Origin of the sequence: Neorhizobium sp. DAR64860/K0K1 (genome assembly GCF_050500205.1) — a bacterium.
Lineage (GTDB): Bacteria > Pseudomonadota > Alphaproteobacteria > Rhizobiales > Rhizobiaceae > Neorhizobium > Neorhizobium soli.
Genome location: NZ_CP191459.1, coordinates 2,088,805 through 2,144,527 on the forward strand (window position 1 = coordinate 2,088,805; position 55,723 = coordinate 2,144,527).

Here is a 55,723-nt window from a genome sequence, read left to right on the forward strand (position 1 = left end):
GCGACGCTGACGACAACGCGGGAAACACCGGCTGCCACGAGCGCATTGGCGCAGGGCGGGGTCTTGCCGTGATGGGCGCAAGGTTCCAGCGTCACATAGGCGGTCGCCCCCCTCGCCTTCTCGCCGGCAACGGCGAGCGCGCGGGCTTCCGCATGTGGTCGGCCGTCGCGGGCCGTGACCGCTGCACCAACAATGGCACCATCCCTGACGAGCACGCAGCCGACCGATGGATTGGTCATGGTCTGGCCTTCATGCCAGCGCGACAGCCTCAGCGCTGCGGCCATGAACCGCTGGTCGTCGGCCTCCGACATGGCGTCAGGACTCCAGCCCGGGATCGCGGGCAATCTTGGCGTTGATCTCGGAAATCACTTTCTCGAAGTCCTCCGCATGGGAGAAGTCGCGATAAACGGATGCGTAGCGCACGAAGGCGACGTCATCGAGGCTTTTCAGCGATTCGAGCACCTGCAGGCCGATCTCTTCGGAGGAGATTTCGCTCTCGCCCGAGCTTTCGAGGCGCCGGACGATGCCGGAGACGGCGCGCTCGATGCGGTCGGGATCGACGGGCCGCTTGCGCAGCGCGATCTGGAACGACCGCACCAGCTTGTTGCGGTCGAAAGGTACCTTGCGGCCGGTCTTCTTCGACACCAGCAGCTCGCGCAACTGCACGCGCTCGAATGTCGTGAAGCGACCGCCGCAGTCAGGGCAAATGCGCCGCCGCCTTATGGAGGTGAAATCCTCGGCCGGACGCGAGTCCTTGACCTGGGTATCTTCCGAACCGCAATAGGGGCAGCGCATCGTGTTTCCTTAGAGGTACGGGTACATCGGGAAGCGATTGGTGAGCGTCATCACCTTTTCGCGGACACCCGCTTCCACCACCGCATTGCCCTCGTCCGAATTGGCCGTCTTCAGGCCGTCAAGCAGTTCGACGATCAGATTACCGATTTCGGTGAACTCGGCTTCCTTGAAGCCGCGCGTCGTGCCAGCCGGCGTGCCGAGGCGGATACCGGACGTGACGAATGGCTTTTCAGGATCGAACGGAATGCCGTTCTTGTTGCAGGTGATATAGCCGCGGCCAAGCGCTGCTTCGGCCCGCTTTCCGGTCGCGTTCTTCTTGCGCAGATCGACCAGCATCAGGTGGTTGTCGGTACCGCCGGAGACGATGTCGAGACCGCCTGCCACCAGCGTTTCCGACAGCGCCTTGGCGTTCTTGACGATCTGAGCCGCGTAATCCTGGAATTCAGGCTGCAGCGCTTCGCCGAAGGCCACCGCCTTTGCGGCAATGACATGCATCAGCGGGCCGCCCTGCAGGCCGGGGAAGACAGCCGAGTTGAATTTCTTCGCCAGATCCTCGTCATTGGTGAGGATCATGCCGCCGCGCGGTCCGCGGAGCGACTTGTGGGTCGTGGTCGTCGCGACATGGCAGTGCGGGAACGGCGACGGATGCTGGTTGCCGGCAACGAGACCGGCGATATGCGCCATGTCGACCATGAGATAGGCGCCGACTTCGTCGGCGATCTCGCGGAAACGCTTCCAGTCCCAGGTGCGGGAATAGGCCGTGCCGCCGGCGATGATCAGCTTCGGCTTGGTCGCGCGGGCCTTCTCGGCCACAGCATCCATATCGAGAAGGTTGTCGCCTTCACGGACGCCGTAGGACACGACGTTGAACCACTTGCCGGACATGTTGACCGGCGAACCGTGGGTCAGGTGACCGCCCGAGTTGAGATCGAGGCCCATGAACGTGTCGCCCGGCTGCAGCAGCGCCAGGAACACGGCCTGGTTCATCTGCGAACCGGAATTGGGCTGGACGTTGGCGAAGTTGACGCCGAACAGCTTCTTGGCGCGTTCGATGGCAAGCTCTTCGGCGATGTCGACGAACTGGCAGCCGCCGTAGTAGCGCTTGCCCGGATAGCCCTCGGCATACTTGTTGGTCATGATCGAGCCCTGGGCTTCGAGCACGGCACGCGACACGATGTTTTCCGAGGCGATCAGTTCGATCTCATGGCGCTGACGGCCAAGTTCCTTCTCGATCGCGCCGAAAATATCCGGATCGGATTCGGCCAGCGGGCGGGAGAAGAATGCTTCGGTATTGGACATGTGCGAGGCTCCTCGAAGGGTGGCAGGCGATGTGACGCGTCTTAGCCTTCCCTTCCGATCAGGGCAATACACGGAGCGACATTTGCGCGTCCAACTCCGTTTCGAGACAACGGCAAAAGGCCGCACCACCCTTTTGGGCGATGCGGCCTTTCAATCGAATTGGTCGTTCGTCAGCGACGTCCTGCTTATTGCGGCAGGAGATCCTGTTCGGTGATCGCACCGGAGGCACGCTCCACGCCGGTCGTGGTCTGCAGAGCCAGTTCCTGGTTGCCGTCGCGCTGGTAGATGTCGTCGCGGAACTGGACGACCTGGTCCTTTGCCGACCATGCCGTGACATAGACGATATAGACCGGAACTTCCTGGCTGAGCTTGATCGGGTTGTTCTGGCGAGCAGCGATAACCCGTTCGATTTCCTGACGCGACCAGCCGGGCGTGTCACGCAGCAGCCAGGTCACGAGATCGCGCACGTTCTGGATACGCATGCAGCCCGAGGACTCAAAGCGCATCAACTTGTTGAACAGGCCCTGCTGGGGCGTGTCGTGCATGTATTCGTTGTTCGGGTTGTGGAAGTTGATCTTCGTCGAGGACATCGCGTTGATCTTGCCCGGATCCTGGCGGAACATGAAGTTCGGCGCCTTGGGGGCATTCCAATCCACGGTTTCTGGCGACACTTCCTGGCCACGACCGTCGATCAGACGGATGTTGTTGCGCGTCAGGTAGGTCGGGTCCTTGCGCATCAACGGCACGATGTCTTTTTCGACGATCGAGCGCGGTGCGGTCCAGTAAGGATTGAGGATGACTTCGTAGATCTTCGAATTGATCGCATGGGTCGGGCGGTCGATACGGCCGACGACCGCATTGGTGCGCAGCGCCACGCGATCGTTCTCGACCGCTTCAACATAGGCCGCCGGGATGTTGACCATGACGTAACGCGAACCGAGATCACCCGACATCGACTGCAGGCGAACCCGGTTGGTTTCGAGCTGCATCAGACGTGTCTGGGCCGGAACGTTCATCGCCTTGACGCTGAATTCGCCAAGCACGCCATCTGCCGGCAGGCCGTGACGGGCCTGGAAGCGCTTGACCGCACCGTCGACATTGCTGTCGAACGAGCTGGACATGCCTGCGGACTGATCGAGATCGCCGGCGATCATCAGGCGACGGCGCAGGTTCTGCACCGACGGATCAACGACGCCGAGCTGCAGGCGCACGGACGAATTGACATCGGGCCAGCCACCTGCAGAAACGATCTGCTGATAGAAGGCAATTGCCTGCTGAATGTTTGCCGGGCCTTCGGAACCAAGGATCGGATTGTTGGAGACGACACCGACGGCCGAGCGCGAACCACGCGCATCGAACTGGTCATCCCAGTTGCCACGACGAGGCGCGGTCATGATGCCATCGAGCGTCGACTGCGCCAAAGCCGGCGCGGCCAGAACGGCGGCACCCACGGAGACGGCCGAACGCAACATGGCGCGGCGGGAAAGCAATTCCGATCCGATCTTTTTCGACATCATCCTGTCCATCTGGTCCCAGAGGCTTCAAAACAAAAGCGCTACAGGGATATGGTTAATAAACGCGCAAAATTCCGCGGCTGGGCTGCTGGAAATGCTCGGGGGGCCATCTGGAGTAGCACGAGTTTCCCGAACCTGTTCAAGCATGGCGGTCCCATAGCAATATGGCCAATTCGTGTCAGTTGCTGCAGCGTCACAAAGCCGTGTGAAAGCGTGACTTTTCGGCCTCCTTCGAGATACTCAACGGGAAATGTGGCAGGCGCGAACTCGAAGCCATTTCGGGAGGTTGGGAGTGCGCTGTGGAGCGAGAGAACGCTGCGTTCCGGTGTTCTGAAAGAGCCTGCATCAGGCGACCATGATAGAGGACATCTGGAGCTCTGAAACGGGATCGGCGGAGCGTATTGCTACGCTCCGCCCGATATGTGTGTCGTGCCACTGCATGACTGGAGGAAATGCAGGCGCCGACAGTTGTCTTTGCCGTGCCGCCGTCGCGCCTCCGGTGGTTCAGGAGCGCGGCGCGGCGATGGCAGATATTACATGCGGTAAGCGATGCTGTCGTTCCAGAAACGGTCGAGGCGCTGCAGCAGCTTGTTCATCTGCGAGAACTCGCCCTCGCCGATGCCGCCGACCTTTTCGATCGAGCCGACGTGGCGATCATAGAGCTTGGCGACGGTTTCTGCGACTTCCTGGCCTTCCTTGGTCAGGCTGATGCGGACCGAGCGGCGGTCGATGCGCGAACGCTGGTGGTTGATGAAACCGAGGTCGACCAGCTTCTTGACGTTGTAGGAAACGTTGGAGCCGAGATAGTAACCGCGCGAGCGCAGTTCACCGGCAGTGAGTTCCGAGTTGCCGATGTTGAAGAGGAGAAGTGCCTGGATGGCGTTGACGTCGTCGCGACCCTGGCGGTCGAACTCGTCCTTGATGACGTCGAGCAGGCGGCGGTGAAGACGCTCGACCAGGTGGAGCGATTCCATGTAAAGCGAACGGATCGGGTCTTCGTTGATGTCTGCTGCGACCGGTGCCTGCGGCTTCATTTTCGTGTTCATCATGACTGCCTCACTGTTTTGCTTGGCGGTGTGTTTGTTTATTCCCGCCTTGAGACAGACACTAACGAAAGCGCATAAAATTCGACTTAAAACAAAGGGTTAACAAATCCTTGCAGAAGTTTTTCCAATCGTCGGCAGTCTAGCTGCCTCCCCCTCACCCTTATTTCCGCCCTATTGAAATCAATGGGTTAGGTCGAAATTTCAGGCCAAATAAAGGCGCCAAAGCTTTAGGGTCAAGGTGAATCAATCCTTACCCGCTCCGCCTTGCGCCGCTCTTCCAGCCATAAAGAGAGCCGAAACACGCCGTAAATGGCGGCCACGAGGCCGTGCAGGATGGGCACAAGAGTGTTCCGTCCGAAGATTTCTGGCCAGACGAGATACATCAGCACCTGCGAGAACGCTGCGATAGTCCAGAGCACCGCGCCCCAGGACACGGTGAGCCACAAACCGAGCGAGGCAACCGGAAACAGAACGGCAAGCGAGGCCGCCGCCACTTTCCATGGCGGCGCCAGAAGATCGAAGCGCGCCATGCCGTGCAGCGAATAGCCGACCAGCATCGCCCAGTACTGGATGCCGAACCATAGGCAGGCAACCGCGATAATCCTGAGGAAGACGACGAACAGGATTTCCGTCAGCGTGCGCTTGGGTACCGTGGGTGAATCAGATTCCATGCCGGCGATCATATCGGGAGACGTCGCGAGCCGCCAGCATGCCGCATGGCAGCAATGCGCAGTAAGCCCCATTCATAAACAGTTTCTCGCGTGTTAGAGCGTTTGACCTGACACAAGCCTGCTCCGGCAGAACCTTTCAATCCAGCCAGGAAACGCTCTCGTCAGCAGCGAGCAATAAGAACGGAGTATCCGTCATGGACAAGACCCACCTCGTCGACCACGTCACCGGTCATCGCCGCATGCGGCGCAACCGCAAGGCAGACTGGACGCGACGCATGGTGCAGGAAAACCGGCTAACCGTGGACGACCTGATCTGGCCGATCTTCATCGTGCCCGGCACCGGCATCGTCGATCCGATCAAGTCGATGCCCGGGGTCAACCGGATGAGCGTCGACAAGGCGGTGGAAGCCATACGGGAAGCGGCAGATCTCGGCATTCCCGCTGTTGCGCCCTTCCCCGACATCGAGATGAACCTGCGCGATGAGACGGGATCAGCGATCCTCGATCCGAACAACCTCATCAACCAGTTCACCATCGCGGCCAAGAAAGCGGTGCCCAATATCGGCGTCATCACCGACGTGGCGCTCGATCCATTCACCAGCCATGGCCATGACGGCATCCTGCGTGAGGGCATGATCGTCAACGACGAGACGGTTGATCAGGTGATCAAGGCGGCGGTCCTGCAGGCGGATGCCGGGGCCGACATCATCGCGCCGTCCGAGATGATGGACGGTCGCATCGGCGCCATCCGCCGCGGGCTCGACGCTGCCGGTCACCAGGATGTCGGCATCATGTCCTATGCGACAAAGTTCTCCTCGGGATTTTACGGTCCGTACCGTGAGGCGATCAATACGAGCGGACTCCTGAAGGGCGACAAGAACGCCTATTACATCTCGCCCGCCAACGGCACCGAAGCGATGCGCGACGCGGCACTCGACGTGGAAGAAGGCGCCGACATGCTGATGGTCAAGCCGGGCATCGCCTATCTCGACATCTGTTGGCGCGTGAAGGAAGCCTTCGGCCTGCCGACCTACGCCTATCAGGTCTCCGGCGAATATTCTCAGATCAAGGCGGCGGCGATGAACGGCTGGATCGACGGCGACCGGATCATGATGGAGACGCTGCTCTGCTTCAAGCGCGCCGGCTGCGACGGCATCCTGACCTACTTTGCGATCGAGGCCGCGAAGAAACTCGGCCGGGTTTAAAGCCTATGGTGGCAAACCTTGCTGTTGGGCTTGCCACCTCTTATATCGGGTTTGGTACAACTGGAGAACCACGCGAATGAGCTTCGAACCGAACCCGACCTATGCCGCACCGGACAATTGGCGCGCCTATAGCGGCGTTCTGTCACGCCGGATCTTCGCCTTTGTCATCGATTACCTGTTCGTTCTTCTGCTGTGCATCCCTGCAGCGGTGATCGTGTTCTTCTTGGGAATTCTGACGCTCGGGCTTGGCTTCATGCTCTATCCCGCGTTGTTCTTCATCGTCGCCCTCCTCTATTTCGGCCTGACGCTCGGTGGCGCCAGCCAGGGATCTCCGGGCATGCGCGCCATGGGGCTTGCCATGACACGGGTCGACGGGCGCCGGATGGATTTCCTGACTGCCATGGTTCACACGGTACTGTTCTGGGTGATCAATTCGGTACTGACGCCGCTGGTGCTCCTGGCCGGCCTGTTTATCGAGCGCTCGCGGCTGGTTCACGATCTCCTCCTCGGCACCGTCGTCGTCCGCAGGTCCTAAGACCGCAACAGTGATCCAGGGATGCGTCAACCGGCAAATGCGCCAGTTGACGTTTCCGCGTTATGCGCCATGCTAGGATCAGTAGCGCCACGAGCAAGACGACGGACCGGGCTGCACCTCCATGAACACACAGACAACGCCATCACCTCAGTTCTACCTGACGGCACCGGCGATTTGTCCGTATCTATCGGGTGAAATGGAACGCAAGGTGTTCACGCATCTCGTCGGTCCTCGCGCGGCGGAGATGAACGACCTATTGACCCAAGGCGGGTTTCGACGGTCCCAGAACATCGCCTACCGGCCAGCCTGCGAAGCGTGCCGTGCCTGCGTTTCCGTGCGAATCCTTGCAGGCGACTTCCAGCCGGCGAAATCCATGAGGCGCGTTCTTGCGACCAACAGCGACATCATTGCGACCCTTGGTCCAGCGCAGCCGTCGACCGAACAGTTCTCCCTGTTCCGACGGTATCTCGACAGCCGTCACCAGCGCGGCGGGATGTCGGACATGTCCGCCCTCGACTACGCGATCATGGTCGAGGATTCGCACGTCAACACCCGCGTCATCGAATACCGCCGCCGCGAGCCGGGAGACGGTATCGCTGGCACGCCGAGGGGCGAATTGCTCGCCGTGGCGCTGACCGACATGATGAGCGACGGGCTGTCGATGGTCTATTCCTTCTTCAACCCCGATCTCGAAAAGCGCTCTCTCGGCACTTTCATGATCCTCGACCATATCAACCGCACGAAGACGCTCGGCCTGCCGCATGTCTATCTCGGCTACTGGGTGAAGGGCTCGCCCAAGATGGGCTACAAGACCCGCTACCAGCCTCAGGAACACCTGACGGCCCGCGGATGGGAACTCGCGGATCCCACGCGAGACGTGTGACGGCCCCCTCTCCTGACGGGATTGCAAATCGGCCATCCTCATGTTATAACTTACGTTGCAACATGAGGATACGCGCATGAACACTACCATCCGCAAGATCGGCAATTCCGAAGGCATCATCATCCCGAAGGAAATTTTGGAGCGGATGGGCTTGCGCGCGGGGGATTCGCTCGAGGTTCGGGAAGAGAATGGCGCTATCGCTCTCGTCCCGGTACAGGCCGATCTTGCCGAACAGCTCAAGGCCGCCCGCCTCGGGATGGAGAAGTACAAGGTCGCCTTGAGAGAACTGGCGAAATGACCGCCATCAGATGGCTGTCACGGCCTGCGATCGAGATCATTCACGGAGAACAGGTGGCCAAGCACGGCGGCTTGCCCGGTCTTAAAGATGAGAACGCCCTGGAGTCGGCTCTCGCTCGACCGTTGAACAAGCATGCCGACGGGGAGGATGACATCTTCGCGCTGGCTGCTGCCCATCTTTACGGGCTGGCAAAAAACCACCCGTTTTCGGATGGCAACAAGCGGATCGCATACCTCGCCGCTTTCACGTTTCTCCTGATCAACGGCTATCTGATCGAGGCAAGCCAGGCGGACGTCATCGAATTCGTCCTCTCCGTCGCAGCCGGCGAGATCGACGAGGACGGAGCGGCGCGGTTCCTTCGCGATCACACGGTCCCCTACCCCTGACAACAGGTTCGCCCCTCAAGGCGAACCGTCTCAATCCGAAACCTGATCAGCCGGCGAATTTGCCGCTGCGCGGAAAGCCCTTCGGAACGGTGCGGCCGGCGGAGGCGCGGTCACCCATCCATTCGAGAAGCTCATCCTTGCTGCGGTTGAAGGCGCGTCCGGCGCTATCTTCCCAGGCAAGCCCGGCATCGATTGCGAAACACTTGATGTCGGAGATGCCGCCGTCCTTGTAGCGCTGCAGGCGCACGCCCTTGCCGCGTGTCATTTCCGGCAACTGGTCGAGCGGAAAGACCAGCATCTTGCGGTTCTCGCCGACAATCGCGACGTGATCACCCTTGACCTGAACGACCAGCTTTGCCTCGTCCGGCATCGAGACGTTCATGACTTGCTTGCCCTTGCGGGTATTGGCCACCATCTCGCTTTCGGCAATGACAAAGCCATAGCCGGCGGTCGAGGCGATCACCATCTTGCGGCTGGCGTCGTGGACGAAGGCGGTCAGGATGTCCTGGTCGTTCTCCATGTCGACGATGATGCGGATCGGCTCGCCATGGCCGCGGCCGCCCGGCAGCTTGTCGGCGCCGAGCGTGTAGGCCTTGCCGCCTGTTGTCACCAGCAGCAGCTTGTCGGTCGTCTGCGCCGTGAACGCGATCTTCGGACCGTCTCCTTCCTTGAAGACGAGGCCCGACGTATCGGTCACGTGCCCCTTCAAGGCGCGGATCCAGCCCTTCTGCGAAATCACGACGGTGATCGGTTCCTTTTCGATCATCGCCTGTTGGATTGCTTCCAGATTGGCTTCCGGCGCATTGGCAAACTGGGTGCGGCGGCGGCCGAGCTCGGTCGCCTTGGCATACTGTTTCTTGACCTCCTGGATCTCCCAGGCGACGGTCTTCCACTGCTGTTCGTCGGAGGCGAGAAGCGCTTCGATCTCGCCCTTTTCCTTGGTCAGATTATCGTGCTCGGTGCGGATCTCGAACTCTTCGAGCTTGCGCAAATTGCGCAGCCGCATGTTGAGGATCGATTCCACCTGCAGGTCGGTCAGCGACCAGCGCGCCACCATGACAGGCTTCGGCTCGTCCTCCTCGCGGATGATGCGGATCACCTCGTCGAGGTTAAGGTAGGCGATCAGAAGACCGTCGAGGATTTCGAGCCGCCGGTCGATTGCTGCCAGACGGTAGCGGGAGCGGCGGACGAGCACGTCCTTGCGATGCGCCAGCCATTCGAGCAGCACCTCGTTCAGCGCCATCACCCGCGGCACGCGCCCCATCGAGAGCAAGTTCATGTTGAGCGGAATGCGGTTTTCAAGCTCGGTCAGCTTGAACATCGATTCCATCAACAGCGTCGCATCGACCGTGCGGTTCTTCGGCACGATGATGATGCGGACGTCTTCGGCGGATTCGTCGCGGATGTCGTCGAGCAGCGGCAGCCTGCGGGCAATCAGCAGTTCGGCGATCTTTTCGATCAGCCGCGACTTCTGTACCTGGTAGGGAATTTCGGTGACGACGATCTGATAGCCGCCGCGGCCGAGATCCTCGATCTCCCACTTGGCGCGGACGCGGAAGCCGCCGCGACCTGTCTTGTAGCTCTCGAGGATCGATTCGCGGTTATCGATGATGATGCCGCCGGTCGGAAGATCCGGACCCGGCATGAACTCGAGCAGCTTTTCGACGCTGGCATCCGGATGGGCGATGAGATGCAGCGCCGCGTCGCAGACTTCATGGGCATTGTGCGACGGGATCGACGTCGCCATGCCGACCGCGATCCCGGAGGCGCCGTTGGCCAGCAGGTTCGGGAAGGCACCGGGCAGAACCGTCGGTTCGGAGTTGCTCTCGTCATAGGTATCGCGAAAGTCGACCGCATCCTCGCCGATTCCCTGCAGCAGCAGTTCGGCAACGGCAGTCATCTTCGATTCGGTGTAACGCATCGCGGCGGGGCTATCGCCGTCGATATTGCCGAAATTGCCCTGGCCGTTGACCAGCGGATAGCGCTGCGAGAAATCCTGCGCGAGACGGGCAAGCGCATCGTAGATCGATTGGTCGCCGTGCGGATGGTAATTACCCATCACTTCACCGACGATCTTCGCGCATTTGCGGAAGGCCGAGTTGGGACGAAGGCCCATCTCGTTCATCGCGTAGACGATACGGCGATGGACGGGTTTCAGACCGTCGCGCACATCAGGCAGAGCACGGTGCATGATCGTGGAAAGAGCGTAGGCAAGATAGCGCTCTTCGAGCGCTGCCTTCAGGTCAACCGCCTGAATGTGGTCGCCGCCGCCGTCTCCCGAGCCGTCGCCAGGTGGAGTTACAATTTTTCCCATGGCACTTGACTATAGAAATCCCTGATTCCCGGCAAGAAACCTATCCAAACGCCCTGTGGATGATCGGGCCGATGACACAAGTTTTCACTGTTTGGCGACAAACATTTACGCTGCCGCAATTATGCCGAAGCGAATGGACACTACGGCATGGACGTTTTGCACCGTCCGCCTTAACTCTTGCCTCAGCCAGACTGTAATTGATCCCGGGCCGTGCCGCCCGCCAGGAGGACCTATGACCCACTTTTCCACCACGGCGCGCCTGCTTGCCGCCGCCACAGCGCTGTCGGTGTTTGCCGGGCCGGCCTTGGCTCTCGATGGCAACGATCTTCTGAAGAAGATCAACGCCGCGCTCGTCATCCAGGGCGGCGCGCTCGAAGCCCAGTCGGTTGCCGTCGACGGGTCGAAGGTGACGCTGACAGGCGCAACCTACAATCCCTCAGGGGCTCCGCAGAAGATGCCGATCGGCACTGTGACGATGGATGGCGTCGAAGAAGCCGAGGGTGGCTACACGATCGACAAGGTGACCTTCCCTAACATCAACGTTTCGCATGAAGCCACCACGATCAGCGCGTCCGACATCACGATGAGCGGCGTCACGGTACCGGCGGACGCCACGAAAAACACAATCGAGTCGCTCCTGCTCTACGAGGAAGCCAAGACCGGCGCCACGACCGTCGCAGTCGGCGGCAAGACCGTTCTCACAGTCGGCCCGAGCAGCGTCACGACGGAGGTTGCCGACGACAATTCCGGTATCGACTTCGATATGGCGCTGAACGAAATCAAGGCGGATCTCAGCATCATCGACGATCCGCAGTCGCGCGAGGCAATCCAGGCGCTTGGCGTCAACACTCTGGATGGCAGCATCAACCTCAACGGCACATGGACGCAGAACGACGGTACTGTCGCCGTCGAGGAATATGCGATCGACTTCGACAAGGTTGGCCGCCTCGACCTGTCCTTCAGCTTTTCCGGCTATACGATCGACTTCCTGAAGTCCGCGCAGGAAACCGCAAAGGCGCTGGAAGCCAACCCGAACAAGCAGGAAGCGCAGCAGGCGGCAAACCTTGCCATGCTCGGCCTGATGCAGCGGCTCACGTTCAACGCCGCCCAGATCCGCTTCGAGGATGACGGCGTGACGGCGAAGGCGCTGGATTATGCCGGCAAGAAGCAGGGTTCGAACGGCCCGCAGATGGCACAGATGATCAAGGCGATGACGCCGATCGTGCTTTCGCAGTACAACATTCCGGAACTGCAGAACATGCTGAGCCAGGCCGTCAACACCTATCTCGACAAGCCCGAGAACCTGACGATCACAGCAGAGCCGGCAAACCCTGTTCCGTTCCCGATGATCATGGGCGCGGCAATGGGCGCACCGAACACGCTGCCGAACGTGCTGGGCGTCAAGGTCTCCGCGAACGACTGATCGCTTCCCTCTAGGGGATGAATGAAAAAGCCCCGGCAAGCGATTGCCGGGGCTTTGTTTTGTTCAGTATAGGTGCGCCGCTTCAGTGTCCGGGGGTTGCCGAAAGGGCTGCGTGTTCCTTGTCGTGCAGCGCGAACCGGTCGATCATCGAGGCGCTTGCCTCGTTGGCACCGATCACCTCGACGGCGATGCCGCGGCTACGGAATTTCATCACTGCACGGTCGAGTGCGCCGACGGCCGAGATATCCCAGAGGTGCGCACGGCGAACGTCGATCGTGACGCGTTCCAGGCTTTCGGCGAAATCGAAGGCGTCAACGAGAGCGTCTGCCGAGGCGAAGAAGACCTGTCCTTCAACCGCATAGGTTCTTGCCTTGCCTTCTTCGGAAAGGCTGGAGGACACGCGCACCATCCTGGCCACCTTGCCCGCAAAGAACACACCCGACAGAAGCACGCCGACGATGACGCCCTTCGACAGATCGTGCGTTGCCAGAACAACCGCGACGGTCGAGAGCATGACGATAGAGGATGTACCGGGATGCCGCTTGAGATCGATGACCGACTTCCAAGAGAACGTGCCGATCGCCACCATGATCATGACGGCCACGAGTGCTGCAACCGGCACAATGCGCAGGATATCATCCAGCACCAGAAGCAGGATCAGCAGGTATATGCCGGAGGCAAAGGTCGAAAGCCGGCCTCGCCCGCCTGACGTGACGTTGATCACCGATTGGCCGATCATGGCGCAGCCGCCCATGCCGCCGAACAGGGCTGCAACGATGTTGCCGCTGCCCTGACCGAAACATTCTTTTGTCTTGCTGCTGGTCGTGTCTGTCATTTCGTCGACGATCTGTGCGGTCAGCAGCGATTCCAGAAGACCGACGGCTGCGAGTGCCAGCGAATACGGAAAGATGATCCGCAGCGTCTCGAGGGTCAGTGGCACATCGGGCAACAGGAAGTCCGGAAGCGCCGTCGGCATCGCGCCGAGATCGGCAACGGTCGGAACCTCTATGCCGAAGGAGAGCGCCAGAATGGTAACGGCAGCGATCGCCACAAGGGGTGACGGAATGGCTTTTGTTACATAGGGAAACAGATAGATGATGCCGAGCGCCAATGCGATGAGCAGGTAGGTTACTTCGGGAACGTTGATGAGCTGCGGAAGCTGAGCCAAAAAAATCAGGATCGCCAGTGAGTTGACGAAGCCGGTCATGACCGATTTCGACACGAACCGCATCAAGCGACCGAGTTTCAGCATGCCGGCGAAGATCTGCAGGATGCCCATCAGGATGGTTGCGGCAAACAGGTACTGGATGCCGTGATCGCGCACCAGGGGCCCCATCAGCACCGCAGTGGCAGCCGTGGCGGCCGAAATCATGGCCGGGCGGCCACCGGTGATCGCGGTGGTGCAGGCAATGGCGACCGAGGCGAACAGGCCGACCTTTGGATCAACGCCGGCAATGATGGAAAAACCGACAGCTTCGGGGATGAGCGCGAGCGCAACGACGATGCCGGCAAGGAGATCGCCGCGAATGTTCGAGAACCATTCGCGCCGATAGGCGGAAATTGACTGTGTCATGTATTGGAAACTTCGCAAATAAAGCGCATCCGCCGGGAGGTATCCTCCAGGGTGAGAAAGACGGCTGATGCTTTGCGTTGTCCGGCGGATCGGCGGCCGGAAGAGCCACTCGGGAGTTTCACCTGAGTCCTTGTGATGGGCGACCTATAGCGGAGAGAATTGCAGATGCCAAGCGTGGTACGGGAATATCTGCGAGACGGTGACGGTAGCGGCCCCGAAGTGATACGGACTAAAAGCTCCGACGCAAAAAGACCGGAGCTGCGGTGGCAGCCCCGGTCTCTCAAATACTAACCGAAATCAGACAGGTCCTATTCCAGGACCTGAATAACGGTGCGCGTCTGCGGGTCGACGATGACGCGGCGATCGTTCACGACGGTGTAACCGTAGGAGTCATATCCCTGCACAGGACGAACCTGGACGGCTTCCGGCAGCACGCGGCCGACCAGAACGTCGCCTTCGTACGGCACGGATTCAACCGGCTGCTCCATCACGTAGGTGCGGACTTCGCCTGGCATGACAACCGTTGCGGGTGCCATTGCTGGTTCCTGCGTGATGATCGTCGTCTGGGCGAAGGCTGCACTCGAAAGCGCCATGAATGCCGCCGAAGCGGTCAGTACGATCTTGCGCATAGTCTTACTCCATTTGTTTATTCTGCCTCTACAACTCGAAGTACGCGGCGATGGTTCCGTCCGACCAAGGTCTGATCGCTGCACTGCAACCAAGCCCTGCCCTGCTGAAACGGGAAAGCCCGGCGTCTTTCGAGCGCCGGGCTTTCCAATCTCGTCACAGAAATAGAACCGAAGATCAGTCCTTCTTGACCGGCGGAATCGGGCGGATCGCCAGTTCGCGCAGCTGCGCCGGGCTCGCTTCCGAAGGCGCTCCCATCAGGAGATCCTGGGCCTGCTGGTTCATCGGGAACAGCGTGATCTCGCGCAGGTTCTTGGCACCGGTCAGAAGCATGACGACGCGGTCGACGCCGGCTGCCATGCCGCCATGCGGCGGTGCGCCGTACTGGAATGCGCGGTAGAGGCCGCCGAAGCGATCTTCCACGTCCTGCTGCGAAAGGCCGACCATTTCGAACGCCTTGACCATGACTTCCGGCAGCTGGTTACGGATCGAGCCAGAGGCGATTTCGAAGCCGTTGCAAACCATGTCGTACTGGTAGGCCTTGATCGTCAGCGGATCCTGGTTTTCCAGCGCGTCGAGACCGCCCTGCGGCATCGAGAACGGGTTGTGGGCGAAGTCGATCTTCTTGTCTTCCTCGTTGTATTCGAAGAACGGGAAGTCGACGATCCAGCACAGGGCGAACTGGTTCTTGTCGGAAAGGTTCAGTTCGTCGGCAGCGCGGTTACGGGCTTCGCCGGCAAACTTGTAGAACTTGTCCGGATCGCCAGCGACGAAGAAGCAGGCATCGCCCGCCTCGAGGCCAAGCTGGGTGCGAACGGCTTCGGTGCGCTCCTCGCCGATGTTCTTGGCGAGCGGACCGGAGCCCGCGATCTTGCCGTCTTCTTCCTTCCAGAAGATGTAGCCGAGACCCGGCTGGCCCTGGCCCTGCGCCCAGGCGTTCATACGGTCGCAGAACGCTCTCGAACCACCAGTCTTCGCCGGGATCGCCCAGACTTCGACCTTCGGGTTCGACGCGATCATGTTTGCGAACACTTTGAAGCCGGAGCCGGCGAAATGCTCGGTGACGGCTTCCATCTCGATCGGGTTGCGCAGGTCCGGCTTGTCGGAGCCGTATTTGCGCAGCGCGACGTCGTAAGGGATCCGCGGAAACTCCTTGGTAACCGGCTTGCCTTCGGCAAACTCTTCGAAGATGCCGCGCATGACCGGCTCCATCGTCTCCCAGACTTCTTCCTGGGTAACGAAGCTCATTTCCAGGTCGAGCTGGTAGAATTCGCCTGGCAGGCGGTCGGCACGCGGGTCTTCGTCGCGGAAACACGGTGCGATCTGGAAGTAGCGGTCAAAGCCCGCCACCATCATCAGCTGCTTGTACTGCTGCGGCGCCTGCGGCAGCGCGAAGAACTTGCCGGGATGGATACGGCTTGGAACCAGGAAGTCGCGCGCGCCTTCGGGCGACGATGCGGTCAGGATCGGCGTCGAATATTCGGTAAAGCCACAGGTAGCCATTTCGCGGCGCATGGCCGCAATGATCTGCGTGCGCTTGACGATGTTCTTGTGCAGCGTTTCGCGGCGAAGATCGAGAAAGCGGTACTTGAGGCGCACGTCTTCCGGATATTCAGGCTCGCCGAACACCGGCAGCGGCAGTTCCTTGGCAGCGGAGAGAACTTCGATCTCCTGGGCGTAGAGTTCGATCTCGCCAGTCGCCATCGTCTTGTTGACGGTCTCGTCGGAACGCGCCTTGACGGTGCCGTCGATGCGGATGACCCATTCGCCACGCACGACTTCGGCCGACTTGAAGGCCGGGCTGTCCGGGTCGGCAACGACCTGGGTCATGCCATAATGGTCGCGAAGGTCGATGAACAGAACGCCGCCATGGTCACGGACGCGATGAACCCAGCCGGAGATACGGACATTGGAGCCGACGTCCGACTTGCGGAGGGCTGCACAGGTGTGGCTGCGGTAACGATGCATTGTCTTTTATCCTGGACTGATGCTGAAAGCGGCTTCATCGGCGCGCGAAGCACAGCCGTACGAACCCATGAAAATCGGCCGGAAAAGCGCATGGTGGGCCTGCTTTGTCAAGACTTGTCACAGTCTCCCGCGGCGCTCGAGCCCTTTCCCCCGCTTTTACGGCTAGAGTTGCATAGGAGGATGTCATAACCAGAATGGGTCGATACGGCCAGCGCGCTGGCTGAGTCTCTGCGCCTGCCGACCATGCCCGAAAGCATCCGATGAACCACATCCGCCCGCTGATACCGCTTCTGATCACCGCAGGGATCCTGATCGGCGGCAACGGGCTCCAGGGCACCTATATCGCGCTGCGCGGTTCGGCCGAGGGTTTTTCGCCGTCGGTCATCGGCTTGATCGGTGCCGGCTACAGTGTCGGCTTTGCGATCGGCTGCATCTATGTGGCGCGGCTGCTGCGCTCGATCGGCCATATCCGCACCTTTGCGGCCATGGCGGCGATCGCTGCGTCCGCCTCGATCGCCCTATCGATGGTCATCGATCCCGTCTTCTGGTTCGCCATGCGCTTCCTGATCGGCATCACCATCGCCAGCCTGTTTGCCACCGTCGAGAGCTGGATCAACTCGCAAGTGACCAACGAGAACCGCGCGCGGACGCTGTCGATCTACCGTTTCGTCGATCTCGGCTCGGTCACGATCGCGCAATACCTGATCCCGACCTTCGGCATCGACGGACCTGTAATCTTCAACATCATCGCCATCGCGCTCACCCTGTCGCTTGTGCCGATATCCATCGCCGACAAGTCGGGGCCGACGCCACCGGCCTCGATTTCCTTTGATCTGAGAACCGTATGGCGCATTTCGCCGCTCGCTGTGGTGGGCGTCGTGGCGGTCGGCCTGTCGATGGCGGCCTTTCGCAATATCGGGCCGATCTACGCCAAGGAGATCGGCATGAGCATCACGTCGATCGCGACCTTCATGAGTGCCGGCATCATCGGCGGCGTGGTGCTCCAATATCCGCTCGGCGTCTATTCGGACAAGCTCGACCGGCGGCGCGTCATCCTGTGGACGACGATCGGGTCCGTCATCACCGGCGCCTATCTGTCGTTCGGCGCGGGCAGCAACGAGACGGCCAATATCATCAGCGTCTTCCTGTTCGGCGCCTTTTCGATGCCGCTCTATTCGCTCTGCTCGGCGCATGGCAACGACCACGCCAAGCCCGGCGAACACGCGGTGATCGCGGCAGGCCTCCTGTTCTTCTGGTCGGTCGGCGCCACGTTCGGACCGCTGCTTGCCGCAGCCCTTCTGGAGTTTTACGGCCCGCGCGCATTCTTCCTCTACACGTCCTTCATCTTCGCCGGGTTCGCGATCTACACGCTGCGCCGGATGCAGGTGCGGGCACCGGTGCCGCCGCAGCAGCGCAACTCGCGATTTCGGTCCCTTCTGCGCACGTCCGCCTATTTCAACCGGCTTGCAGACCCTGCGGACCGGGCTAGCGACAAGGACAGGGACGCTGACGGCAACAACAGGAAATAGCCGCCCGCTGCCGGGAAAGGCTGGCCGTTTGTCTTGACATCTGCGGCGGGAAGGGAAAGGAAGGTTGACCACCTGCACGTGAATGAGACGATGATCGAAACAACAATTGCCCTTCAGGAAGCCTGCGAAAAGCTGGCTCAGTCAGACTTCATCACCATCGATACGGAGTTCTTGAGAGAGACGACCTTCTGGCCGGAACTCTGCCTGATCCAGATGGCGAGCCCGACAGTCGAAGTTCTCGTCGATCCGCTGGCAAAAGGGCTCGACCTCAAGCCCTTCTTCGAGCTGATGGCGAATACGGCGGTCACCAAGGTGTTTCATGCCGCGCGCCAGGATATCGAGATCATCCATCATCTCGGCAATCTCGTGCCGCACCCGATCTTCGATACGCAGGTCGCCGCCATGGTGTGCGGCTTCGGCGACAGCGTCTCCTACGACCAGCTGGTCAACCGCATCAAGGGCGTGCAGATCGACAAGTCGTCGCGCTTTACCGATTGGAGCCGCCGGCCGCTTTCCGAAAAGCAGCTCGACTATGCGCTGGCTGACGTCACCCATCTGCGCGACGTCTATCTGTCTCTGAAAGAACAACTGGAACGTGAAGGCCGTGCCCTCTGGCTGACGGAGGAAATGGCGGTTCTCGAGAGCGCGTCGACCTATGATCTGCATCCCGACGATGCCTGGCTTCGTCTGAAGTCGCGGCTGAGGAAGCCAAGCGAGTTGGCAATCCTGAAATTCGTCGCCGCATGGCGCGAACGCGAGGCGCGAAGCCGCAACGTGCCGCGCTCACGCGTGCTGAAGGACGACGCGATCTACGAGATCGCTCAGCAGCAGCCCAAGGATACCGAAGCGCTCGGACGTCTGCGCACCGTCCCGAAAGGCTGGGAGCGCTCGTCCTCAGGGGCCGCGATTGTCGAGGCTGTCAATACGGCGCTGGCGCTGCCGAAGACCGAGATGCCGCATGCGCCGAAGCATGTGCACCTGCCGGAAGGCACGGGCGCTGCCGTCGAACTCTTGAAGGTTCTGCTGAAGCTCATTTCCGACAAGCAGGGCGTTGCCGCCAAGGTGCTTGCCAATACCGACGATCTGGAAAAGATTGCTGCCGAAGGCGAGTTGGCCGAAGTGGCCGCCCTTTCCGGCTGGCGTCGCGAACTGTTCGGCGACACGGCGCTCAAGCTGATCCAAGGCGGCGTGGCGCTGCGCTTCGTCAACAAGAAGGTCGAGGCGGTCGAGCTGTAAGGCTCGTCCTCACCGTCTTTCATAATACAAGGGATCGGCCACCGGAGCTCCGGAGCGCGATCCCTGTTCGTTTAAATCCCAGTTATTTGCAGCGTTCCGGGCCGGCTCCGCGACGCTCGAACTACCTGCTCTGGCACCGTCAAGAAACAGACGTAAAACGTTCATCCAAGCGTCAAGCGATCATCACCTCACCGTCATGCGTGCCGCCTATCGACGTCGCGTGTTCTTCTCAATCGAACAGGTGATTTGATGACCAAGACCTTTTTAGCCTCCGTCTTCGTAAGTGCCCTCCTCGCCGGCACGGTATTGGCCGACGACCGCGAATTTCCGGCAAAGCTCGCGGGCCAGGCAATCCTGCCGGCCAATACGGTGACTGCTGCTCCAACCGATGCGCCTGAATTTCTCAAGACATCGGGCAAGTTCACCACGCCGGACCGCAAGCGCACGGAAAAGCTCGGATCGATCGACGGCAAGGACGGTGTTCGCGTCACCGACGTCAAGCTGCCGTTCAACGGTCAGCCGATCCAGGGCTTTTCCGGGATCAAGGCGATGGCTGACGGCACGTTCTGGACGCTCTCCGACAACGGTTTCGGCTCCAAGGCCAATTCCTCCGATGCGATGCTGTTCCTGCACCAGGTGAAGTTCGACTGGGCGACCAACAAGGTCGATGTCGTCAAGAACATCTTCCTGTCGGACCCGAACAAGATCGCCCCCTTCCCGATCGCCATGGAAGGCAGCGACAAGCGCTACCTGACCGGCGCCGATTTCGATATCGAATCGATCCAGCCGGTCGCGGACGGTTTCTGGCTCGGCGAGGAATTCGGGCCTTACCTCATCAAGGTCGACATGCTCGGCCAGTTGACCGACGTCGTTGCCACCACCGTCGACGGCAAGAAGGTCACCTCGCCTGACAACCCGACCCTTTCGATGCCGGCCAACCCCGCCGCCAAGATGCCTGTCTTCAACCTGAAGCGTTCGGGTGGCTATGAAGGTATGGCAATGTCGAAGGATGGGCAGAAGCTCTACGGCCTGCTGGAAGGCCCGGTCTTCCTCGACGACGGCAAGGTCGAACAGGCCGATGGCCGCACTGCGCTGCGCGTCATCGAATTCGACATCGCTTCGAAAAGCTGGACCGGCCGTTCCTGGCTCTATCCGCTTTCGGAAAAGGGTGTCGCGATCGGCGATTTCAACATGCTGGACGCAACCACCGCGCTCGTCATCGAACGCGACAACGGCGCCGGCACCAAGGACAAGGCCTGCGCCGATCCGAAGCAGCCGAAACCGGATTGCTTTGATGCGCCGGCCGAACTGAAGCGCGTCTACAAGATCGAGATGACCGACGCCAATGTCGGCGCGGCCGTCCGCAAGATCGGCTATATCGACCTTCTGAACATCAAGGACCCCGACAGCAAGAAGAAGTCTGGCTCGAAGGACGGTGTCTACGACATGCCGTTCGTGACGATCGAGAATGTCGACCAGATCGACGCGACACACCTGATCATCGGCAATGACAACAACCTGCCCTTCTCGGCCGGTCGCGCCGTCAACAAGGCTGACGACAACGAGTTCAGCCTGATCGAAGCCGCCGAGTTCCTCAACGCGAAGTAAAGCAGTGAGGTGGTGATCGGCAGGCCTCTAGAGCCCGGACATCACCACGACGAAACTGAAAAGGGTATTTGCATCGGCAGGTACCCTTTTCGCCTGCATGACACCGCGAACCTGGACGTATTAAAGCTCAGGTATCGCCAGGACTACCATTTCAGGACGTCGTTAAGCGATGATGGCGCTTTCAAGCTTCTGTTCAAATTCGTCGAAGGATCATTGAGCTGACGGACGATGTCGCTCTTTTGCGACGAGGAGAGATTGCTCCCCGACTGCCGCAGGATCAGGATCTGGTTATTGGCCACACCCTGATCTGTCGTATCCTTGGCAGCGTTTACGCTCAGCTCCACGGCCCGCGGATCCTGCAGGCGGTAAAGAAAATCGGCTGCCTGGTAGCGAATGGTCTTGTCCGGATCTGCGGCCGCCTGGATCAGCAACGGAAAATCCTCAGCGGCCAGCTTTTGCGACAGAGACGACGCCAGATTGGGGTCGGAGCGGATCATTTCTGCCAGGGCATAGACCACGCCGAGCTTGACGCGGTAATCGTCCGGCGATGCGTGCAGCGCAGACAGCATCATGGGCACTGCGACAACTCCGGCAGAGACCAGAAAGTCGCGGGAATTGCGCCTCAGGAACGTATCGTCGTTCCGCAGGCCGGCAAGCGCCTTCTGAATTTGGTCGACCGATGCTTCCGGCCGAACCGCCGCCTGAGCGAACGCGCTCAGATCCCACCATGCACCCGTCGTGCTGCCGCTAACCTCCGCTGTCGGCCCAGGTGAAAGCGTATCCAGTTCGGACAGGAGAACCAGCGAGCCGTTCTTGACCTGCCGCGCATTGTAGTCGAAGCGCCACTGGACCGGCCGGCCTTCGGCGAAAATTGCCCGGATTTTCTGGGCATCGCCGATAAGCTCGAAATACTCTTTGCCAGCTTCCTTTTCGATTGTATCGACCTGCATCCGCATCTGCGTGCTTTGCAGCGATGTACCGAGGCCAAGAAACTTGATCCGTCGGACCATGGCATCCTTGTAGATGTAGAGCGGCTCGTCATCGATTATGCGGATATCGGCGACATGCGAGAAGTCGCCGCTGATCTCGCCTTTAAACAGCGCCGGCGTGCCAGGCGGCGTAAATTGCTGGAGCATCAGAAACAGAACGACTGCCATGGCGCCGGCCCCGGTCACCGACCAGCCGGCCCAGTTCCCTGCAACCTTTGCACCGAACGCCGCAAGCACCAGCCCGAAACCGACGCAGATGGTCAGCGAGGAGGCGGTCTGGCTGCGTCCCAAGAGAAGGATCGCAGTACCCAGCAGCACGAGAAAGAGCCCGACGGCCACGCCGGCAACAAAGTATTTTTCCGGAAAATTGTTCTCGGGCGCCAGCGCGTTATTGGCCCCACCGTCCGCATGATTGTTCGCGCCTTGATCTGCCACTGCCATGTTCGAGCCCCCTCGAAGCCAACACCAACATAAGGCATGCCTGTTCAACCGAAGATAAGCCGAAGCTCGATCAGTTGCAACCGTCTAGATCTGATGCATCTGTTCTCGCAACAGCTGCTATTCGAACACGAAGGCGAGCTTCTTGCCGGTCAGCTTGGCAAGCTGCTGCAGCCGACCTTCCAGCCGCTCCCCAGCGAAGTTGCGGTAAGCGTGCGGAACGACGAATTCCATGTCGAGATCGGGCGAACTCGACTGGCGGAAAGTCAGGTTATTGACGATGCCGGGCATCGAGGCCGAGAACAGATAGACGACCCGCAAAAGCCCGCCGAGCAGTTTGGCGAGCTCAAGAAGCCGCGGTGTCGCGATCGTCGAGAGCGGACCGGTGGCACCGTCGTCGCTCAAACCCTCGAACCGGTAGTAGTTGGCGAGCGCCAGGTAGGCGCGGCCCGCATGGGTAATGCCGACGAAGGACGAGTGGGCGATGACGTTAAGTGCCTGGGCGCCGCGGTAATCGGGATGCGCACGCCAGCTGATATCGGCCAGCAGGCAGGCAGCCCTGCGATAGCGGCTTTCTTCCTCGGTCTCGGTAATGCCGAAGAACGGCACCATGCGGCCGGTCCAATCGGCAAGCTCGCGCGCATGTTCGGGCGAACGCGCGCGCAAGATGGCGAGTTGATCGGCAGCCACGACCAGCGGATCGGCCTGCTTTTCCTCATCCGGCATCAGATGATAGAGATAGCCTTCCCGCACGCCCTGCGCCGAAAAGCTGACGACCGACGGCTTCATGACGGAGAGCACTTCCTGCAGGGCCACGGCGCCGAAGGGCAGAAGCGAACGACGGCTTTTCGAGACGGCCTGCCAGGCAGGATCCTTGGAATCCTTGGCATCGATCACGTCTTCGAGAAATTTCTGGATTTCCTCGAAGGTCAGCTCGTAGCCCTGCATCATGTGCAGCGGATATTTGGTGATTTCCATGTGCAGCTTGGCGATGTTGCGCCACGTGCCGCCGACCGCATAGAAGGTGCGGCCCTCGCCCTTTTCCAGAAAGCGGGCGGTATTGACCTGCTTGCGGGCAAAAGTCCGCGCCTTGGAAATGGAACCACCTGACGATTCCGACAGCCGCAGGCCGCCGAGAGGCAGGGTGATCCCCTTGCCGAACTCGTGTCCCTTGATGTCGATCAGTTCAAGCGATCCGCCACCAAGATCACCGGCGACGCCGTCGACCTCGTGAAAGCCGCTGATGACGCCGAGCGCCGAATATTTGGCTTCTTCCTCGCCGGACAGGAGCTGGATTTCCTGGCCGAGGATTTCCTCCGCCTTGGCGATGAAATCAGGGCCGTTGGAGGCTTCGCGGGCGGCGGCTGTTGCAAGGACGTAGATTTCCGTCGCCTGCGCCTGGTCGGACAGCGCCTTGAACCGTCTGAGAGCGGCGAGCGCGCGCAACACGCCCTCGTCGTCCATCCGGCCGTTCGAGCCGAGCCCCTTGCCAAGACCGCACAGAACCTTCTCGTTGAAGAGAACGGTCGGTGCCCTGGTCAGGCCTTCGTAAATCACCACGCGAACCGAGTTCGAGCCAATGTCGATGACGGAAACAGGGGCGATGCCAGGCAGGCGCCCTTGAGCTTCAGATCGTACCATGCTGCCTATTTCTTGACTGTTCTTGCCGGCTACTTTTTGCGTCCGGACATGACGCCGGCAATCAGTTTCGGAGCGCTGGATTTCAGGGCTTCACCACGCCCCGAGAGGCTAGGATTGGTCATGAAATAATGCTGCGCGTTGAACGGTTCTTCACCCTTGCGCACTTCCATGCGCCTTGACGTACCGTCCGCCAATATCTCGTAGCTCTGTTGATTGTCAATGAGATTGCCCAGCATGATCTGTGAAAGAACCTGCTCGTGCACGGTCGGATTGAGCAGCGGCACCAGCGTTTCGACGCGGCGATCGAGGTTGCGGGGCATCATGTCGGCGGACCCGATGTAGAGCAAAGCCTTGTCCGAAGGCAGGCCGTAACCGTTGCCGAAGCAGAAGATGCGGCTGTGTTCGAGGAAGCGCCCGACGATCGATTTGACGCGGATATTGTCGGAAAGACCGGGTACCTGCGGGCGCAGGCAGCAGATGCCGCGGATGACCAGATCGATTTCGACGCCGGCGCGGCTGGCGCGATAGAGCGCGTCGATAATCTCGGGATCGACCAGTGAATTCATCTTCATCCAGATCGCAGCCGGAGCTCCCGCCTTCGCGTGCGCGATCTCTTCCTCGATGTGTTTGAGAATGCGCGGTCGCAGCGTGTAGGGCGACATGGCGATCTTGGTGCTTTCCTTCGGCTCGCCGTAACCGGTGATAAAGTTGAAGATATTCGCCATGTCGTGGGCGATCTTCGGGTTGCAGGTGAAGAAGGAAAGGTCCGTGTAGATCTTTGCGGTGATCGGATGGTAGTTGCCGGTACCAAGGTGGCAGTAGGTTCTCAGCTTGCCGTCCTCACGGCGCACGACCATCGACATCTTCGAATGTGTCTTGAGCTCGATAAAGCCGAACACGACCTGCACGCCAGCTCGCTCCAGGTCTCGCGCCCAGCGGATGTTGGCCTCTTCGTCGAAGCGTGCCTTCAACTCGACCAGCGCCGTCACCGACTTGCCGGCCTCGGCCGCATCGATCAGGGCTCGGACGATGGGGCTGTCGTTGGAGGTTCTGTAGAGGGTCTGCTTGATGGCGAGGACGTCGGGGTCACGGGCTGCCTGAAGAAGAAACTGCACCACAACGTCGAAACTCTCGTACGGGTGGTGGACCACCATGTCCTTTTCGCGGATGGCGGCGAGGCAGTCTCCGGCGTGTTCGCGGACGCGTTCGGGAAATCGGGCGTTGTAGCTTTCGAACCGCAGATCGTCGCGCGGCGCCTTGGTGATTTCCGACAGCGTGTTGAGTGCCAGAAGACCCGGCAAGACCGCGACGCGGTTGTCCGGAACGCCGAGTTCCTGCACCACAAACTGGCGCAGTTCCGCCGGCATTTCCGAATCGGTCTCGATGCGGATGACCTTGCCGCGGCGGCGGCGCTTGAGCGCAGTCTCGAAGAAGCGCACCAGATCCTCAGCTTCTTCCTCGACCTCGAGATCGCTGTCGCGGATGATGCGGAACGTACCGCCGCCCTTGACCTCGTAACCGGGGAAGAGCCGGTCGGTAAACATGGCGACCGCATCTTCGAGCGTGATGTAGCGGATCGTGTTTGCGTCGTCGGGCAGACGGATGAAGCGGTCAAGCGTCGTCGGCAGGCGCAGAAGACCCGTCATCGGCTCCTTGCCGTTCAGGCTGTGCAATTGCAGCCCCATCGAGAAGCCAAGATTGGGGATGAACGGGAACGGATGCGCCGGATCGATCGAAAGCGGTGTCAGGATCGGGAACAGTTCGTCGTCGAACGTCCCGGACAGCCAGTTACGGTCTTCGTCCGAAAGTGCTGCCGGACGGACGATCAGAATCTCTTCCTGCGCCAGATACTGCTGTAACACGGCGAGCGAGGCCTGCTGCTCCATCTGCAGATTGTCGATTTCCTGCAGGATCGCATCCAGCTGTTCTGCCGGCGTCTTGCCATCGGGGCTCTTGATGACGATCCCCTGACGGACCTGCCCCTCAAGACCGGCAACGCGCACCATGAAGAATTCGTCGAGGTTTGCAGCCGAGATCGACAGGAAGCGGATGCGTTCCAGAAGCGGATGCGACGCGTTCAGCGTTTCCTCGAGAACGCGGCGGTTGAACTGCAGCCAGGAAAACTCGCGGTTGATGAACCGCTCGGGGCTGGAAAGCAGCGCCTCGCCCACATCCGCCGCTTCGTCCCTGCTGGCTGCCTCGCCCTTTTTGGGCTGCTCAATCTCGGTCGTCATCGATTCCATCTTCATCCATCCCAGAGCCAGCCCCATAACCGGTATGCGTGGGGCCGTGCGATACGTTTGACGACGCGACCGTCATAGTCAATTGCCGGCGCAGACGTTGCTAATCATTCGGTACGGCACTGCCGAAATCCTTGAGGACTTCGGTTGCCAGAGGACGGGTGATCCGGGTCCCGCGCGCCAATGCCAACCGGTCAAGCCGGTCGACGATGGTCTGCGCAGCGCCCAGGGATCGCTCCATCCTGGTGACGATGTAACTGAGAAGTTTGTCATCAATATAAAGCTGACGGTCGGCAAACAGTTTTACCATGACCTGCGCCAGCAATTCCTCATCGGGCTCGCCGATTTCCACCACGGTCGCAGCCTTCAGCCGTGATTTGAGGTCCGGCAGCGTCACGGACCAGGACATGGGCCACAGCCGCGATGTCATCAACAAAGTGCGGCCATGCTGGCGCACGGCATTGATGACGTGGAAAAGCGTGGTCTCGTCGAAGTCGCGCCGATCGGCGTCCTCAAACAGCACCGGCCCATCCGCTGCGACAGTTGCTGCATTCGAACCCGAGATCGGATGGATCTCGGCAGCCCCTGCCCGCTCCCGCCAGATATGGGCGAGATGCGACTTGCCGGAACCGACGGGACCCGCAAGGATCACGACCGGCGATGGCCAGGCCGGCCACTCGTCGACGATAGAGACGGCGGCGGCCAGCCGTTCGGAGACCAGGAGATCATCCCGGCTCTGCGCGGAATCATGGGTGAATTGCAGCGGAAGCTGTTCGCTTCTGCGCTGGTCGCGTTCGCTCGATCCGGTCATTCGCTTTTCAGATGTCTTTCTGGTCGCTCTTGGGAGCATCGAGACGCTGCATGCCGGTATTTTCATTGACCACGGCCTGTGGCGCCCCTTCCCACGGCAGATCTACCGATCGGCCGTAATAGAGATCGCTGTCAAGATACCGTGAGATCGCGAACCGGACAAGCACGCCGACGACCGCCGCCGCCGGCACGGCCAGAAGAAGACCGACAAAGCCGAACATGGCACCGAAGGCAAACAGCGCAAACATCAGCCAGACCGGATGCAGACCAACGCTTTCGCCGACCAGCTTCGGCTGCAGGATATTGCCTTCCAGGAACTGGCCGGAAAAGAACACGGCAGCGACCGCCATGATCCACAGATAGTCCGGCCAGAACTGTACGAGCGCCACACCGATCGCCATGATCAGACCGATCATCGAGCCGATATAGGGAATAAACGAGATCATGCCGGCGACGAAGCCGATCAGCAGGCCGAAATTCAGGCCCACCAGCGACAGACCGACTGCATAGTAGATGCCGAGGATGAGGCAGAGCGATCCCTGCCCGCGAATAAAGCCGGCGACGGATCCATCCATGTCGCGGGCGATATCGCGCACCGTCTGGACCTGATCGCGCGGGATCCAGCTATCGACTTTCGACACCATCCGGTCCCAGTCGAGCAGCAGATAGAAGGCGACGACCGGGGTAACGATCAGGAGCGACACGACGTCGACGATCGCCTTGCCGGAGTTCCAGATCTGCGCAAACAGGGTACCGATGAAGCCGGCGCCCTGGCTCAGCACTTCCGAGAAATTCTGTTTGACGGTCTCGATCTGGCTGGAGACCCAGCTCGGCAGGAACGAGTTCTCCGGGTTCGAAATGATCTGCTGCAACTGGGTGATGTAACCGGGCAAAGCGGCGGCGAACTGGGTGAACTGGGTGACGATGATCGGGATGACCAGCATCAGCGACAGCGCGAACACCGTGACGAACGAGACCAGGATCAGCACGGAAGCCATCATCCGGCTCAGTCCGCGGCGCTGCAGCCAGTCTGCGACAGGATCGAGGAAATAGGCGAGCGCCATGCCTGCGACGAAGGGAAGAAGGATGGAGCTGAAAAACCACAGAAACAGCGCGAAGATGAAAAGAACGGCTGCCCAGAAGAAGACATGGCGGCGAAGGCTCGCTCCGCTGATATGATAGGGCATCTTTACGTCCTTTTTGCACTGCATTCCCGGTATCACGCATATGAGCCCGGACCGGGTAAGGTCAAGATCGGCATCGACTTCGCCGCGTCGCCGGAGGCCGGGCCTGTGAAAAGCCTTGAAAGCCCACGCTTCTGCTTGCATCCTCCGCCTTGTCATGCAATGGCGGGCCGGAGATTTTTGCGCAGCCGCACCACGCCGAAAGGTCTCGATCTTCGGTTCGCGCGGCATGTCCCAACGGAGAATTACGATGAGCGAGACGGGCAAGAACGGTCTCACCTATAGCGATGCCGGCGTCGATATCGACGCAGGCAACCTGATGGTCGAGAAGATCAAGCCGGCGGTACGCTCAACCCGCCGTCCCGGCGCAGACGGCGAAATCGGTGGCTTCGGCGGCCTGTTCGACCTGAAAGCTGCAGGCTTTACCGATCCGATCCTGGTGGCTGCCAATGACGGCGTCGGCACCAAGTTGAAAATCGCGATCGATGCCAATTTCCACGACACGGTCGGCATCGATCTCGTCGCCATGTGCGTCAACGACCTCGTCGTGCAGGGCGCAGAGCCGCTGCTGTTTCTTGACTACTTTGCCACCGGCAAGCTTGATCCGGACCAGGGCGCTGCCATCGTCAAGGGGATCGCTGCGGGCTGCGTCGATGCAGGCTGCGCGCTGATCGGCGGCGAGACGGCGGAAATGCCGGGCATGTATTCCGATGGCGATTACGATCTTGCCGGCTTTGCAGTGGGCGCTGCCGAACGTGGCCAGCTTCTACCGGTCGGCGACCTGGCCGCCGGCGACGTCATTCTCGGCCTCACCTCCTCGGGCGTGCATTCCAACGGTTTCTCGCTGGTGCGCAAGATCGTCTCGATCTCAGGCCTTGGCTGGGATGCGCCCGCGCCGTTCTTTGACGGCAAGTCGCTCGGCGAAGCGCTTTTGACGCCAACCCGCATCTATGTAAAGCCGCTGTTGAAGGCGATCCGCGAAACCGGGGCCCTGAAGGCGCTTGCCCACATTACCGGCGGCGGCTTTCCGGAAAACATTCCGCGCGTGCTGCCAAAGAACCTGGCGGCTGAAGTCGATCTCGACTCGATCCCTGTTCCGCCCGTGTTCTCGTGGCTGGCAAAGACCGGCGGCGTCGAGCCGAAGGAAATGCTGCGCACGTTCAACTGCGGCATCGGCATGATCGTCGTCGTTTCGGCTGAAAATGCGCAGACGGTGACGGATGTGCTCACCCGCGAAGGCGAAATCGTCGTCCCGCTCGGCCGCATGATCGACCGTGCAGATGGCGAAGCAGGCGTCGTCTACAAGGGCACGCTCGGTCTATGAGCGAAGCACTCGCCAGCGTGCAGAAGAAGCGCGTCGTCGTGTTCATTTCCGGCGGCGGCTCCAACATGCTGTCGCTGGCGGACGCCTGTGAAGATCCAGGCTTCCCGGCCGAAATCGTTGCCGTCATCTCCGACAAACCGCAAGCCGGCGGGCTTGCGAAGGCTGAGGCGCGCGGCATCCAGACACTCGCCTTCGAGCGCAAGTCCTATGCCGGCAAGGCTGAGCACGAGGCGGCGATCCTGGCGGCTCTATCGGGTATTCAGCCGGATATTATCTGTCTTGCGGGTTATATGCGGCTGATTTCGGGAGAGTTCATTTCCCGCTACGAGGGCCGGATGCTCAACATCCACCCATCAATCCTGCCGTTGTTTCCGGGCTTGCACACGCATCAGCGCGCGCTCGATGCCGGGATGAGGGTCGCCGGTTGCACTGTGCATTTCGTGACCGAAGGCATGGACGAAGGCCCGATTGTCGCGCAGGACTGCGTGCCCGTTCATATCGACGACACGCCTGATACGCTCGCCGCACGGGTACTGACCGTCGAACACCGGCTTTACCCGGAAGCGCTTGCGCTTCTGGCAACGGGAGGCGTCAGCCTCAAGGCCGGCAGGGCAAAATTCGACCCAGAGGGTTAGTACACTTCCGCGCCGCACGCCGGCGATACCCATCCGGCGTGCAGCGTTCATCACTTAGCTACGCAGGAACGCCATCAGGTCGTCCGTCAGCTGCTGCTTGTTCGAGGCAAACAGCCCGTGTGGCGCGCCGTCGTATTCGATCAGCGTCGCGCCGGGGATCGCGGCAGCGGCGGCACGGCCGGACGTCTCGATCGGCACGGTCTGGTCACCTGTTCCGTGGATGATCAGCGTCGGCACCTTGAAGCTCGGCAGGTCCGGGCGGAAATCCGTCGAGGAGAAGGCCTTTGCGCAAGCAAGCGTTGGCCGCAGACCCGCCATCATCGTCTGCTGGAACGACCAGTCGAGCACGGCCTCGCTCACCGAACCGGTGAAGACGCCGACGCCGTAGAAGCTCTTCAGGAAGCCTTGGAAGAAATGCGCGCGGTCTTCCTTCATGCCGGCCGTCATCTCGTCGAACACGGATTGCGGCACACCCTTGGGGTTGTCGGCCGTCTGCAACATGTAGGGCACGACCGAGGCGATCAGTGCGGCCTTCGAGACGCCCTTGCCGCCGTGGCGCGACATGTAGCGGGCAACCTCGCCGCCGCCCATGGAAAAGCCGAACAGCGCGGCATCCTTAGCGCCGGTCGCTTCGATGACATCGGCGAGATCATCGGCCAGCGTATCGTACTCGTACCCGTCCCACGGCTGCTCTGAGCGGCCGAACCCGCGTCGGTCATAGGAAATGGCGCGGAAACCGGCGTCTGCTGCCACCACCGCGAAGTCGTCCCAAGTGTCCGACGTCAGCGGCCAACCGTGCATCATGATAACGGGACGGCCGGTCTTCGGACCCCAGTCCTTGACATAAAGCTGCGTTCCGTCGCGGGTGGTGATCATGGTCATCTTTGCATCCCTTCTTCTGGCAATGGAACCAGTCTAACGGGAGGTCTCTGGCAATTGTTCCCCGACATGGAAGCGATGCATCCCTCCCAACGACCAGCCATTTGACGACCGGCTTGGCGCGGACTACCTTGGATTGAACCGGAGGTGTGAGATGACGATCACGGTCAAGCTGGGTGATGCGAAAACCGAACTTTCCGAGCTCCTGCCCCTCGTCGAAGCCGGCCAGGAGGTGGTGATTGCGCGTGGCGAAACACCCGTCGCGCGGCTCAGCCCGATCGCGGCCACGCCCGGTATGAATGCTGAGTTCACCGAAGAACAACTCGCGCGGCGGCGGGCAGTGATCGAAGACATCATCGCTTTCCGCGACAGGATGCCGTCGGCAACTGCCGAGGAAATCGTTGAGTGGAAAAAGGAAGGTCGCCGATAGTGACGGCATTCGTTGCAGACGCATCCGTGGTTTGCAGCTGGATCCTTCCAGACGAACGTCATCCAATCGCAGATGCAGCCTTTGCTCGCCTGCAGACTTCCGAGGCAATCGCGCCACAACTGCTCTGGTACGAAGTGCGGAACGTGCTGATGGTCGCATACAGGCGTCAGCGCATCTCGTTCGACCTCGTCCTCGAAGGCTTGGCGAAGCTGCGCAAGCTCAACATATCGACGGTCGCTGTCGAGGATGACGGCGTTATTCTCGACCTTGCGACACGGTACCAGCTATCCGCCTACGACGCCGCCTATCTTGCGCTGTCGCTCGAGGAAAACCTCGAACTCGCAACGCTCGACAAGCAGTTGATCGCGGCAGCCCCGTCGGCCGGGTGCAGCCTCATGCGGGCCTAAAGCGCCGCCCGGTTAAGCACGGCCCACTGCAGCAGCATGATTGTCTTGGCATCGATGATCTCGCCGTCGGTGATCATCGTGACGGCCTTGTCGAGCGGAAGCTCAAGCACTTCTATATCCTCGTGCTCGTCGGCGAGCCCGCCACCCTCGTTGATCCGGTCGGAAAGATCGATCGAGGCGTGGAAGAAGTGGATGACCTCCGTCACGGAGCCCGGCGACGTCAGTGCCTTGAAGACGAAACGCACGTCGCGGATCCGGTAGCCGGTTTCCTCCATCGCCTCGCGGCGGATCGCGTCTTCGGCGTCTTCGCCATCAAGAAGGCCGGCCGGGACCTCGATCATGAAGGACGGCTCGCCGATGAGATGCGCGGGCAGCCGGAACTGTTTGACGAGGACCACGATATCGCGTTCACGGTCGTGCAGCAGGATGCAGGCGGCCGGCGTGCGATGGAAAACCTCGCGCTTGATCCGCTGCGTCTCGCCGTTGCGATCGGTATAGTCGAGTTGATAATCGGAAAGCCGCGTCCAGCCCTGCGACAGCGTCGTATCGCTGACGATCTTCACCCGGTCATTCACGTCGCTCATGCGATTTCCCTGCGTAGCCAGACCTTGTTGTCGTGCACGGCAGCACCTCCGAAAGGCGCCACCGGATCGGCGCCGGTGAGGACGTTGATCCCCTCGCCGTCGAGATGCGCGTCGTTGGGCCACAGTCCTTCGGCGATCAGCACGCCGGGTTTTGCGCCGGCCACGAGTCTCGCATGCAGACGGATCTCGCCCCGACGGTTGCCGAGCGTCACGATATCGCCGTCGACGATGCCCAGACGTGCGGCGTCGGTCGGATCGATCATCACGTCCGGCCGGCCTTCCTTCTCCACCGAGCTCTTGGTCTCGGCAAAGGACGAATTGAGGAAGCTGCGCGACGGCGAGGTCGCGAGGCGGAACGGATGCTCGGCGTCGGCCGTCTCAATCACATCGACATGATCGGGAAAACGCGGCAACCGGGCATGCGGCCCCAGCGGACCGACGCTATCGGGTGTCCGATCCGGCGATGGGCCGTTGATCCAGTCGGGGCTGAAGCGGAATTTGCCGTCCGGATAGCCGAACCCCTTGATGTAATGGGAGGTGTCGAAATCCGGTTGCGCATCGATCCACTTGTCGGCCTTCAGCGCGTCATAGGAACCCCAGCCGCTGGCAGTCAGGATACGATCGATATGCGTGCGTTCGTCCATGCCGAAGCCGGCAAACCCGTCGACGCCCAGACGCTTGGCCAGTTCCTCGATGACGAAGAGGTTGGTGCGCACGGTTGCCGGTGGTTCGACCAGTTTCGGGCCGAGCAGGATATGCTGATGCCCGCCGCCGCGATAAAGGTCGTCATGCTCGAGGAACATGGTCGCGGGCAGAACGATATCGGCAACCTTGGCCGTATCGGTCATGAACTGCTCGTGGACGGCGGTGAAAAGATCGTCGCGCAGAAAGCCGTCGCGCACGAGGCGCTGTTCCGGCGCAACGTTCATCGGGTTGGTGTTCTGGATCAGCAGCGCCGTCACCGGTCCGCGATGGCGCAGAGCTTCAGCGTCGCCGGTCAGGACGCGGCCGATCTGCGACTGGTCGAGCATGCGGATGGCCGGATCCTTGTAGGCCGTGCCCATCAGCTCGGCCTTGTTGAACCGATATATCTCGCCGTTGTTGTGGAAGGCGCCACCGCCCTCATGCTTCCAGGAGCCCAGCACGGTCGCGATCGACAGCGCCGCATGCATCGCCGCCGTACCGTTGCGCTGGCGTGAGAAGCCGTAGCCCAAACGGAAGAAACTCTTCGGCGTGGTGCCGACGAGTTTGGCGAACCCCTCGATTTCCTCGACCGTGAGGCCTGTTATCGCCGACGCCCATTCCGGCGTGCGGCTTTTCAGATGTGCTTCAAGCCCTGCCGGATCATCGGCATATTTCGCCATATAGGCACGGTCGGCATAGCCGTCACGGAAGGCGACATGCATCACGGCGCAGGCGAGTGCCGCATCGGTGCCGGGGCGCAACACCAGCTTGACGTCGGCCTGTTTCATTGTCGGATTGTCGTAGATGTCGATGACGACGATCTTGGCGCCGCGCTGTTTGCGGGCCTTGATCGCATGGGTCATCACATTGACCTGGGTGGAGACCGCATTGGTGCCCCAGATCACGACGCAATCGGATTTCGCGATCTCGCGCGGATCGGGGCCGCGCAGGGCGCCTGTGCCCATCACATAGCCGGTCCAGGCCATGTTGGTGCAGATCGTGCCCATGAAGCCGGAATATTTCTTGGCGTGGCGCAGGCGCTCGATCGAATCGCGCTGCACCTGCCCCATGGTTCCCGCATAGAAATAGGGCCAGACCGCTTCGGATCCGTGCTTCGCTTCGGCCTTGACGAAAGCGTCGGCGATCTCGTCAAGCGCCGCGTCCCAGGAGATCTCCTGCCAGAGCCCTTCTCCCTTGGCACCCATGCGGCGCTGTGGCACCATCAGGCGGCCGGGATGATAGATGCGCTCTGTATAGCGCGCGACCTTGGCGCAGATGACGCCGGCCGTGTAGCTGTTGTCGGACGAGCCGCGGACACGACCGATCCTGCCATCCGCGGTCAGATCGACATCCAGCGCGCAGGCGCTCGGACAGTCATGCGGACAGACGGTATGGCCGACGGAAGTGTGACCGACGACAGGGCTTTCGGGAATGGGGGTCGCAACGTTCATGGCTTTTCTATATGGCATGGCGACGGCTGCAAAAAGGGCCATTTGCAGCGCATCAATTTTATTCAAGCGAGACACAAGCTGAGATGAACTATCGGCACATCTACCACGCAGGCAATTTCGCCGACGTCCTCAAGCACGCCGTCCTGTCGCGGCTCGTTCTCTATGCACAGAACAAGGACAAGGCGTTCCGCTTCCTCGATACGCATGCGGGCATCGGGCTTTACGACTTATCCTCCGAAGAAGCGCAGAAGACCGGCGAATGGCTCGACGGCATCGGCAAGCTGGTCGATGCCGAGTTTTCTCCCGAAGTGGCCGAAATCCTTGCGCCCTATCTCGGTGCCGTGAAGGAACTGAACCCGAAGGGTGGCGTCAAGTTCTATCCCGGCTCGCCGAAACTCGCGCGCATGCTGTTTCGCCCGCAGGACCGTCTCTCGGCAATGGAGCTGCATCCGGAAGACTTTGCCCGCCTGTCGCGCCTGTTCGAAGGCGACTACCAGGCACGTGTGACCGAACTCGACGGCTGGCTGGCGCTCGGGGCGCATCTGCCGCCGAAGGAAAAGCGCGGCATCGTGCTGATCGATCCGCCTTTCGAGGAAGAAGGCGAATACGACCGGATGGTCAGGGGTCTTGCCAACGCCTATCGCAAGTTTTCAGGCGGCACCTATTGCCTCTGGTACCCGATGAAGAAGGGCGCGCCGATCAAGGACTTCCACGAGCAGCTGAACGCGCTGGATATCCCCAAAATGCTCTGCGTCGAGCTGACCGTGAAAAGCGACCGCGATCTTGTCGGCCTGAACGGCTCGGGCCTCGTCATCGTCAACCCGCCTTTCACGCTCAAGGATGAGCTGCATACGATCCTGCCCGCGATTAAGACGGCGCTGGCACAGGATCGTTACGCCTCGCAGCGATGCTTCTGGATAAGAGGTGAACACACCGACGCCGAGGCTTGACCCGTCGGCGCATCCCTTTCATGGTGCGGCGCGACTGGAGGCCGCCCACCATGAAACGCTTGTTCGCCGCCCTTGCAGGCCTCGTCGTCCTTCTCGCCTTCACTACTGCGTCGACGGCGCAGGAGCGGCAGCGCAACCGGGGTCAGCAAGGCTCCGAGGACCGTGCGGGCGCTTTCGATTTCTACGTCCTCTCTCTGTCCTGGTCGCCAACCTTCTGCGCATCCGATGACGGAGGCCGCAACCGGCAGCAATGCGGCACCGACAAGCGTTTCCGCTTCGTCGTACACGGGCTCTGGCCGCAATACGAAACCGGCTTCCCGGATTTCTGCCGCTCGTCGGAACCCGATCGCGTGCCGCGCCAGCTTGGTGAAAAGCTGTTCGACATCATGCCGTCGATGGGTCTGATCGGTCACCAGTGGCGCAAGCATGGAAGCTGCACCGGCCTCGACCAGCCAACCTATTTCGACACTGTCCGTAAGGCTTTTGAGCACGTCAAACTTCCGGCGGACCTTGCTGGCGGGCAAAGCCCGCTCAAGCTTTCCCCTGATGCCATCGAGCAGGCCTTCATGTCCGCCAACCCGGGTCTTTCCCGCCGCGGTATCGCTGCGAGCTGCGAAGGTGAAAAGCTCGATGAAATTCGTATCTGCCTTAGCAAGGACCTACAGTTTCGCGATTGTGCGGAGGTCGACCGCCGCGGCTGCCGGATTGGCCAGGTTACGCTTCCTCCGGCCCGCTGACATCCGCTTGCTCAAGATGACACCAGCGGCCCTCGATATCAGAACAAGGACATACCGATGAAGATCCTCCACTCCCCGGCCTCGCCCTACTCCGTCAAGGTTCGCATGGCCGCCCGCCATCTCGGTCTCGACGTGACCGAAGAAAAGACCGACACGAATGCGGCGCCTCCCGAACTCATCGACAACAATCCGCTCGGGAAGATCCCGGTTCTGATCCGCAAGAACGAGCCGCCGGTCTATGACAGCGTCGCGATCATGCACTTCCTCGATCGTCACTCCGGCGGCAAGCTTTACCCGAAGAAGGACGTGAAGCGGACCGAGGCGGAAGTGCTCGAAGCGCTCTGCGACGGCATTACCGATAGCCTTCTCGCGATCGTCTACGAGCGTCGCTCGCGCGAGGAGGAAAAGGTCCACCAGCCCTGGATCGACAAGCAGTGGGACAAGGTGGTGCGCGGGCTGGACTATCTGGAAAAGAACCTGCCGAAGACCGGCAAGAAGCTGCATGGTGGCCATTTCGCGCTTGCCGCTATGATCGGTTATCTCGACCTGCGCTTTAACGGCCAGTGGGCCGAAGGTCGTCCGGAACTCGCCTCCTGGCCTGACACGTTCTCCAAGCGCTTTCCGGCGTATATGGAAATGAAGCCCTACGCCTGAAACGAATGAGATCCGCGGCCGCCCTAGAACTCTTGGGTTGCCGCGGATCCTGGCACAACCTGCCGGTCGTTCGAGACCTTCTCCCATTTGCACAAGCAATTGAAACGCTTGCCCTCCGGTTTTCCTCCGCTACTATGACGAGAACGGCGGGAGGCCGTTTGAAGCAATTCGGAGGAATTTCATGAAGCGATCAGCGTTGACGCGGCGAACCGCCCTGCGCCTTTCCGTAGCCCTTGCAGGCTCGGCCCTGTCCCTGATGTCAATGGGACTGTCAGCCACCGGGGCTGCGGCCCAGTCGTTTCCCGACCAGACGATCACCCTCGTCGTGCCGTTCGCAGCCGGCGGATCGACGGATGTTGTCGGTCGAGTCGTTGCGCAGAAGATGGGCGATATCCTCGGCCAGCAGATCGTGGTTGAAAACGTCGCCGGTGCCGGCGGCAATCTTGGGGCCGACCGCGTCGCGCGTGCGGAGCCGGACGGTTACACGATCCTGATGGGCACGGTTGCGACCCACGCGCTCAACCCGCTGATCCTGAAGCAGAAGCCCTACGACCCCGAGAAGGATTTTGCGCCTGTCTCGCTACTGGTCATCGTGCCGAACGTTCTGGTCATCAATCCGAAACTGCCGGTCAACACGGTGGCGGAACTGGTGGAGCTCCTCAAGAAGGAGCCGGAGAAATATTCTTACGCGTCGTCTGGCAACGGCACGCCCCTGCATCTCTCGGGCGAATTGTTCAAGGCAATGACCGGCGTCAAGATGGAGCATGTTCCTTACAAGGGCGCGGGTCCTGCCCTCAACGACCTGATCGGCAACCAGATCTCGATCATGTTCGACAACCTGCCCTCCTCGTCTCCGCATATCAAGGCGGGAACTCTGAAGGCACTGGGCGTCACCACTGCCGAGCGGGCAGCTTCTTTCCCGGACGTGCCGACGATTGCCGAGACGGTACCGGGTTACGAGACCTACACCTGGAACGCCCTGTTCGCACCGGCCGGCACGCCGCCTGAAGTGGTCGCAAAACTGAACGACGCCGCCAACAAGGCGCTACAGGACCCGGCAGTTGTCGCGAGGATGAAGGATTTCAGCGCCAAGATCGTCGGGTCTACCCCGGAGGAACTCGGCAAACACGTGACAGCCGAACTCGCAAAATGGACCCCGGTCGTCAAGAACGCCAATATCCAGATGGACTGACCTTTATACCGACCGAAAACCACGCATGAAAAAAGCCCGTTGGTGACAACGGGCTTTTAGATGAGAAGCCGGGAAACGCTCCCGGCTTTTTGTTGTTCTTATTAGAACTTTACGCCGATACCGACCTTAACGCTGTGATCGTCGAAGCCCTTGGAGACGTTGCCGCTGTCGAGGCTGTAGTCCTTGGCTGCGAAGTCCGTGTAGCGATATTCGATACGGGTCGTGATGTTGCTGGTGACGAATGCTTCAGCACCGACGCCGACCGTGTAACCAACGGATGTCTTGTCGTCAGACGACGTTGCATCCTTGAGTTCGTTGTTCTGCAGCGCGACACCAGCCGTACCGTAGATCAGGAAGGGGTTGAGGTCGTAACCGACGCGGCCGCGGACCGAACCGTCCCAGCCAGCTTCGCCACGGTAACCGCCGGACGTTCTGCCGTCCTGGCCGTTGTAGCCGACGTCAGCTTCGATACCGTACACAACCTGGCCGCTCTGCCAGTTGTAACCGGTGTAAGCACCGCCGCCTGCACCCTTGGCATTGTAGTCGCCACCGCCGAAACGGCCCCAGTCGTAGGAACCGGTGGCGCCGAGGTAGAAGCCCTGCCACGTAGCGGCCGGTGCGACTTCTTCAACAGCCATAGGAGCTGCAGGGATCTGGTCGACGGCGTCAGCAGCGCTGGCCGAGGAAATTGCAATAAAGCTGGCAGCCGAGGCCATCAGAGTCGCGACGAGAATACGCATACCTTTTTCTCCGTTTGGCGCATCGGCTCAAAAACCACTTCGGGTTTCGGAAGGTCCGACACGAGTATTCCTAATTGCTACAACGTCCCTGCGCACCCTTTCGGGTATCGGCGCTGTAGGCTGCCGGGCAAGTGTCACATCAACAGAGTTGACGACAGCTTTGTTCCCTGCTGGCTGAGGACGAATTTGGGGGGCAATTGAGGAATTGAAAGAGCCGAAATGTGAATTGTTTGTGGCAGCTAGACGGCTAAATTTCGATGTTGCTTCAACGCCACAGGTATATCGTTAAGGATAATGAGACGTTAATCGCACTATAGAGCATTTTACATTTCTTGACCGTTTCTTAACATTGCGAACAAACGCTGTCAAACAGCCTCGATACATATCACGACTCCAAGAGGCGCGAGATTTAGCCTCCTTTATTCGAGTTTAACTCAAATTTAGCCGAGCAACGCGTCAACGTCATCACAGCATCCTGCAGAACTCCTACTTGCAAATCGTCATTTCCGGTCGAAACGAGGCCGAATTCCTGCCGTATTCGCTTCCAGGACCCCGCGAGCACGTCTGCTGAGAGAGAAATGCAGGCGTGGTGGCACGCTTCCAAAGCTGCCGGCAAAACACTATCTGTTGGCGAACAGCTTCAGCCCCGAGTCGCCGATTTCTTCGGGTTGGATGATCACAAAGACGAGATGAGCCCGCAGAAATAGTCGTCTGAACTGATTCTGCCGGCGGAGACATGCGATGAACGCGAAGAATGTGCCCGATGGCGGCGTTCTTTATGACGGAAACGAAGAAGACGACGACGATGCCCTGGCACCGGAAGCGGTCGCTGCGGCTATCACCACGTCCATCGACTGGAACGAGGCTGTCCGCCACGACACGGGCCTCAAGGGCGCCGACCTGATCGCCGAGTTCGTCAAGCACCTTCCGAACGCGCCGGGCGTCTACCGGATGTTCAACGAGGCCGGCGACGTGATGTATGTCGGCAAGGCGAAGAGCCTCAAGAAACGCGTCAGCAATTATGCGCAGGGCCGACTGCATTCCAACCGCCTCACCCGCATGGTGCGCGAAACCACGCATATGGAATTCGTCACGACGCGGACGGAGACCGAGGCGCTGCTGCTTGAAGCGAACCTCATCAAGCGGCTACGTCCGCGGTTCAACGTTCTGCTGCGCGACGACAAGTCGTTCCCATACATTCTCATCAGCGGCGATCACCGTGCCCCTGCCCTGATGAAACACAGAGGCGCCCGCGCCCGCAAAGGCCAGTATTTCGGACCGTTCGCATCGGCGTCTGCCGTCGGCCGCACGATCAACTCGCTACAGCGTGCGTTCCTGCTGCGCACCTGCACAGACAGCGTGTTCGAGAGCCGCACGCGTCCCTGTCTTCTTTATCAGATCAAACGCTGTTCCGGCCCCTGCACCCATGAAGTCAGCGACGAGGGCTATGCCGAGCTCGTCAAGGAAGCCTCGGACTTTCTTTCGGGCCAGAGCCAGAACGTGAAGACCGTCATCGCCAGGCAGATGTCGGAAGCCTCCGAAGACATGGATTTCGAGCGCGCCGCAATCTATCGCGATCGGCTGGCAGCGCTCAGCCACGTCCAGAGCCACCAGGGCATCAATCCGGCCGGCGTCGAGGAAGCCGATATCTTCGCCATCCAACACGAAGGCGGGCTTACCTGCATCCAGGTGTTCTTCTTCCGCACCGGCCAGAACTGGGGCAACCGCGCCTATTTCCCGAAGGCCGATCCGCAGATGGCGGGAGCGGAGGTTCTCAACGCGTTTCTCGCGCAGTTCTATGACGACAAGCCGGTTCCCAAGCAGATCCTGCTGTCGGAAACGGTCGAGGAGCAGGAACTGCTGGCGCTCGCGTTTTCCGAAAAGGCGGGACACAGGGTCTCGATCCTAGTGCCGCAGCGTGGGGAAAAGCGCGATCTCGTCGATCACGTCGCTGCCAATGCGCGCGAAGCACATGGCCGCAAGCTGGCCGAAACGTCGTCGCAGGCGCGCCTTCTCAAGGGTCTCGCCGAAACCTTCAGCCTGCCCTACCAGCCCCGGCGCATCGAGATCTACGACAACTCGCATATGATGGGGACCAATGCCGTCGGCGGCATGGTCGTCGCGGGTCCGGAAGGGTTCGTGAAGGGCCAGTACCGCAAGTTCAACATCAAATCGACCGACATCACCCCCGGCGACGACTTCGGCATGATGCGCGAGGTCATGACCCGGCGCTTCTCGCGACTGATCAAGGAAGAAGGCATTCCTGATCGCAGCATCTCGACGCCGAAACCCGTCGAGGCGACCAGCGACGACATCAACGATGCCGCGTTTCCGGCCTGGCCCGATGTCATCCTGATTGATGGCGGCCAGGGCCAGATGACGGCTGTGCGCACCATCCTCGACGAACTTGGCATCCGAGACGTGGTGACGGCGATCGGGGTGGCCAAAGGTGTCGACCGCGATGCCGGCCGCGAACGCTTCTTTGCCGATGGCCGCAGCGATTTTTCTCTGCCGCCACGCGATCCCGTCCTCTACTTCGTCCAGCGCATGCGCGACGAAGCGCACCGGTTCGCGATCGGCTCGCACCGGGCCCGGCGCAAAAAGGAAATGATCAAGAACCCGCTCGACGAAATCGCGGGCATCGGGCCGGGCCGAAAGCGCAAGCTGCTGCAGCATTTCGGCACCGCAAAGGCCGTGTCCCGCGCAGGTCTCAACGATCTGATGGCGGTCGAAGGAATCTCCGAAGCGGTGGCAAAACAGGTCTATAATCACTTCCACGAAAGCCGAAGTGGATGACGATGAACGACATGCATGGGTCATCAAAACAGCGTATGCATCTCAACCAACTGTAAAAAAGCCGCGAAAACTGTTGACGCTGGCGTCTCGAAACCTCAACTAGAGGCAACCCTCAAGCACAGGTCCATCATGGCTTCCCGCGCGTACAACATTCCCAATCTTCTGACCTATGCGCGCATCCTTGCCGTACCGGTGATCGTTCTGTGCTTCTTCATCGAAGGAAAGCTGGAAAGCTCGGATTTTGCCCGCTGGGCCGGATTCTGGATCTTCGTCGTGGCGTCGCTGACCGACTATCTGGATGGCTATCTTGCGAGGATCTGGAACCAGACGTCGAATATCGGCCGCATGCTCGATCCGATCGCCGACAAGTTGCTGGTCGCCGCCGTGCTGCTGCTGCTTGCCGCCGATCAGACGATTGCCGGCTGGTCGCTCTGGGCCGCGATCACAATTCTCTGCCGCGAAATTCTCGTCTCGGGCCTGCGTGAATATCTGGCGGCGCTCAAGGTCTCGGTGCCGGTGACCCGCATCGCCAAGTGGAAGACGACGATCCAGATGGTGTCGATCGCCTTCCTGCTGGCCGGACCTGCCGGCGACAAGTTCCTGCCGTTCACGACGCAGATCGGCATCGGCCTTCTCTGGGTCGCAGCGGCCCTCACCTTCTACAGCGGCTACGACTATTTCCGCGCCGGTCTCAAGCATCTCGTGGATGACGAGGGATGACAAAACTCGTCTATTTCGCCTGGGTGCGCGAGAGAATCGGCAAAACCGAGGAAGATCTCGACCTACCGCCTGAGGTCCTTACCGCGCGTGATCTCCTCAATCATCTGAAGACGCTCGGCGAGGAATACGAGAACGCGCTGCAATATCCCGAGGTCATTCGCGTCGCGATCGACCAAGAGCATGTGGAGCATTTTGAAAAGATCGCCGGAGCACGCGAGATCGGCATTTTCCCCCCAATGACAGGCGGGTAAACGGAAGACAATCTGATGACGATGCCCACGATCCGCGTCCAGACCGACGATTTCGATCTGCAATCGGAGATCGATCTCCTCACTGCCGGCCGCATGGATATCGGCGCGGTGGTCAGCTTTAGCGGTCTTTGCCGCGACGAGCAGGGAGCGCTCTCGGCGCTGGAGCTCGAGCATTATCCGGGCATGGCGGAAGCCGAGATGAACCGCATCGCCCTTCTTGCCATCGACCGCTTTTCGCTTCTCGGACTGACCGCCATCCATCGCTACGGCAAGATTGCCCCCGGTGCCAACATCGTCCTGGTCATTGCCGTCGCCTCGCATCGCCAGGCAGCCTTCGACGGCGCCAATTTCGTGATGGATTTTCTGAAGACATCGGCGCCGTTCTGGAAAAAGGAACACGCGGCTGACGGTTCGCCCCGGTCCTGGGTCGATGCCAAAGACGCCGACGATACCGCACGCGACCGTTGGCGCTGAGGTTTACAGGACCACCCTTTCCCGACGGCTCATGACGAGAACCGCAACCAGCACAAGGCCGATGGCGAAGTCCCGCCACAGGATCGGACCGTAACGCTCCACAGTGTTTCGGCGAAACCGACAGCGGCGGCACCGGCTGCCGACCGCAGCGGATGCGAATGGCCTCCGGCTGCAGCAATCAGGACGATCTTGATGCTGATCAGCAACCCGGCGCCGAAGTCCATCGTTCCGTAATACGAGGTCGCCAACACGCCTGCGACGGAGGCGTACAGAGATGCTGCCGCGTAGGCGAGGACGAATACCAGACGGGAACTGATGCCGCAGAGTTGGGCCACAATCTTGTCGTCGGCCACCGCCCGCCAGATGCGCCCGAGGCTTGTATGATCAATTACCAGCCAGCCGGCCGCGATCATTGCCAGCATCAGGCCGGTATTAAGCAACTGGATCAGCGTCAGGGTTATTGCGAAACTGTGACCCGCCCAGAGCGGAACGGCACGGTTCAGAAACGGCGACAGCCAGATCTCCCGGGAGCCGGAGGCAAGCCGAGCGCCCTCCATCAGCACCAGCAGCACGCCCAGCGCGGCGACGATCGGCGCGTTGCGCGCATGCCTTTCGATCAACCGCAGGGTCAGCCCGCCGACCACGATCCCGGTCGCGACGCCGCCGACGATCGCCGCGCCCGCCCCCATCGCCAGTGCCGTCGGCAGGACAAGCCAGAACTCGTCCCAGCCGAGCTGCGCGAACAACATGTAGAGATGGCCGGAAAACGCAAAGATGGCGCCATAGGCGATGTCTGCGCGCTTCGTCAGCGCAAAGCCGATCACGTAGCCGAAGGCAAGCGTTGCGTAGAGTACCGACAGCGGCACAGCATTCGCCAATTGCTGGAGCAGATAGGCCATCGGCAAACCCCAAAAGGATGACACGAATATAACTGGTAAACCGCGTTACACCAGTTATAATTCTGGGATGGATTTCACCTGGACCCCGCATCGTTTCGTCGGTGGCGCCTTGGCGCTCGATGTCGCCAACAGCGTCATCCTGCGCATCGATCCGTCACGCCGCGTTGATCGCTTCGCCTCTCCGCAGCAGATGGATGCCTTTCCCGAGGCGGCCGGAGAATTCTCGGCGGAGCGGGCGTTGTTTGGAGAAGTGACGCCAGTCGCCGCGGAAAGACGCGGCGATTTCCTCGTGCTTCGGGAGGCGATCGACCGGTATTTCCGTGCTCGAGCGGATGGCGAGGATGACCCGCACAAACTGGCGGATCTGCTTGGCGCGGCGGCTGTGGCGTTGCGCGGAATCGGCACCGGCTCGCTCGAGGCTGCCACCGCCCGCTCGGCCCTGCGGCTTCTCGGCGACGATCAGATTTCCCGCCTAAAGACCTGCCGCAATTGCGGCTGGCTGTTTATCGACCGAAGCCGCAACCGCAGCAGAAGCTGGTGCGACATGACCGCCTGCGGCAACCGCGTGAAGGCGAACCGCCACTATCGCCGCAGCCGCGATGGCGGACCTTCGGCTGGAGACCCGTCATGATGTGGAGGGCAGCGATATCAGCCGGGCTCTGCATGATGGGCCTGATTGTGACTGGCTGCCAGCGACCGTCGGAAGGCGTGTATTTCGAACTGTCCGGCCGGATTTTCGTCTTCAACTACCGGGTGGCTACCGCTAACTACCTCGTCACGCTTCGAAAGGTCGCCGCCACCCCTAAGGAAAGCCGCGCCAGAGCGGAATTCGAAGATCCGCAGGGCGGACCGGCGTTTTTCACCGAAGAGAAAGTTTTCGATGTCGACGATGTGCTCACGCTTGCCAGCCCGTTCGTCCAGTGCGTCCGGAAGGACAGGCCCTACCGCGTGGCCATCACGCTGACAGGCGCGTCCGGCGAGGTGCTGCAGGTGATCGAAACCACCGTGACGTCGGATGTCGATCAGTCTGTGATACCGGCGGCACCGCTGGTCGTCGGCCCGGCCTACACACCCAACCCCGACATGTTCAAGGCCGATGGCTCGACCGACTTCTCCGGGCGAACCGGCTGCCCGGCGACTCCATGACCTTGCCGCAGACAGCAAAAAAGGCCGGAGCGAATGCCCCGACCTTTTGTAGATCGAACCGATCCGTCAGCAATCAGCCGACGATTTCGGTTTCGGCGAACCAGTAAGCGATTTCCTGGGCAGCGGTTTCCGGAGCATCCGAACCGTGAACCGAATTTTCGCCGATCGACAGGGCGAACTGCTTGCGGATCGTGCCTTCGTCGGCATTGGCCGGGTTGGTCGCGCCCATGATTTCGCGGTTCTTCAGGATGGCGCCTTCGCCTTCGAGAACCTGAACGATGGTTGGGCCAGACGTCATGCCGTCGACGAGTTCGCCGAAGAAAGGACGTTCCTTGTGAACGGCGTAGAAGCCTTCAGCTTCGCGCTTGCTCATCCAGACGCGCTTGGATGCGATGATGCGCAGGCCGTTGTCTTCAAATACCTTGGTGATGGCGCCGGTCAGGTTGCGCTTCGTTGCGTCCGGCTTGATCATCGAAAACGTGCGTTCAATCGCCATTGGTCTCATCCTTTGTTTCCACGGAAAGTGGGCGGTGTTTAACCGCCCCTTTCGCCGGAAACAAGGGGGATGGGCCTAATTTCACGCAGCCGTCACAACGCGTCCTGCGCTGTCATGAAGGTCGAGCAGACGCTCGAACCACGAAGCCAGCAGGCCGTCCTTGCCCAGCACGTCGGCACCATCCGTCACCCGCAGCCACTGCAGCGCGCCGAACAGAATGTAGTCGGCAAACAGCGGCGCCTCGCCGCCGAGGAAAAGCTGGAATTTCAGCGTGTGCGTAACCGGCTTCAGTTTCTCGGCGAAGGTGTCGATTTCCCTCTGCCGGTCGGCGGCGACCTCTTCCAGCGACCGGCCGAATATGGCCTCGCGGCTGCTGCGGAAATAGGCCTGGTCGGCCGGCCCCAGCGTATCGTGCACGCTCTTGATTGCGATCCTTGCGATTGCGCCGTGTACCACCGTCTGCGAAAAACCCTCGACAAACCGGGAGAGCGCCTTGCCGCCTTCCCCGCCGAACAGGGTCGGACGGTCGGTATAGCGCTCGTCCAGATAGACCGCGATGTCGAAACTGTCACGGATCAGTTCGTTTCCGTCCCGCAGGATCGGCACGGTCTTGGAAAACCCGTTCTCCAGGTTGGGGATCTGCGTAAACGGTGTCGGCTGCTCCGTGTATTCGAGCCCCTTGTGCTTGAGCGCCATCACCACTTTCCACGCATGCGGCGAAAATGGCCGGTGCGCGTCAGCGCCGCAGAGGGAATAGAGAATGCGTGTCATCATGGGCTCCTGATCTGTCACTCACCGCACATGATGGGATGGGAAGCCCCACAAATCCAGTCAGGAAATTTCATGGGTGGTATCAACCCCTGCCCCTCGGGTTGGCCGACAAATCCGGTATGATTACACGTGAACAACCGGAGACGCTTTGAATGCTGCGCCATTTTCAGATGCTTGCCGCTTACAATTCCTGGGCAAATTCACAGGTCTACGATGCCTGTGCCGCGCTGACGGACGCCGAATACCGCGAAGATCGTGGCGCCTTCTTCGGATCAATCCACCGCACGCTCAACCACATTCTCGTTGCCGACCGCATCTGGATGCACCGCCTGACCGGAGACGGCACGGCGCCGACGGATCTGGGGGCCGTTCTGTTCGAGGATTTCTCTGACCTGCGCACGGCGCGTGACGCAGAAGATGTCCGTATCACGAACTATCTCGGGTCTCTGACCGATAACGCGCTCAGCACCACCGTCACCTATACGCCGGTGACCGTTCCGACGGAGGTCACCGAACCAGTGGCGCCTGTTCTCGCCCATCTCTTCAACCACCAGACCCACCACCGGGGGCAGGTGCACGCCATCCTCACCTCGCTCGGCAAGCCCTCCGTAGTGCTCGATATGATCGCCTTCCTACGGGGGCATGGAAAACAGTGGATGCAGGTTTAACGTAATACGGCTTTAGGACAAACAGGGGTTGTGAACTCAGCCTTAACCGTATTCGCAACGAGACGTCTTCAAACGCCTGACAAAAGCCAACGTTTCAGGCGTTCTTAACCCTCGATCTCGCGTAATGTCTTCCTGAAACGAGACAGTAACGAGACCCTGAGGAATAGGTGGATCATGTCGGCGGACAATGCACGGCAATCGCGTGACAGGAGCCTGGCTGTCGTGGCGCAGCAGATGGCAAAGCAGGACGTTGCCGGTCTTCCACGCAACTACACGCTGTTCCACGAAGCGCTGTCGGGGTCCGATCCGGCGCTTACCCGCGACGTCGCCACCCTTCCGACCGGCGCTACCCAGGCCCAGATCGACGAGATCGGCCTGCGCTACCAGCTTCCCGGCTTCGTCGTTCTATCGATCGCCAACCGGGACGAGGAAACGAGACGCGTTCTCGATCTCGTCGGCACGATTGCCCAGGCCACGCTGAAGAAGCAGAATTTCGTACGTGCGCTGGAGACGGCGGCCGAAAGCCTTCGGAGCGGAAGTGCCAGCGGTCTCGCCGACATCCAGGCCGAGCTCGATCATCTTCAGGCGAACCTAAGCGAAACGCTCTCCGCCGAGATCGGTCTCACCAAATCTCTGGAGCTTGCCGCCGACCGGCTGCTGATGTCGAGCAATCTGGCGGAAGCGGCCCGAACCAATTCTCTGTCCGACCGGCTGACCGGGCTTCCCAACCATGTGGCGCTGGCGGAAAAGCTGGACCTCCTCTACGCGCCTTCCGCCGAGCACCGCCCGGCCGCGCTGTTTGTCGTCCGCCTCGTCGATCTCGGCGAGATGGCGCAGACCTATGGCCAGGTGACTGCCGGCCGGATCGTCAAGCGCGCCGCCGCGATTTTCCGCAAGGCGATCAAGAAGAACGACTTTCTGGCCCGGACCGCGACCGACAGCTTTGCGTTTCTGTTCGAGGATGTCGATCGGAGCGGTGCAAAAGCGATCGCCGATCGGCTCGTGGCTTCAATCGCCGACAGCCTCGTGTTTGCAGGTTCCGGTGAAGGGCATTACCCCCACATGCGGCTGTCGATCGGCGTGGCGCTCTCGACCGAGGCATTCTCGCCGCAGCAGATCAAGCTGCATGCGGCAACGGCACTCGAAAGTCTACGTGCCCAGGGTTCAGGCGCCGGAACCGACACCGTGGCGATCTTCGGCGATCCAAGCCGTCGCGTTTCCTGAACGCATCGACCGATCCCCCATACGACAGTGACGCGGCGGCCATCCGGGCGCCGCGTCCTGCATTTCAGCAAAAAGTCGATCGCGTCGGCGTCAGGCGGGAACGAACTGGTTTTCCTGCGTGAAGCGGATTGTCTTTCTCGTCACGCCCTGCGCGAACTGGACCGGAAACGCTGCGGACGAGATGGCCGTATCGATCACCTGCCCCTCGATGAACGAGCCGGCGATGATGAAATAGCTCGGCTTCGGTGTGAACGTGTAGTCGAGGTTTGGCTCGAGCTGCACCGCGACGGCCGGTTTGCCGCCCATCGCAAGACCCACGTTCAGCGACATCCGGACACTGGCCTGCTGCAGAACCGACGGGATCAGGTTGTTCGCCCGCACGAGAAACACACCGGCCGGACCCGCTGTCGGATTTGTCGGAAACGCCGGAGCACCGTTTGGGAACGCGCCCTGGTAGGTGATCGCGACGTTGTTAAGACCCTCGAGCATGACGTCGCATTTGCTGGCGGTCGCAAAGGCCCGCGGGCTGAGCGTCGACCCGAGTTCCTGGATGTAACCGGCGCTGATCGAGTAGTCGATCGTCCAGCTGAATGTCGACATGCTCGGGTTTTCCGGGCTGCCCGAGGCCGCGTTGCCGATCATCCATGCCAGGGACAAAGGGCTCTGAGACGCGCCGACCACGTCCGGTATCGTCTGGAACAACGCATAACTCTGGAACTTCGGGTTCTCGTTCATGACCGTAAGCGTATAGGGCGTCCCCAGATCCTGTTTCTCGAAGGTCTCGATCGCTTCCCTTCCCATCATAACACGCATGCTGACCTCTCCTCTTTCACATTCTTGCCGCCGCGACATGCGGACCGGACCGAGCGGCCCGTTCGGCTACCAACGGCAACTCCTGCCGTGAGTACAACCTAGAATGATTTATCGCTGGAGAATGTCACGCATGCAACAACTTTTGATTGCATTTATTCGTATCACGGCTCAGACGGCAAGCGACACCTCAGCGTCCGAGTGGGTTTATGACATCGAACCTTATCTCCAAGATCAACAACGATATCCGACATTCCGCGTGGTTCGACGATCTCGACGACGACACGTACTCGCGTCTCGTGTCGGGGTCGGCGAGCCGGCTCTATAGGGACGGCCAGACGCTGTTTTTCAGCGGTCAGGCCTGCGACGCGCTGTCGATCATCGTCTCCGGTTGCGTGCACCTCTACTTCATCTCGGAGGATGGGCATGAGGTGATCTTCGCCGAGCTCGGAGCCGGCGACGTTCTGGGAGATGTCGAACTCACCCTCGGCTGCACCCACTTCGCGAACGCGGTCGCGGCCGGTGAGACCCGCGTGATGGTGGTCCGTCGCAGCGCATTCAGTGAGATCACCCGCATGCCCCAGATGTCGGCTTTTCTGATGAAGACATTCGCACGCAAGCTCAGAAAGACGATGGCCTTTGCCGAAGGCATGGCACTGCATACGCTGCAGACCAGGCTTGCGCGTCTTCTCGTCGATCTCGCCCGCCTGCACGGCCGCAGCACAGCGGAGGGGCTGCTGATCGACAGAGCGATATCGCAGGAAAAAATGGGGCAACTGATCAATGCCAGCCGCCCACGAGTGAACGCGCAGCTTCAGGCTTGGAAGGGCGACGGCGTGCTCGGCATGCGGCGCGGCCGCCTGATCATCCTCGACTACCGATCGCTGAAGATCATGTCGCGCGAAGGGGCTACCGACAATTGACAGGGTGGTCCAGGCCGCGACGCCGAGCGCGACGGATTTTGAGGTCCGTCGCGCAGGTCGCCTGCCCTTTTGCGATCGCTACTTGCAGCCACCCTTGACGTACTCGATCATTTCCTCGGTCTCATGCGTGAAATGCGGCCCCTTGACGTTACTAGGGCTGCCATTCGACACGACGCTGAAGATTTCGAACGCCTTATTCTCAGCCGGCAGGAACCACGCTCCGCCACTGGCACCGCCGCCGTACATCGGATGCGGCTTTGCCTCGTAAGCCGTCGCATCGCTGACGCTGATCGACGGGTCCTCCATGAACATGTACTCGCCACCATCCAGCCGTCCGGGATATCCCATCAGGGTGAGTTCGGTTTTCTCAGGCACCTTAGCGAGACGCAGCTGGAATTTTCCAGACGTCGAGGCCTTGGTACTGCGCATGACCGCGTAATCGACTGCGGCCGCAGCAAGGCCCGGGACTTGCGGTATCTTCGTCCACGCCGTCAGGACGGACGCCATTTCGATAGGATAAGCCTCGCCCGGCGCTCCGTCATAACCCGGATAGAACACCACGTTGCTGGCCTGGTCTCCATTCAGCCACATGGCGTGTGCCGCCCCGATGATGATCTTGTCGTCGGATACGAACTGGGCGCTGGCCGCTTGATCGATTCCGCCCAGGCTAAAGAACAGCTTGCCACCGAACTTGAACGGAGCCTCTTTGATCGGTGCCAGCTTGACCTCGGTCCCTTCGAGGGAATGTACGTCGCCACCTGGCATGCCGCTCTCCGGCAGTAGGCCGGGAGCGGGGATTGCATTGCGACGGCGCTCGTCCGTCCAGTAGTCTGCGGTAAAGGCCGCCTGCGCCGCGGTCGGTGCCCAGCAGGTGAACCGGTCATCGGCGAATGCGCCTGTCGGTGCAAAGGAAACCGACACCAAAAGTGTCAGGCATGACGCTTTCCAAAACTTCATCTCTCAACCCTCCTTGTTCGAACATCCGTCAGGGATGCTTCGGCCGAGTGGCCAGGGACGAACCTAGATGGGCGCGGTCTGGAGGGCTGTTCCCGGAGGAACAGGGGGAGATCCCTGAGAGATTGTCCCTTCGCAGCGCACAATGCCCGCAAATCGCGACGGCCGCCGTCTTGCCTTCACGCCCGGTTTCGGCCAAAACCGCGGCCATGATTACCATTACCGACCTTTCCGCCCGTATTGCCGGGCGCCTTCTCCTCGACCATGCCAGCGTGACGCTGCCCGCCGGCACCAAAGCCGGGCTTGTGGGCCGCAACGGTGCGGGCAAATCGACGCTGTTCAAGCTGATTACCGGCGAGCTCAGCTCGGAGACCGGCTCGGTCTCCTATCCGAAGAGCGCCAAGCTCGGACAGGTGGCTCAGGAAGCGCCCGGCACCGAGGATTCGCTGCTGGAAATCGTGCTCGCCGCCGACAAGGAACGCGCAGCGCTGATGGCCGAGTCAGAAACGGCCACCGATCCGGACAGAATTGCCGACATCCAGATGCGCCTCGTCGACATCGACGCCCATTCGGCGGAAGCGCGCGCCGCCAGCATTCTCGCGGGCCTTGGCTTTTCGCAGGAAGCTCAGCTTCGGCCTGCCTCGTCATTTTCCGGCGGCTGGCGCATGCGCGTGGCGCTTGCTTCGGTTCTGTTTGCCGAGCCGGACCTGCTCCTGCTCGACGAGCCGACCAACTATCTCGACCTTGAAGGCACGCTCTGGCTGGAAGATTACGTGCGCCGCTATCCGCACACGGTGATCGTCATCAGCCATGACCGCGACATGCTCAACAATGCGGTCACTTCGATTGTCCATCTCGACCAGAAGAAGCTTACCTTCTATCGCGGCGGCTATGACCAGTTCGAACGCCAGAAGGCGGAAAACGACGAGCTGCAGACCAAGGCCAAGGTGAAGAACGATGCAGCCCGCAAGCATTTGCAGACCTTCATCGACCGCTTCAAGGCCAAGGCCTCCAAGGCCAAGCAGGCGCAGAGCCGCGTCAAGGCGCTGGAGCGGATGGGAACGGTCGCCTCTGTTATCGAGGATCATGTCCAGCCGATCACCTTCCCCGAGCCCGAAAAGCAACCCGCCTCGCCGATCATCTCGGTGCAGAACGGTGCCGTCGGGTACGAGCCGGGCAAGCCGATCCTCAAGAACATCACGCTCCGGATCGACCATGACGACCGCATCGCCCTCCTCGGCTCGAACGGCAACGGCAAGTCCACCTTCGCCAAGTTCATCGCCGGCCGGCTTGCCGCCGAAAGCGGCGAACTGAAGCTCGCGCCAAGCCTGAAGATCGGCTTCTTCGCCCAGCACCAGCTCGACGACCTCGTCCCGGGTGATTCTCCCGTCGAGCACGTCCGCCGCCTGATGCCGTCAGTCCCGGAAGGCAAGGTCCGCGCCCGCGTCGCCCAGATGGGGCTTGCGACAGAAAAGATGTCGACACCCGCCAAGGATCTGTCGGGCGGCGAAAAGGCTCGCCTGCTGATGGGGCTTGCCGCCTTCCACGCGCCCAACCTCCTCATTCTCGACGAGCCGACCAACCATCTGGACATCGACAGCCGAAGAGCCCTGATCGAGGCGCTCAACGACTATCAGGGCGCGGTCATTCTTATCTCCCATGACCGGCATCTGATCGAGGCGACGGTCGACCGTCTCTGGCTCGTCAACAACGGCACGGTGCAAACCTTCGAGGGCGATCTCGAAGAATACCGCGACCTGATTGTCAGTTCCGGTAAAAAAAAAGAAGAAAAACCGCAGCTGATTGATGACGCGGCATCGAAGGTCGAACAGCGCAAGGCGAGCGCGGAAAGGCGTGCCTCGCTCGCCCCCTTGCGCAAAAAGATCAACGATGCCGAGGCCTTGACGGCCAAGCTTGAGAAGCTGATTCAGGCGCTTGATAAAGAGCTTGCAGACCCGGCGCTCTATGAAAAGACGCCGGCAAAGGCTGCAACCAAGGCCAAGGAACGGGCCGAGGCCGCGGCCAAGCTCTCGGCCGCCGAAGAGCAATGGCTGATGCTGTCTTCCGAATACGAAGAGGCGATGGCCGGCTGAGTTTCGTAATCCGGTTGCCCCTGCCCCTCTGCATGCCTAGCTAAGGTGCTGCAGCCAGAGGAGGCCTTCGATGGATCTTTATCTCGAAACCGACGACGACGCCCGCACGCTCGCCTTTATCGCCGAGCAGAACGCAATCTCAGCGGACGCCCTGGAAACACCCCAATTCGAAGCGGACCGCGACACGCTGAAGGCGATGTTCGAGCGCGAGGACCGGCTGATCGTGCCGGCGCGGCGCGGACGCTGGCAGTTCGACTTTCATCGCACCAAGGACAATCCGCTCGGTCTCTGGCGCCGACTACCGGCAGCAGACGAGCCGCGCCACGACGCGGCCTGGGAAACCATTTTCGATTTCGATGCCTTTTGCGTTACCGAAGGCAAGCGCTGGATCTATAGTGGCGCCGTCACCTCCCCTTACGAGCCGACCCGTGTTCTCGTCATCCTGTCCGACGGCGGATCCGACCAGATGCGGCTGCTGGAGTTCGACACGGAGGCGAAGGCGGTCGTCGAGGGCGGTTTCGACACGCCGGTGGCGCGGGCCCATGCGAGCTGGATCGGCCCGGACGAGATCGCCTATTTCGGATCGATCGACGACTTTTCCGCCACCCGCTCTGGCTGGCCCCGCGTCGGCCGCCGGCTGAAGCGCGGCATGGATCCGAAAGATGCACCGATCCTGTTCGAGGCGGGCCCCGACGACGTTCAGGCGACCGGCGGGATCATCGATCCACTGTTTTGGAACGGCGGTTCGGACAAGCAGCCGATCGAGTTCTTTACCGTCATCCACGAGATCGACCGGATGAGCGTCCATGTCCGCGATGGACAAGGTGCGCTCCGGCGTCTCGATCTGCCCGACAGGATCGATGTCACCGCCAACCATCGCCATCTGCTCTGGCGCGCCAAGAGTGACGAGCGCTATCCGACCGGCAGCCTGATCCTGCAGGATTTTATCCCGTATTCGGATGAGCCGCTGGGTGCTGCCCGTGTTCTCTTTAGCCCTGAACACGGGCAGACCGTCACTCAGTTCACGCTGTTCAAGACCTGGGGCGCATTCATCGTCAGCGACGTGATGGTGCCGCGGTTATTCCTGATCGACCTCACGAAACCGGATGCGCAGCCGCAAGAACTGCCGCTGCCTTCGGCGCTGCAGACGGTTGGCTTCCGCACGCTCGATGCCGACCTCACGCGCGGCGAGGAAATCCTGACCGTCATCGGCCAGGGGTTCCTGCAGCCTTACGGGACATGGCGTCTCGACCTGACGGATCGCGCCCGCACGCCCGAACTGGTTCCAACCGGCGTCTCTCCCGCCTATTTCGATGCGCAAGGGATGCAGTCCGAGCTTCTGCAGGCGACATCGGAAGACGGGACGAAAATCCCCTATCACATCGTCTATCCGAAGACGTGGGAGAAGGGCGAACTGCCGGTCCTGATGTATGGCTATGGTGGTTTCGGCTGGCCGCTTGCTCCCTACTACTCGGGCAATACCGGCGTCTGGCTCGAGCATGGCGGCGCCTATGTACAGGCCTATATCCGCGGCGGCGCGGAATTCGGCCCCGACTGGCACACGGTCGCCAAGGGCAAGGGCCGTCACAAGGCGTTCGAGGATTTCGTCGCAGTCTCCCGCGATCTTGTCGCACGTGGCATCACAAAACCGTCGCGCATCGCCTGCCATGGCGGCAGCAATGGCGGTCTTCTGACCGCTGTCATGGCAACGCGCTATCCACAAGATTTCGGCGCAATCTGGACCTCGGTCCCCGTCATCGACATGTCGCGTTTCCACGTCTTCCCAGCCGGCAAGGCCTGGATGGACGAATACGGCAACCCTGACGTCGCGGAAGAGCTTGCCGCGATGCTGACCTATTCGCCGCTCCACAATATAGACCCCGCGGCTGAGGTGACCTATCCGCCGATCTACATCGAAAGCTCGACCAACGACGACCGCGTGCATCCATCGCATGCCCGCCGTTTCGCCAAGCGACTGATCGACGCCGGGCATCGTCCTCTGTTTCACGAATACGGCTCGGGCGGTCACGGCGGCGCCGGCGATACGCTTGAACAGGCCGCGCGATTGGCGATGGGCTACAGTTTCCTGCGCGAAACGATCGTGAAGGCGTGAGCGGAAGCCATCGGTTGTGCCAAATCCGCGGATACACTACCGTCCGTTCGCAACCCTGTGAGGCATGACCATGACGCTTCATATCACCGACCCGGTTCTCGATGCGCTTGCCGAACAGGCGCAGAAAATCCTTAATGCTCCGAGCAAGGAGGATGCGGTTCGCCAGGCGCTGGAGCGCGTGGTGGGAGAGGTTCATCAACGAACTGAACCTGTCTCCGACAACACGACACGAAGCGAACGACTCCAGGCTTTGCGAGACCGGTTGGAGTTGCTGAGGCGAGATTTCAACATGCCGCCCAATGAGTCACTGCCCGCGTTTGATGAAAAGGCTTATCTCGACGACATGTGGGGCGAGAACGATGTTCATCGATAGCTCTGTCATCGTCGAGATCCTGATCGACGGCGACAAGGCGAACGAGCTTCTGAGCCGCATGGCAGATAGCCGGTCGATTTGCACGGGTCCAACCGTGATCTACGAATCGGCGACTGTCTTGGCGACCCGGCTT

The 55,723-nt window shown here is 60.8% G+C and carries 53 protein-coding genes, 1 pseudogene and 1 other annotated feature (2 of these 55 running past the window's edge); of the genes and pseudogenes, 30 read left to right on the forward strand and 24 right to left on the reverse strand.

What is annotated here, in order from left to right:
• The 6 genes from ribD to ACQY1J_RS14800 all read right to left on the reverse strand — a co-directional run.
• On the reverse strand, positions 1-311 hold the start of the coding sequence (ribD, locus tag ACQY1J_RS14775; RefSeq protein WP_192086737.1) for a bifunctional diaminohydroxyphosphoribosylaminopyrimidine deaminase/5-amino-6-(5-phosphoribosylamino)uracil reductase RibD. Its footprint begins 769 nt before the window's first position; only the first 311 of its 1,080 coding nucleotides appear in the window; it begins with the start codon at positions 309-311; its stop codon lies beyond the left edge, outside the window.
• Between the two features lie 4 nt (positions 312-315).
• Entirely contained in the window at positions 316-795 is a 480-nt protein-coding gene (nrdR, locus tag ACQY1J_RS14780) for a transcriptional regulator NrdR (protein WP_062453281.1), read from the reverse strand.
• 9 nt (positions 796-804) lie between these two features.
• Entirely contained in the window at positions 805-2,094 is a 1,290-nt protein-coding gene (gene glyA, locus ACQY1J_RS14785) for a serine hydroxymethyltransferase (RefSeq protein WP_430250202.1), read from the reverse strand.
• Positions 2,095-2,279: 185 nt separating this feature from the next.
• On the reverse strand, positions 2,280-3,608 hold the full coding sequence (locus tag ACQY1J_RS14790) for a L,D-transpeptidase family protein (protein WP_062454734.1): 1,329 nt from the start codon (positions 3,606-3,608) through the stop codon (positions 2,280-2,282).
• 533 nt (positions 3,609-4,141) lie between these two features.
• A complete protein-coding gene (gene ldtR / locus ACQY1J_RS14795; protein WP_062454736.1) occupies positions 4,142-4,654 on the reverse strand; it encodes a transcriptional regulator LdtR in 513 nt (170 codons plus the stop codon).
• 233 nt (positions 4,655-4,887) lie between these two features.
• Positions 4,888-5,325, reverse strand: coding sequence for a DUF6163 family protein (locus ACQY1J_RS14800; RefSeq protein WP_062454738.1), 438 nt, complete (start codon positions 5,323-5,325; stop codon positions 4,888-4,890).
• A 194-nt stretch (positions 5,326-5,519) separates the two neighbouring features.
• Here ACQY1J_RS14800 and hemB point away from each other — a divergent pair, with 194 nt between their 5' ends.
• The 5 genes from hemB to ACQY1J_RS14825 all read left to right on the forward strand — a co-directional run bounded on the left by hemB (position 5,520) and on the right by ACQY1J_RS14825 (position 8,632).
• Positions 5,520-6,530 carry a porphobilinogen synthase gene (gene hemB, locus ACQY1J_RS14805; protein ID WP_092661939.1) on the forward strand — a complete coding sequence of 337 codons (1,011 nt, stop codon included), beginning with the start codon at positions 5,520-5,522 and terminating at the stop codon, positions 6,528-6,530.
• Positions 6,531-6,606: 76 nt separating this feature from the next.
• Positions 6,607-7,065 carry an RDD family protein gene (locus ACQY1J_RS14810; RefSeq protein ID WP_062453284.1) on the forward strand — a complete coding sequence of 153 codons (459 nt, stop codon included), beginning with the start codon at positions 6,607-6,609 and terminating at the stop codon, positions 7,063-7,065.
• A 121-nt stretch (positions 7,066-7,186) separates the two neighbouring features.
• Complete coding sequence (locus tag ACQY1J_RS14815; protein WP_113167299.1) at positions 7,187-7,948, forward strand: arginyltransferase; 762 nt, start codon at positions 7,187-7,189, stop codon at positions 7,946-7,948.
• A gap of 76 nt (positions 7,949-8,024) precedes the next feature.
• Complete coding sequence (locus tag ACQY1J_RS14820; RefSeq protein ID WP_113167300.1) at positions 8,025-8,246, forward strand: AbrB/MazE/SpoVT family DNA-binding domain-containing protein; 222 nt, start codon at positions 8,025-8,027, stop codon at positions 8,244-8,246.
• The gene (locus tag ACQY1J_RS14825) at positions 8,243-8,632 is read left to right on the forward strand and encodes a type II toxin-antitoxin system death-on-curing family toxin (protein ID WP_430250203.1); all 390 of its coding nucleotides are present in this window, start codon (positions 8,243-8,245) and stop codon (positions 8,630-8,632) included. The genes ACQY1J_RS14820 and ACQY1J_RS14825 overlap by 4 nt, the downstream gene beginning before the upstream one ends.
• 46 nt (positions 8,633-8,678) lie before the next feature.
• Here the strand turns inward: ACQY1J_RS14825 and parC are convergent, their stop codons facing one another.
• The gene (gene parC / locus ACQY1J_RS14830; protein ID WP_430250204.1) at positions 8,679-10,946 is read right to left on the reverse strand and encodes a DNA topoisomerase IV subunit A; all 2,268 of its coding nucleotides are present in this window, start codon (positions 10,944-10,946) and stop codon (positions 8,679-8,681) included.
• 232 nt (positions 10,947-11,178) lie between these two features.
• Between parC and ACQY1J_RS14835 the strand changes: the two genes are divergently transcribed.
• Positions 11,179-12,369 carry a hypothetical protein gene (locus ACQY1J_RS14835; RefSeq protein WP_062453289.1) on the forward strand — a complete coding sequence of 397 codons (1,191 nt, stop codon included), beginning with the start codon at positions 11,179-11,181 and terminating at the stop codon, positions 12,367-12,369.
• 82 nt (positions 12,370-12,451) lie between these two features.
• Here ACQY1J_RS14835 and ACQY1J_RS14840 read toward each other — a convergent pair whose 3' ends face one another.
• From ACQY1J_RS14840 to aspS, 3 genes are all read right to left on the reverse strand, one after another.
• The gene (locus ACQY1J_RS14840; protein WP_430250205.1) at positions 12,452-13,942 is read right to left on the reverse strand and encodes a SulP family inorganic anion transporter; all 1,491 of its coding nucleotides are present in this window, start codon (positions 13,940-13,942) and stop codon (positions 12,452-12,454) included.
• A 75-nt stretch (positions 13,943-14,017) separates the two neighbouring features.
• Positions 14,018-14,075, reverse strand: a sequence feature (sul1 is cis-regulatory element that is thought to sense ions involved in sulfur or methionine metabolism; They are found in Alphaproteobacteria).
• Positions 14,076-14,250: 175 nt separating this feature from the next.
• Entirely contained in the window at positions 14,251-14,571 is a 321-nt protein-coding gene (locus ACQY1J_RS14845; protein ID WP_062579936.1) for a DUF1236 domain-containing protein, read from the reverse strand.
• Positions 14,572-14,746: 175 nt separating this feature from the next.
• On the reverse strand, positions 14,747-16,537 hold the full coding sequence (gene aspS, locus ACQY1J_RS14850; protein WP_092661931.1) for an aspartate--tRNA ligase: 1,791 nt from the start codon (positions 16,535-16,537) through the stop codon (positions 14,747-14,749).
• A gap of 260 nt (positions 16,538-16,797) precedes the next feature.
• Here aspS and ACQY1J_RS14855 point away from each other — a divergent pair, with 260 nt between their 5' ends.
• The 3 genes from ACQY1J_RS14855 to ACQY1J_RS14865 all read left to right on the forward strand — a co-directional run bounded on the left by ACQY1J_RS14855 (position 16,798) and on the right by ACQY1J_RS14865 (position 20,910).
• Positions 16,798-18,066 carry an MFS transporter gene (locus tag ACQY1J_RS14855; RefSeq protein WP_430250206.1) on the forward strand — a complete coding sequence of 423 codons (1,269 nt, stop codon included), beginning with the start codon at positions 16,798-16,800 and terminating at the stop codon, positions 18,064-18,066.
• A gap of 90 nt (positions 18,067-18,156) precedes the next feature.
• Positions 18,157-19,302 (forward strand): ribonuclease D, encoded by a 1,146-nt coding sequence (rnd, locus tag ACQY1J_RS14860; protein WP_062453294.1) that lies wholly within the window; start codon positions 18,157-18,159, stop codon positions 19,300-19,302.
• 249 nt (positions 19,303-19,551) lie between these two features.
• The gene (locus ACQY1J_RS14865) at positions 19,552-20,910 is read left to right on the forward strand and encodes an esterase-like activity of phytase family protein (RefSeq protein ID WP_430250207.1); all 1,359 of its coding nucleotides are present in this window, start codon (positions 19,552-19,554) and stop codon (positions 20,908-20,910) included.
• Positions 20,911-21,053: 143 nt separating this feature from the next.
• Here the strand turns inward: ACQY1J_RS14865 and ACQY1J_RS14870 are convergent, their stop codons facing one another.
• From ACQY1J_RS14870 to ACQY1J_RS14890, 5 genes are all read right to left on the reverse strand, one after another.
• A complete protein-coding gene (locus ACQY1J_RS14870; protein ID WP_430250208.1) occupies positions 21,054-22,340 on the reverse strand; it encodes a HEAT repeat domain-containing protein in 1,287 nt (428 codons plus the stop codon).
• Positions 22,341-22,457: 117 nt separating this feature from the next.
• Complete coding sequence (ppx, locus tag ACQY1J_RS14875) at positions 22,458-23,978, reverse strand: exopolyphosphatase (protein WP_062579928.1); 1,521 nt, start codon at positions 23,976-23,978, stop codon at positions 22,458-22,460.
• Positions 23,979-24,007: 29 nt separating this feature from the next.
• On the reverse strand, positions 24,008-26,221 hold the full coding sequence (locus ACQY1J_RS14880) for an RNA degradosome polyphosphate kinase (protein ID WP_430250209.1): 2,214 nt from the start codon (positions 26,219-26,221) through the stop codon (positions 24,008-24,010).
• A 100-nt stretch (positions 26,222-26,321) separates the two neighbouring features.
• A complete protein-coding gene (hdaA, locus tag ACQY1J_RS14885) occupies positions 26,322-27,029 on the reverse strand; it encodes a DnaA regulatory inactivator HdaA (RefSeq protein WP_192086746.1) in 708 nt (235 codons plus the stop codon).
• 7 nt (positions 27,030-27,036) lie between these two features.
• The gene (locus tag ACQY1J_RS14890) at positions 27,037-28,215 is read right to left on the reverse strand and encodes an AI-2E family transporter (protein ID WP_062453299.1); all 1,179 of its coding nucleotides are present in this window, start codon (positions 28,213-28,215) and stop codon (positions 27,037-27,039) included.
• A gap of 247 nt (positions 28,216-28,462) precedes the next feature.
• On the opposite strand from ACQY1J_RS14890, the gene purM reads away from it, so the two are divergent.
• Positions 28,463-29,536, forward strand: coding sequence for a phosphoribosylformylglycinamidine cyclo-ligase (purM, locus tag ACQY1J_RS14895; protein WP_430250210.1), 1,074 nt, complete (start codon positions 28,463-28,465; stop codon positions 29,534-29,536).
• The gene (gene purN, locus ACQY1J_RS14900; RefSeq protein WP_113111071.1) at positions 29,533-30,171 is read left to right on the forward strand and encodes a phosphoribosylglycinamide formyltransferase; all 639 of its coding nucleotides are present in this window, start codon (positions 29,533-29,535) and stop codon (positions 30,169-30,171) included. Before purM ends, purN begins: the two co-directional genes overlap by 4 nt.
• Positions 30,172-30,225: 54 nt before the next feature.
• On the opposite strand, the gene ACQY1J_RS14905 is transcribed toward purN, so the two are convergent.
• Positions 30,226-31,053 (reverse strand): alpha/beta fold hydrolase, encoded by an 828-nt coding sequence (locus tag ACQY1J_RS14905; protein WP_430250211.1) that lies wholly within the window; start codon positions 31,051-31,053, stop codon positions 30,226-30,228.
• 151 nt (positions 31,054-31,204) lie between these two features.
• Here ACQY1J_RS14905 and ACQY1J_RS14910 point away from each other — a divergent pair, with 151 nt between their 5' ends.
• Together ACQY1J_RS14910 and ACQY1J_RS14915 are read left to right on the forward strand one after the other, a co-directional pair.
• Complete coding sequence (locus ACQY1J_RS14910; protein WP_062453303.1) at positions 31,205-31,480, forward strand: type II toxin-antitoxin system Phd/YefM family antitoxin; 276 nt, start codon at positions 31,205-31,207, stop codon at positions 31,478-31,480.
• The gene (locus ACQY1J_RS14915) at positions 31,480-31,887 is read left to right on the forward strand and encodes a type II toxin-antitoxin system VapC family toxin (protein ID WP_430250212.1); all 408 of its coding nucleotides are present in this window, start codon (positions 31,480-31,482) and stop codon (positions 31,885-31,887) included. Before ACQY1J_RS14910 ends, ACQY1J_RS14915 begins: the two co-directional genes overlap by 1 nt.
• Here ACQY1J_RS14915 and ACQY1J_RS14920 read toward each other — a convergent pair.
• Positions 31,884-32,471, reverse strand: coding sequence for an NUDIX domain-containing protein (locus ACQY1J_RS14920; RefSeq protein WP_092661914.1), 588 nt, complete (start codon positions 32,469-32,471; stop codon positions 31,884-31,886). The genes ACQY1J_RS14915 and ACQY1J_RS14920 overlap by 4 nt on opposite strands.
• Positions 32,468-34,606: a molybdopterin-containing oxidoreductase family protein gene (locus tag ACQY1J_RS14925; RefSeq protein ID WP_430250213.1), complete on the reverse strand. Its 2,139-nt coding sequence runs from the start codon at positions 34,604-34,606 to the stop codon at positions 32,468-32,470. Before ACQY1J_RS14925 ends, ACQY1J_RS14920 begins: the two co-directional genes overlap by 4 nt.
• An 83-nt stretch (positions 34,607-34,689) precedes the next feature.
• Here ACQY1J_RS14925 and ACQY1J_RS14930 point away from each other — a divergent pair, with 83 nt between their 5' ends.
• The 4 genes from ACQY1J_RS14930 (at position 34,690) to ACQY1J_RS14945 (ending at position 38,139) form a co-directional block, all read left to right on the forward strand.
• A complete protein-coding gene (locus ACQY1J_RS14930) occupies positions 34,690-35,556 on the forward strand; it encodes a 23S rRNA (adenine(2030)-N(6))-methyltransferase RlmJ (RefSeq protein ID WP_062579910.1) in 867 nt (288 codons plus the stop codon).
• A gap of 50 nt (positions 35,557-35,606) precedes the next feature.
• On the forward strand, positions 35,607-36,293 hold the full coding sequence (locus tag ACQY1J_RS14935; protein WP_430250214.1) for a ribonuclease T2 family protein: 687 nt from the start codon (positions 35,607-35,609) through the stop codon (positions 36,291-36,293).
• A gap of 57 nt (positions 36,294-36,350) precedes the next feature.
• A complete protein-coding gene (locus ACQY1J_RS14940) occupies positions 36,351-36,947 on the forward strand; it encodes a glutathione S-transferase family protein (protein WP_062453309.1) in 597 nt (198 codons plus the stop codon).
• A gap of 181 nt (positions 36,948-37,128) precedes the next feature.
• A complete protein-coding gene (locus ACQY1J_RS14945) occupies positions 37,129-38,139 on the forward strand; it encodes a Bug family tripartite tricarboxylate transporter substrate binding protein (protein WP_430250215.1) in 1,011 nt (336 codons plus the stop codon).
• 101 nt (positions 38,140-38,240) lie between these two features.
• Here the strand turns inward: ACQY1J_RS14945 and ACQY1J_RS14950 are convergent, their stop codons facing one another.
• Positions 38,241-38,879 carry an outer membrane protein gene (locus tag ACQY1J_RS14950; protein ID WP_062453311.1) on the reverse strand — a complete coding sequence of 213 codons (639 nt, stop codon included), beginning with the start codon at positions 38,877-38,879 and terminating at the stop codon, positions 38,241-38,243.
• 741 nt (positions 38,880-39,620) lie between these two features.
• Between ACQY1J_RS14950 and uvrC the strand changes: the two genes are divergently transcribed.
• The 4 genes from uvrC to ACQY1J_RS14970 all read left to right on the forward strand — a co-directional run bounded on the left by uvrC (position 39,621) and on the right by ACQY1J_RS14970 (position 43,120).
• Complete coding sequence (uvrC, locus tag ACQY1J_RS14955; RefSeq protein WP_430250216.1) at positions 39,621-41,675, forward strand: excinuclease ABC subunit UvrC; 2,055 nt, start codon at positions 39,621-39,623, stop codon at positions 41,673-41,675.
• Between the two features lie 129 nt (positions 41,676-41,804).
• A complete protein-coding gene (pgsA, locus tag ACQY1J_RS14960; protein WP_062453313.1) occupies positions 41,805-42,395 on the forward strand; it encodes a CDP-diacylglycerol--glycerol-3-phosphate 3-phosphatidyltransferase in 591 nt (196 codons plus the stop codon).
• A complete protein-coding gene (gene moaD, locus ACQY1J_RS14965; protein WP_184654879.1) occupies positions 42,392-42,646 on the forward strand; it encodes a molybdopterin converting factor subunit 1 in 255 nt (84 codons plus the stop codon). The genes pgsA and moaD overlap by 4 nt, the downstream gene beginning before the upstream one ends.
• Before the next feature lie 15 nt (positions 42,647-42,661).
• A complete protein-coding gene (locus ACQY1J_RS14970) occupies positions 42,662-43,120 on the forward strand; it encodes a molybdenum cofactor biosynthesis protein MoaE (RefSeq protein ID WP_062579902.1) in 459 nt (152 codons plus the stop codon).
• Positions 43,121-43,123: 3 nt separating this feature from the next.
• On the opposite strand, the pseudogene ACQY1J_RS14975 reads toward ACQY1J_RS14970, so the two are convergent.
• Positions 43,124-44,019, reverse strand: a pseudogene (locus ACQY1J_RS14975) (branched-chain amino acid ABC transporter permease).
• A gap of 67 nt (positions 44,020-44,086) precedes the next feature.
• Here ACQY1J_RS14975 and ACQY1J_RS14980 point away from each other — a divergent pair.
• Together ACQY1J_RS14980 and ACQY1J_RS14985 are read left to right on the forward strand one after the other, a co-directional pair.
• Positions 44,087-44,650, forward strand: a complete 564-nt coding sequence (locus ACQY1J_RS14980; protein WP_430250217.1) for a CGNR zinc finger domain-containing protein — start codon at positions 44,087-44,089, stop codon at positions 44,648-44,650.
• The gene (locus ACQY1J_RS14985; RefSeq protein WP_430251950.1) at positions 44,650-45,165 is read left to right on the forward strand and encodes a hypothetical protein; all 516 of its coding nucleotides are present in this window, start codon (positions 44,650-44,652) and stop codon (positions 45,163-45,165) included. The genes ACQY1J_RS14980 and ACQY1J_RS14985 overlap by 1 nt, the downstream gene beginning before the upstream one ends.
• 73 nt (positions 45,166-45,238) lie before the next feature.
• On the opposite strand, the gene ndk is transcribed toward ACQY1J_RS14985, so the two are convergent.
• Both ndk and ACQY1J_RS14995 read right to left on the reverse strand, forming a co-directional pair.
• Positions 45,239-45,661 (reverse strand): nucleoside-diphosphate kinase, encoded by a 423-nt coding sequence (gene ndk, locus ACQY1J_RS14990; protein WP_062453319.1) that lies wholly within the window; start codon positions 45,659-45,661, stop codon positions 45,239-45,241.
• 81 nt (positions 45,662-45,742) lie between these two features.
• Positions 45,743-46,432, reverse strand: a complete 690-nt coding sequence (locus ACQY1J_RS14995) for a glutathione S-transferase family protein (protein WP_113167363.1) — start codon at positions 46,430-46,432, stop codon at positions 45,743-45,745.
• A 152-nt stretch (positions 46,433-46,584) separates the two neighbouring features.
• Here ACQY1J_RS14995 and ACQY1J_RS15000 point away from each other — a divergent pair, with 152 nt between their 5' ends.
• Both ACQY1J_RS15000 and ACQY1J_RS15005 read left to right on the forward strand, forming a co-directional pair.
• Complete coding sequence (locus tag ACQY1J_RS15000) at positions 46,585-47,100, forward strand: DinB family protein (protein WP_430250218.1); 516 nt, start codon at positions 46,585-46,587, stop codon at positions 47,098-47,100.
• Positions 47,101-47,274: 174 nt separating this feature from the next.
• Complete coding sequence (locus tag ACQY1J_RS15005; protein WP_430250219.1) at positions 47,275-48,324, forward strand: GGDEF domain-containing protein; 1,050 nt, start codon at positions 47,275-47,277, stop codon at positions 48,322-48,324.
• 90 nt (positions 48,325-48,414) lie between these two features.
• On the opposite strand, the gene ACQY1J_RS15010 is transcribed toward ACQY1J_RS15005, so the two are convergent.
• A complete protein-coding gene (locus tag ACQY1J_RS15010; RefSeq protein WP_430250220.1) occupies positions 48,415-49,137 on the reverse strand; it encodes a hypothetical protein in 723 nt (240 codons plus the stop codon).
• 206 nt (positions 49,138-49,343) lie between these two features.
• Here ACQY1J_RS15010 and ACQY1J_RS15015 point away from each other — a divergent pair, with 206 nt between their 5' ends.
• Positions 49,344-50,057, forward strand: coding sequence for a Crp/Fnr family transcriptional regulator (locus tag ACQY1J_RS15015; protein ID WP_092661890.1), 714 nt, complete (start codon positions 49,344-49,346; stop codon positions 50,055-50,057).
• A gap of 78 nt (positions 50,058-50,135) precedes the next feature.
• On the opposite strand, the gene ACQY1J_RS15020 is transcribed toward ACQY1J_RS15015, so the two are convergent.
• Positions 50,136-51,014 (reverse strand): trypsin-like serine peptidase, encoded by an 879-nt coding sequence (locus ACQY1J_RS15020; RefSeq protein WP_174195940.1) that lies wholly within the window; start codon positions 51,012-51,014, stop codon positions 50,136-50,138.
• A gap of 206 nt (positions 51,015-51,220) precedes the next feature.
• Here ACQY1J_RS15020 and ACQY1J_RS15025 point away from each other — a divergent pair, with 206 nt between their 5' ends.
• The 4 genes from ACQY1J_RS15025 to ACQY1J_RS15040 all read left to right on the forward strand — a co-directional run.
• Entirely contained in the window at positions 51,221-53,104 is a 1,884-nt protein-coding gene (locus tag ACQY1J_RS15025; protein ID WP_430251952.1) for an ABC-F family ATP-binding cassette domain-containing protein, read from the forward strand.
• A gap of 70 nt (positions 53,105-53,174) precedes the next feature.
• Positions 53,175-55,217, forward strand: a complete 2,043-nt coding sequence (locus ACQY1J_RS15030) for a prolyl oligopeptidase family serine peptidase (protein ID WP_430250221.1) — start codon at positions 53,175-53,177, stop codon at positions 55,215-55,217.
• Between the two features lie 70 nt (positions 55,218-55,287).
• A complete protein-coding gene (locus ACQY1J_RS15035; protein ID WP_192077124.1) occupies positions 55,288-55,590 on the forward strand; it encodes a type II toxin-antitoxin system VapB family antitoxin in 303 nt (100 codons plus the stop codon).
• Positions 55,577-55,723: the start of a type II toxin-antitoxin system VapC family toxin gene (locus ACQY1J_RS15040; RefSeq protein ID WP_192076711.1), read on the forward strand. Its footprint extends 243 nt past the window's final position; the window shows 147 of its 390 coding nt (coding positions 1-147); the start codon lies at positions 55,577-55,579; its stop codon lies beyond the right edge, outside the window. The genes ACQY1J_RS15035 and ACQY1J_RS15040 overlap by 14 nt, the downstream gene beginning before the upstream one ends.

Excerpts from the sequence above, each read along its gene's own strand:
- ACQY1J_RS15020 (WP_174195940.1), bottom strand. The coding sequence starts at position 51,014 with ATGAAGTTTTGGAAAGCGTCATGCCTGACACTTTTGGTGTCGGTTTCC.
- pgsA (WP_062453313.1), top strand. The coding sequence starts at position 41,805 with ATGGCTTCCCGCGCGTACAACATTCCCAATCTTCTGACCTATGCGCGC.
- purM (WP_430250210.1), top strand. The coding sequence starts at position 28,463 with ATGAGCGAGACGGGCAAGAACGGTCTCACCTATAGCGATGCCGGCGTC.
- ACQY1J_RS14910 (WP_062453303.1), top strand. The coding sequence starts at position 31,205 with ATGACGATCACGGTCAAGCTGGGTGATGCGAAAACCGAACTTTCCGAG.
- ACQY1J_RS14840 (WP_430250205.1), bottom strand. The coding sequence starts at position 13,942 with ATGACACAGTCAATTTCCGCCTATCGGCGCGAATGGTTCTCGAACATT.
- ACQY1J_RS15000 (WP_430250218.1), top strand. The coding sequence starts at position 46,585 with ATGCTGCGCCATTTTCAGATGCTTGCCGCTTACAATTCCTGGGCAAAT.
- aspS (WP_092661931.1), bottom strand. The coding sequence starts at position 16,537 with ATGCATCGTTACCGCAGCCACACCTGTGCAGCCCTCCGCAAGTCGGAC.
- ACQY1J_RS15010 (WP_430250220.1), bottom strand. The coding sequence starts at position 49,137 with ATGCGTGTTATGATGGGAAGGGAAGCGATCGAGACCTTCGAGAAACAG.
- ndk (WP_062453319.1), bottom strand. The coding sequence starts at position 45,661 with ATGGCGATTGAACGCACGTTTTCGATGATCAAGCCGGACGCAACGAAG.
- ACQY1J_RS14835 (WP_062453289.1), top strand. The coding sequence starts at position 11,179 with ATGACCCACTTTTCCACCACGGCGCGCCTGCTTGCCGCCGCCACAGCG.
- ldtR (WP_062454736.1), bottom strand. The coding sequence starts at position 4,654 with ATGAACACGAAAATGAAGCCGCAGGCACCGGTCGCAGCAGACATCAAC.
- ACQY1J_RS14935 (WP_430250214.1), top strand. The coding sequence starts at position 35,607 with ATGAAACGCTTGTTCGCCGCCCTTGCAGGCCTCGTCGTCCTTCTCGCC.
- ACQY1J_RS14940 (WP_062453309.1), top strand. The coding sequence starts at position 36,351 with ATGAAGATCCTCCACTCCCCGGCCTCGCCCTACTCCGTCAAGGTTCGC.
- ACQY1J_RS14985 (WP_430251950.1), top strand. The coding sequence starts at position 44,650 with ATGTGGAGGGCAGCGATATCAGCCGGGCTCTGCATGATGGGCCTGATT.
- ACQY1J_RS15035 (WP_192077124.1), top strand. The coding sequence starts at position 55,288 with ATGACGCTTCATATCACCGACCCGGTTCTCGATGCGCTTGCCGAACAG.
- hdaA (WP_192086746.1), bottom strand. The coding sequence starts at position 27,029 with ATGACCGGATCGAGCGAACGCGACCAGCGCAGAAGCGAACAGCTTCCG.
- ACQY1J_RS14995 (WP_113167363.1), bottom strand. The coding sequence starts at position 46,432 with ATGACACGCATTCTCTATTCCCTCTGCGGCGCTGACGCGCACCGGCCA.
- ACQY1J_RS14815 (WP_113167299.1), top strand. The coding sequence starts at position 7,187 with ATGAACACACAGACAACGCCATCACCTCAGTTCTACCTGACGGCACCG.
- ACQY1J_RS14950 (WP_062453311.1), bottom strand. The coding sequence starts at position 38,879 with ATGCGTATTCTCGTCGCGACTCTGATGGCCTCGGCTGCCAGCTTTATT.
- ACQY1J_RS14825 (WP_430250203.1), top strand. The coding sequence starts at position 8,243 with ATGACCGCCATCAGATGGCTGTCACGGCCTGCGATCGAGATCATTCAC.
- glyA (WP_430250202.1), bottom strand. The coding sequence starts at position 2,094 with ATGTCCAATACCGAAGCATTCTTCTCCCGCCCGCTGGCCGAATCCGAT.
- uvrC (WP_430250216.1), top strand. The coding sequence starts at position 39,621 with ATGAACGCGAAGAATGTGCCCGATGGCGGCGTTCTTTATGACGGAAAC.
- ACQY1J_RS14845 (WP_062579936.1), bottom strand. The coding sequence starts at position 14,571 with ATGCGCAAGATCGTACTGACCGCTTCGGCGGCATTCATGGCGCTTTCG.
- ACQY1J_RS14890 (WP_062453299.1), bottom strand. The coding sequence starts at position 28,215 with ATGCCCTATCATATCAGCGGAGCGAGCCTTCGCCGCCATGTCTTCTTC.
- ACQY1J_RS15025 (WP_430251952.1), top strand. The coding sequence starts at position 51,221 with ATGATTACCATTACCGACCTTTCCGCCCGTATTGCCGGGCGCCTTCTC.
- ACQY1J_RS14980 (WP_430250217.1), top strand. The coding sequence starts at position 44,087 with ATGGATTTCACCTGGACCCCGCATCGTTTCGTCGGTGGCGCCTTGGCG.
- ACQY1J_RS14820 (WP_113167300.1), top strand. The coding sequence starts at position 8,025 with ATGAACACTACCATCCGCAAGATCGGCAATTCCGAAGGCATCATCATC.
- ACQY1J_RS14870 (WP_430250208.1), bottom strand. The coding sequence starts at position 22,340 with ATGGCAGTGGCAGATCAAGGCGCGAACAATCATGCGGACGGTGGGGCC.
- purN (WP_113111071.1), top strand. The coding sequence starts at position 29,533 with ATGAGCGAAGCACTCGCCAGCGTGCAGAAGAAGCGCGTCGTCGTGTTC.
- ACQY1J_RS14920 (WP_092661914.1), bottom strand. The coding sequence starts at position 32,471 with ATGAGCGACGTGAATGACCGGGTGAAGATCGTCAGCGATACGACGCTG.
- ACQY1J_RS14810 (WP_062453284.1), top strand. The coding sequence starts at position 6,607 with ATGAGCTTCGAACCGAACCCGACCTATGCCGCACCGGACAATTGGCGC.
- hemB (WP_092661939.1), top strand. The coding sequence starts at position 5,520 with ATGGACAAGACCCACCTCGTCGACCACGTCACCGGTCATCGCCGCATG.
- ACQY1J_RS15030 (WP_430250221.1), top strand. The coding sequence starts at position 53,175 with ATGGATCTTTATCTCGAAACCGACGACGACGCCCGCACGCTCGCCTTT.
- ACQY1J_RS14905 (WP_430250211.1), bottom strand. The coding sequence starts at position 31,053 with ATGACCATGATCACCACCCGCGACGGAACGCAGCTTTATGTCAAGGAC.
- ACQY1J_RS14930 (WP_062579910.1), top strand. The coding sequence starts at position 34,690 with ATGAACTATCGGCACATCTACCACGCAGGCAATTTCGCCGACGTCCTC.
- rnd (WP_062453294.1), top strand. The coding sequence starts at position 18,157 with ATGATCGAAACAACAATTGCCCTTCAGGAAGCCTGCGAAAAGCTGGCT.
- ACQY1J_RS14790 (WP_062454734.1), bottom strand. The coding sequence starts at position 3,608 with ATGTCGAAAAAGATCGGATCGGAATTGCTTTCCCGCCGCGCCATGTTG.
- ACQY1J_RS14800 (WP_062454738.1), bottom strand. The coding sequence starts at position 5,325 with ATGGAATCTGATTCACCCACGGTACCCAAGCGCACGCTGACGGAAATC.
- ppx (WP_062579928.1), bottom strand. The coding sequence starts at position 23,978 with ATGGTACGATCTGAAGCTCAAGGGCGCCTGCCTGGCATCGCCCCTGTT.
- ACQY1J_RS14865 (WP_430250207.1), top strand. The coding sequence starts at position 19,552 with ATGACCAAGACCTTTTTAGCCTCCGTCTTCGTAAGTGCCCTCCTCGCC.
- ACQY1J_RS14970 (WP_062579902.1), top strand. The coding sequence starts at position 42,662 with ATGACGATGCCCACGATCCGCGTCCAGACCGACGATTTCGATCTGCAA.
- ACQY1J_RS14945 (WP_430250215.1), top strand. The coding sequence starts at position 37,129 with ATGAAGCGATCAGCGTTGACGCGGCGAACCGCCCTGCGCCTTTCCGTA.
- ACQY1J_RS14880 (WP_430250209.1), bottom strand. The coding sequence starts at position 26,221 with ATGGAATCGATGACGACCGAGATTGAGCAGCCCAAAAAGGGCGAGGCA.
- moaD (WP_184654879.1), top strand. The coding sequence starts at position 42,392 with ATGACAAAACTCGTCTATTTCGCCTGGGTGCGCGAGAGAATCGGCAAA.
- parC (WP_430250204.1), bottom strand. The coding sequence starts at position 10,946 with ATGGGAAAAATTGTAACTCCACCTGGCGACGGCTCGGGAGACGGCGGC.
- ACQY1J_RS14925 (WP_430250213.1), bottom strand. The coding sequence starts at position 34,606 with ATGAACGTTGCGACCCCCATTCCCGAAAGCCCTGTCGTCGGTCACACT.
- ACQY1J_RS14855 (WP_430250206.1), top strand. The coding sequence starts at position 16,798 with ATGAACCACATCCGCCCGCTGATACCGCTTCTGATCACCGCAGGGATC.
- nrdR (WP_062453281.1), bottom strand. The coding sequence starts at position 795 with ATGCGCTGCCCCTATTGCGGTTCGGAAGATACCCAGGTCAAGGACTCG.
- ACQY1J_RS15005 (WP_430250219.1), top strand. The coding sequence starts at position 47,275 with ATGTCGGCGGACAATGCACGGCAATCGCGTGACAGGAGCCTGGCTGTC.
- ACQY1J_RS15015 (WP_092661890.1), top strand. The coding sequence starts at position 49,344 with ATGACATCGAACCTTATCTCCAAGATCAACAACGATATCCGACATTCC.